36 protein-coding genes and 1 pseudogene (1 of these 37 running past the window's edge) are annotated in these 49,563 nt (G+C 72.0%); 13 read left to right on the forward strand and 24 right to left on the reverse strand.

Annotated elements, in window-relative coordinates:
- The 4 genes from ACFY1L_RS14740 to ACFY1L_RS14755 form a co-directional block, all read right to left on the reverse strand.
- A protein-coding gene (locus ACFY1L_RS14740; RefSeq protein WP_388823211.1) for a right-handed parallel beta-helix repeat-containing protein crosses the window boundary here: on the reverse strand, nucleotides 1-1,752 show its 5' portion. The gene continues 855 nt to the left of window position 1, outside the view; the window shows 1,752 of its 2,607 coding nt (coding positions 1-1,752); the start codon lies at nucleotides 1,750-1,752; the stop codon falls past the left edge of the window.
- A gap of 124 nt (nucleotides 1,753-1,876) precedes the next feature.
- Nucleotides 1,877-2,503, reverse strand: a complete 627-nt coding sequence (locus ACFY1L_RS14745; RefSeq protein WP_388823213.1) for a DsbA family protein — start codon at nucleotides 2,501-2,503, stop codon at nucleotides 1,877-1,879.
- 55 nt (nucleotides 2,504-2,558) lie between these two features.
- Entirely contained in the window at nucleotides 2,559-3,152 is a 594-nt protein-coding gene (locus ACFY1L_RS14750) for a TIGR03086 family metal-binding protein (RefSeq protein ID WP_388823215.1), read from the reverse strand.
- Between the two features lie 25 nt (nucleotides 3,153-3,177).
- Nucleotides 3,178-4,200 (reverse strand): ketopantoate reductase family protein, encoded by a 1,023-nt coding sequence (locus ACFY1L_RS14755; RefSeq protein WP_388823217.1) that lies wholly within the window; start codon nucleotides 4,198-4,200, stop codon nucleotides 3,178-3,180.
- An 83-nt stretch (nucleotides 4,201-4,283) separates the two neighbouring features.
- On the opposite strand from ACFY1L_RS14755, the gene ACFY1L_RS14760 reads away from it, so the two are divergent.
- The gene (locus ACFY1L_RS14760; protein WP_388823219.1) at nucleotides 4,284-5,141 is read left to right on the forward strand and encodes a transglutaminase-like domain-containing protein; all 858 of its coding nucleotides are present in this window, start codon (nucleotides 4,284-4,286) and stop codon (nucleotides 5,139-5,141) included.
- Here the strand turns inward: ACFY1L_RS14760 and ACFY1L_RS14765 are convergent.
- The gene (locus ACFY1L_RS14765) at nucleotides 5,128-5,676 is read right to left on the reverse strand and encodes a DUF1697 domain-containing protein (protein WP_388823221.1); all 549 of its coding nucleotides are present in this window, start codon (nucleotides 5,674-5,676) and stop codon (nucleotides 5,128-5,130) included. The two genes, ACFY1L_RS14760 and ACFY1L_RS14765, sit on opposite strands and share 14 nt — an antisense overlap.
- A gap of 419 nt (nucleotides 5,677-6,095) precedes the next feature.
- On the opposite strand from ACFY1L_RS14765, the gene ACFY1L_RS14770 reads away from it, so the two are divergent.
- Nucleotides 6,096-8,351, forward strand: coding sequence for an MMPL family transporter (locus ACFY1L_RS14770; RefSeq protein WP_388823223.1), 2,256 nt, complete (start codon nucleotides 6,096-6,098; stop codon nucleotides 8,349-8,351).
- Between the two features lie 78 nt (nucleotides 8,352-8,429).
- On the opposite strand, the pseudogene mgt reads toward ACFY1L_RS14770, so the two are convergent.
- The 5 genes and pseudogenes from mgt to ACFY1L_RS14795 form a co-directional block, all read right to left on the reverse strand.
- Nucleotides 8,430-9,675: pseudogene (gene mgt / locus ACFY1L_RS14775) on the reverse strand (macrolide-inactivating glycosyltransferase).
- Between the two features lie 4 nt (nucleotides 9,676-9,679).
- Complete coding sequence (erm, locus tag ACFY1L_RS14780; protein ID WP_388823225.1) at nucleotides 9,680-10,459, reverse strand: ErmE/ErmH/ErmO/ErmR family 23S rRNA (adenine(2058)-N(6))-methyltransferase; 780 nt, start codon at nucleotides 10,457-10,459, stop codon at nucleotides 9,680-9,682.
- Nucleotides 10,460-10,746: 287 nt separating this feature from the next.
- Nucleotides 10,747-12,033 (reverse strand): ABC transporter substrate-binding protein, encoded by a 1,287-nt coding sequence (locus ACFY1L_RS14785; RefSeq protein WP_388823227.1) that lies wholly within the window; start codon nucleotides 12,031-12,033, stop codon nucleotides 10,747-10,749.
- On the reverse strand, nucleotides 12,033-12,866 hold the full coding sequence (locus tag ACFY1L_RS14790) for a carbohydrate ABC transporter permease (RefSeq protein WP_388823229.1): 834 nt from the start codon (nucleotides 12,864-12,866) through the stop codon (nucleotides 12,033-12,035). Before ACFY1L_RS14790 ends, ACFY1L_RS14785 begins: the two co-directional genes overlap by 1 nt.
- The gene (locus tag ACFY1L_RS14795) at nucleotides 12,863-13,798 is read right to left on the reverse strand and encodes a carbohydrate ABC transporter permease (RefSeq protein WP_388823231.1); all 936 of its coding nucleotides are present in this window, start codon (nucleotides 13,796-13,798) and stop codon (nucleotides 12,863-12,865) included. Before ACFY1L_RS14795 ends, ACFY1L_RS14790 begins: the two co-directional genes overlap by 4 nt.
- A gap of 186 nt (nucleotides 13,799-13,984) precedes the next feature.
- Here ACFY1L_RS14795 and ACFY1L_RS14800 point away from each other — a divergent pair, with 186 nt between their 5' ends.
- The gene (locus ACFY1L_RS14800) at nucleotides 13,985-14,857 is read left to right on the forward strand and encodes a phosphotransferase enzyme family protein (protein ID WP_388823233.1); all 873 of its coding nucleotides are present in this window, start codon (nucleotides 13,985-13,987) and stop codon (nucleotides 14,855-14,857) included.
- Between the two features lie 20 nt (nucleotides 14,858-14,877).
- On the opposite strand, the gene ACFY1L_RS14805 is transcribed toward ACFY1L_RS14800, so the two are convergent.
- The 4 genes from ACFY1L_RS14805 to ACFY1L_RS14820 form a co-directional block, all read right to left on the reverse strand.
- Nucleotides 14,878-15,603: a 3'-5' exonuclease gene (locus ACFY1L_RS14805; protein ID WP_388823235.1), complete on the reverse strand. Its 726-nt coding sequence runs from the start codon at nucleotides 15,601-15,603 to the stop codon at nucleotides 14,878-14,880.
- Nucleotides 15,604-15,704: 101 nt separating this feature from the next.
- A complete protein-coding gene (locus tag ACFY1L_RS14810) occupies nucleotides 15,705-16,952 on the reverse strand; it encodes an SAV2148 family HEPN domain-containing protein (RefSeq protein ID WP_388823237.1) in 1,248 nt (415 codons plus the stop codon).
- A 103-nt stretch (nucleotides 16,953-17,055) separates the two neighbouring features.
- Nucleotides 17,056-18,375 (reverse strand): copper amine oxidase, encoded by a 1,320-nt coding sequence (locus tag ACFY1L_RS14815; RefSeq protein WP_388823239.1) that lies wholly within the window; start codon nucleotides 18,373-18,375, stop codon nucleotides 17,056-17,058.
- 55 nt (nucleotides 18,376-18,430) lie between these two features.
- Nucleotides 18,431-19,246, reverse strand: a complete 816-nt coding sequence (locus ACFY1L_RS14820; protein WP_388823241.1) for a Tat pathway signal sequence domain protein — start codon at nucleotides 19,244-19,246, stop codon at nucleotides 18,431-18,433.
- Between the two features lie 181 nt (nucleotides 19,247-19,427).
- On the opposite strand from ACFY1L_RS14820, the gene glgX reads away from it, so the two are divergent.
- Nucleotides 19,428-21,560: a glycogen debranching protein GlgX gene (gene glgX, locus ACFY1L_RS14825; protein ID WP_388823243.1), complete on the forward strand. Its 2,133-nt coding sequence runs from the start codon at nucleotides 19,428-19,430 to the stop codon at nucleotides 21,558-21,560.
- Here glgX and ACFY1L_RS14830 read toward each other — a convergent pair.
- A complete protein-coding gene (locus ACFY1L_RS14830; protein WP_388823245.1) occupies nucleotides 21,535-22,773 on the reverse strand; it encodes an MFS transporter in 1,239 nt (412 codons plus the stop codon). The two genes, glgX and ACFY1L_RS14830, sit on opposite strands and share 26 nt — an antisense overlap.
- A gap of 81 nt (nucleotides 22,774-22,854) precedes the next feature.
- Between ACFY1L_RS14830 and treY the strand changes: the two genes are divergently transcribed.
- Together treY and ACFY1L_RS14840 are read left to right on the forward strand one after the other, a co-directional pair.
- A complete protein-coding gene (gene treY, locus ACFY1L_RS14835) occupies nucleotides 22,855-25,212 on the forward strand; it encodes a malto-oligosyltrehalose synthase (RefSeq protein ID WP_388823247.1) in 2,358 nt (785 codons plus the stop codon).
- 352 nt (nucleotides 25,213-25,564) lie between these two features.
- Nucleotides 25,565-26,815, forward strand: a complete 1,251-nt coding sequence (locus ACFY1L_RS14840) for a M14 family zinc carboxypeptidase (RefSeq protein ID WP_388823249.1) — start codon at nucleotides 25,565-25,567, stop codon at nucleotides 26,813-26,815.
- Nucleotides 26,816-26,867: 52 nt separating this feature from the next.
- Here the strand turns inward: ACFY1L_RS14840 and ACFY1L_RS14845 are convergent, their stop codons facing one another.
- From ACFY1L_RS14845 to ACFY1L_RS14855, 3 genes are all read right to left on the reverse strand, one after another.
- A complete protein-coding gene (locus ACFY1L_RS14845; protein WP_388823251.1) occupies nucleotides 26,868-27,281 on the reverse strand; it encodes an SSI family serine proteinase inhibitor in 414 nt (137 codons plus the stop codon).
- A complete protein-coding gene (locus ACFY1L_RS14850) occupies nucleotides 27,278-28,642 on the reverse strand; it encodes a M14 family zinc carboxypeptidase (RefSeq protein WP_388823253.1) in 1,365 nt (454 codons plus the stop codon). The genes ACFY1L_RS14845 and ACFY1L_RS14850 overlap by 4 nt, the downstream gene beginning before the upstream one ends.
- A gap of 149 nt (nucleotides 28,643-28,791) precedes the next feature.
- Nucleotides 28,792-29,343 carry an FHA domain-containing protein gene (locus ACFY1L_RS14855; protein WP_388823255.1) on the reverse strand — a complete coding sequence of 184 codons (552 nt, stop codon included), beginning with the start codon at nucleotides 29,341-29,343 and terminating at the stop codon, nucleotides 28,792-28,794.
- A 173-nt stretch (nucleotides 29,344-29,516) separates the two neighbouring features.
- On the opposite strand from ACFY1L_RS14855, the gene treZ reads away from it, so the two are divergent.
- A complete protein-coding gene (gene treZ / locus ACFY1L_RS14860; RefSeq protein WP_388823257.1) occupies nucleotides 29,517-31,262 on the forward strand; it encodes a malto-oligosyltrehalose trehalohydrolase in 1,746 nt (581 codons plus the stop codon).
- 6 nt (nucleotides 31,263-31,268) lie between these two features.
- Here the strand turns inward: treZ and ACFY1L_RS14865 are convergent, their stop codons facing one another.
- The 3 genes from ACFY1L_RS14865 to ACFY1L_RS14875 all read right to left on the reverse strand — a co-directional run bounded on the left by ACFY1L_RS14865 (nucleotide 31,269) and on the right by ACFY1L_RS14875 (nucleotide 34,121).
- The gene (locus tag ACFY1L_RS14865; protein WP_388823259.1) at nucleotides 31,269-32,210 is read right to left on the reverse strand and encodes an aminoglycoside phosphotransferase family protein; all 942 of its coding nucleotides are present in this window, start codon (nucleotides 32,208-32,210) and stop codon (nucleotides 31,269-31,271) included.
- Between the two features lie 48 nt (nucleotides 32,211-32,258).
- On the reverse strand, nucleotides 32,259-33,386 hold the full coding sequence (locus ACFY1L_RS14870) for an aminopeptidase P family protein (RefSeq protein WP_388823261.1): 1,128 nt from the start codon (nucleotides 33,384-33,386) through the stop codon (nucleotides 32,259-32,261).
- A gap of 117 nt (nucleotides 33,387-33,503) precedes the next feature.
- The gene (locus ACFY1L_RS14875; protein ID WP_388823263.1) at nucleotides 33,504-34,121 is read right to left on the reverse strand and encodes a LysE family translocator; all 618 of its coding nucleotides are present in this window, start codon (nucleotides 34,119-34,121) and stop codon (nucleotides 33,504-33,506) included.
- Nucleotides 34,122-34,258: 137 nt separating this feature from the next.
- On the opposite strand from ACFY1L_RS14875, the gene ACFY1L_RS14880 reads away from it, so the two are divergent.
- Entirely contained in the window at nucleotides 34,259-35,014 is a 756-nt protein-coding gene (locus tag ACFY1L_RS14880; RefSeq protein ID WP_388823265.1) for a metallophosphoesterase, read from the forward strand.
- On the opposite strand, the gene ACFY1L_RS14885 is transcribed toward ACFY1L_RS14880, so the two are convergent.
- On the reverse strand, nucleotides 35,007-35,591 hold the full coding sequence (locus ACFY1L_RS14885) for a PDZ domain-containing protein (RefSeq protein WP_388823267.1): 585 nt from the start codon (nucleotides 35,589-35,591) through the stop codon (nucleotides 35,007-35,009). The two genes, ACFY1L_RS14880 and ACFY1L_RS14885, sit on opposite strands and share 8 nt — an antisense overlap.
- A 117-nt stretch (nucleotides 35,592-35,708) precedes the next feature.
- The gene (locus ACFY1L_RS14890; protein ID WP_388823269.1) at nucleotides 35,709-36,575 is read right to left on the reverse strand and encodes a LysR family transcriptional regulator; all 867 of its coding nucleotides are present in this window, start codon (nucleotides 36,573-36,575) and stop codon (nucleotides 35,709-35,711) included.
- 95 nt (nucleotides 36,576-36,670) lie between these two features.
- Between ACFY1L_RS14890 and ACFY1L_RS14895 the strand changes: the two genes are divergently transcribed.
- Entirely contained in the window at nucleotides 36,671-37,393 is a 723-nt protein-coding gene (locus ACFY1L_RS14895; RefSeq protein ID WP_388823271.1) for a hypothetical protein, read from the forward strand.
- On the opposite strand, the gene cyc2 is transcribed toward ACFY1L_RS14895, so the two are convergent.
- Entirely contained in the window at nucleotides 37,386-39,545 is a 2,160-nt protein-coding gene (gene cyc2 / locus ACFY1L_RS14900; protein ID WP_388823273.1) for a germacradienol/geosmin synthase Cyc2, read from the reverse strand. The two genes, ACFY1L_RS14895 and cyc2, sit on opposite strands and share 8 nt — an antisense overlap.
- A gap of 120 nt (nucleotides 39,546-39,665) precedes the next feature.
- Here cyc2 and ACFY1L_RS14905 point away from each other — a divergent pair, with 120 nt between their 5' ends.
- From ACFY1L_RS14905 to ACFY1L_RS14920, 4 genes are all read left to right on the forward strand, one after another.
- Nucleotides 39,666-39,905, forward strand: a complete 240-nt coding sequence (locus ACFY1L_RS14905; protein ID WP_388823275.1) for a hypothetical protein — start codon at nucleotides 39,666-39,668, stop codon at nucleotides 39,903-39,905.
- Nucleotides 39,906-40,041: 136 nt separating this feature from the next.
- Nucleotides 40,042-40,518 (forward strand): hypothetical protein, encoded by a 477-nt coding sequence (locus ACFY1L_RS14910; protein ID WP_388823277.1) that lies wholly within the window; start codon nucleotides 40,042-40,044, stop codon nucleotides 40,516-40,518.
- Between the two features lie 728 nt (nucleotides 40,519-41,246).
- Nucleotides 41,247-43,754, forward strand: a complete 2,508-nt coding sequence (locus tag ACFY1L_RS14915) for a hypothetical protein (RefSeq protein WP_388823279.1) — start codon at nucleotides 41,247-41,249, stop codon at nucleotides 43,752-43,754.
- On the forward strand, nucleotides 43,754-49,563 hold a 5,810-nt coding region (locus ACFY1L_RS14920; protein ID WP_388823281.1), incomplete at its 3' end, for a CHAT domain-containing protein. The genes ACFY1L_RS14915 and ACFY1L_RS14920, both read left to right, overlap by 1 nt.

Here is a 49,563-nt window from a genome sequence, read left to right on the forward strand (position 1 = left end):
GTAGGAAGCGTTGTAGAGGACGTTTCCCTCGACGGTCTCGTAGGTGCAGCCGTTGTCGGTGTAGACGTTCTTGCCGAGGCCCCACTGGTCGTGGATGACGTTTCCGGTGACCTTCTCACCGTCGGCCATGGACGTCCCCGTCAACCCCTGGGTGTAGATGCCTCCGCCGTCGTCGAGCATCTGCATGTAGTCGAAGATCAGGTTGTCGCGCACGGTGTTGTCGTGGCTCGGGTTCGGGGTGGCCGCATCGCCGATCTTGTCGGGCCAGCCGCCCCAGCCCATCGAGATCGCGGAGTAGCCGACGTGGTCGATCTGGTTGTGGGCGATGGTGCCGGCCTGGGTGTAACCGTTGAGGACGGCAACGCCGCCGTGGTACTCGCGGGGCAGGCCGTAGAGGTGATTGTTCGTCACCTGGACGCCGGAGGCCGGTGTTCGGCCGTCCACTCCCCCGATCTCCAGACCGTTGCCGGAGATGTCGGTGAAGATGCTGCCGCGGACGGACGAATCCTTGCTCCCCGCGCCCAACTCCAGGCCGGAGGCGCCGAGATGGGCAAAGACGTCGTCGGCGAACTCGATGCGCTGCCCGTACGCGAAGGACACGTTGCCCGGCATCTTCGTCCAGGATGCGAACGGGCACGTCCCGCCCTCGACGTACTGGCACAGGCCCTGGGTCGCCCAGCCCTTGTCGCCGGTGATGGTGTAGCCGGCCTGGATCTCGGAGAAGCCCTCGGGCTGCGAGGGTGTCAGCCAGGTCGCGTAGCTGAACTGGACGCCGCGGAAAGCGATGTCGTGCACGGGCGCGTCCGCCGTGCCCCGGCCGTCGACCAGCTTCTCGGCCGCCGCGGCCTCGATGTCGGCGCGGGCGAGGTCCTCGCCCTTGCGGGGCAGGTAGTAAACGGTTCGCGCGCTCCTGTCGAGGTACCACTCACCGGGCTGGTCGAGGAGTTCGTAGGCGTTTTCGACGTACGTCGCCCTGCCGTTGTTGGTGAGGTGCCCCGGGCCGACCATGCTGACCGTGCGGCCGGGGATGTCCGGGAACTCGACCCGCTTGTTGGAGTTGTCCCAGCAGGGCTGGACCATGGTGATCGTGGTGCCCTCGGCCGAGGCGATGCGGCAGCGCGGCTCGGTCCACTGGCCGAGGCCGTTGCGCTCGATGTTCCACAGGGCCTCGCCGCTGGTGTAGACGAACTCGGCGTCGGAGGGGTGCTTCCAGTGGGCGATGGCGTCGGACGAGGTGGTGTATCCCGTCGCCGTCTGGGTCAGCTCGACCGGCACGGCCCCGCGGGCCCGCTGGGCGCGCACTCCGTCGACGTACAACTGCCGTGTGTCGCTGAGCCCTTGGGGCGCGGGCGCGGACCACAGCCCCTTCCGGCCGGGGGCCTGGTGCCAGCCGACGACCTGGCGACCGCCGCTGACGACGGTGGCGCCGGTGCCCTGCCAGATCACCCGGTGGCCGTTCGTGCCGGAGTCGCGGGCGTCCAGGACGAGCGGGCTCGATTGGCGGTAGGTGCCGGAGGCGAGGTGGACCGTGAGGTCGGACTTCAGGTCGGCGGCCCGTGCGCGGACCAGGTCGCGGGCCCGTTGCAGGGTGCGGACGGGATGTCGTGCGCTGCCGTCGGCGTGGTCGTTTCCGGCGGGTGAGACGTAGAGGTCGGAGGTCGCTGCCTGAGCGGGGGCCGCGAGGCCCGGGACCCCGAGGGCCAGCACGGCGGTGACAAGGGTGACGAGGGCGGCTCTTCGGTGCGTGGGCATGTACCCCTCCCGTGGGATCAGCCTGTACCCAACGCCGGGAAAGGTAGGAGCATTTAGGAGCCCCAGTCAATGAACGGGACAGAAAATGACGGAAGTCGCCTCCCTCTCGTATGGATTCATCGGATCAGTCGAAGCGAAGAGTTCCCGTGCGGGTGCGCTTCAGCTCGAAGAAGTCCGGGTACGTCGCCAACACCCGGAAACTGTCGAAGAGTTCGGCTGCCCGGGCGCCCCGTGGGATCGCCCGCAGCACAGGGCCGAACCACACCGTTCCGTCGACATGGATGGTGGGCGTGCCCACATAGCCGCCGGATTCCGGCTCGACGCCCGCATCGTGGCTACGTCGCACCGCCTCGTCGTACGAAGAGTCGTGCGCTGCGGCCGCGAGGTCGGCCGGGAGGCCCACTTCGGCCAGGGACTCGGCGATCACGGCGGCGAAGTTGTCGGCGGAGTCCGCCTTGCGTTCGTGGATGCGGGTGCCGAACGCGGTGTACAGGTCGCGCAGGACCTTCTCGCCGTGCCGCTCGGCGGCGGCCACGGCGACCCGCACGGGGCCGACCGACTTGTCGACCAACTCCCGGTACCAGTCGGGGAGTTCGTTGCCGACGTTGTGCAGGTAGAGGCTCATCGCGTGGAAGCGGAGGTCGAGCGGGCGTTCGCGTTCGACCTCCAGGAGCCAGCGGGAGGTGATCCAGGCGAAGGGGCAGGCGGGGTCGAACCAGAAGTCGACGCGGGTGGGTGCGGTGTTCGTCATGGCGTCGACGCTAGTGACCGGGTGGTTCAGTGTCCCGGCCCAATATGTGACCCTTCTAGTGGCCCAATTTCGGGTCCCGTCCGCTGGAGGCGAGCGCGCGGTCGAACACGGGCGCATCGTCCGGCACCGGCACCGGGTCGGCGAAGCCGTCGTACTGGCGGTAGAGGTCGCCGTGCTCGTCGACCACGTGGAGGACGAAGCGGGCCGCGTCGTCCGAGATGCGGAACTTCTGGCCGGTGGCGGTGGCGACGTCCCAGCCGTGCACGGCCATCTCCTTGATGACCATCGAGGCGATCTGGGCGGCGGGCATCTTCGCCATGCCGAGGTCCACCTCGCCCTCCCACGCCGCGGGATCGGCCCAGGCCGCGACGGCGCGGTCCAGCTGGGCGGCGTAGTCCGCGGGCCAGTCGGGGTCGGCGGTGAAGTCGCGGGCGGTGAGCTCCTCGGGGAGCTGCTTGCGCAGGGCGCGGTGCTCCAGACCGTGGGAGGTGTAGAGGACCCAGTGGTTGACCAGGGCGCGGACGTCCCAGTCGGTGCAGTGGGTGGAGTCGCCGAGCCGGTCCGCCGGGACGCCGCGCGCCACGCGGGCCGCCTCGGCGGCACACTCGGTCATGTACGTGTGCAGGTGCTTCGGGTCGTCGTACGTCATGCACCCCACGCTAGGAAGAGCCCGCTCAGGACTCTTGAACAAACGCGACAGCCTCGTCGGCGAGGCGGACGAGGTCCTCGACCGGCATCGAGCCCGGGGCCCGGCGCTCCCGCGCGAAGGTGTTGGCGAGGTGCTGGAGCAGGGCGTTCAGCGGGGTCGGTACACCGTGCAGGCGGCCCAGCAGGGCGATCTCGCCGTTGAGGTAGTCGGCCTCGATGTTGCCGGTGCCGCGGGTGAGGGACTGCCAGGAGGAGCCGCCGCCGCGCGGGGCGCCGTCGAGGGGGACGAGGTCGACCTTGTGGCCGCGCAGCGCCCGCTGCTCGTCGACGCTCGCGTACGCGATGCCGGCGGCGTCGAGCACGGCCTCGCCCTCGGCGCGCACCCTCCGGTACAGCTCCCCGGCCTTGTCGCCGGCGATCGGCCCGGAGACGGCCTCCAGCGCGTTGCCGAGGTTGGACAGCAGTTTGGCGTACTGCCAGCGCGCCACGTCGGGCACGACCGGCGCCTCGAAGTGCGACTTCTCCAGGTCGGCCGAGACCAGCCGGGCGGTCTCGTCGGTGCCGCGGGGATGGCGGCCGAGGTGGAGCATGCCGGTGAGGGGGGCGCCGCACGCTGAGATGGAGCCGGGTTCGACGAAGGTCGAGGGCAGCCAGACGCAGACGCCGTACACATGCCGGAAGACACGCAGGGCCAGGCGCTGGCCCTCCACGCCGTTCTGGGCGCAGAACAGCGGCAGCCGCTCGGCCGCGGTGCCGCCGCCCGCGACCGGCGCCGGGCCCCAGGCCTGCAGGGCGGTCACCGTGTCCTGCGTCTTGACGGCGAGGACGAGCACGTCGTCGGCCCTGAGCTCGCCGAGTTCCTCGGGTCCGTCGACCGTGGGCAGCCGATACGTGTACTCGCCGTCCGGCACCCTGAGCCGCAGCCCGCCGTCCCGCAGCGCCGCGTGGTGCGCACCCCGCGCAACCAGAACCACGTCGTGCCCCGCCCCCGCGAGCCGCCCGCCGATCGAACCGCCGACGGCTCCTGCTCCGATGATGATGTAGCGCATGGGAGGAGCCTCGCACAGGCGTGTGTACGTTGCATGAAGCACCGGGTTGACCTTGCCCCTGGGGCAGGGTCGAGGGTCCCGGCATGGACAGCATCAGTTACCTGAAGCAGACGCCGTACAGCGAGCCGGGGGTCCTGGACATCGGGGAATTGCCACGCGATCCCGGCGAACTCGCCGTTCTGGTACGACACTTGATCATTCATCGGGGCGAGGGGGAACGCCTCGGACACGAGATCCCGCCAGAACGGCTGCACCACGACGCCGAGTCGCGGTATGTCAGCGAGATCCTGCGGATCCTGCGCGAGCGCTCGGACCGGCCGCTGACCGAACCCCGCGCGTACCAGGACCGTTTCGTGGGCACCTGCCGGGACTTCGCGCTGCTGCACGTCTCGCTGTTGCGGGCGACGGGCACGCCGGCCCGGGTGCGCGGCGGGTTCGCGACGTACTTCGTCGACGGCTTCCACGAGGACCACTGGGTCACCGAGTACCGGCTGCCGGACGGGAGTTGGCGGCTGGCAGACCCGCAGGTGCTGCACCCCGGCTACGGCCTGGACTTCGATCCGCTGGACGTGCCGCGAGACCGGTTCGTGGTGTCCGGTGACGCCTGGCGGGCCGTGCGGAGCGGGGCGGCCGATCCGGAGACGTTCGGGCTGCCGTGGGACGAGAGCCTGCGGGGAACCTGGTTCGTCCGGCACAGTCTCGTGCTCGACCTGGCCTGCCGGAACGGCGTCGAGACACTGCCGTGGGACGGCTGGCCTCCGCTGGCCGGTGTCGAGAAGGACGACACCGTGTCCGCCGACGACCTCGGCCTCCTCGACGCCCTCGCCGCCGCCACCGAGGAGGAGGCCCACCTCCTGTCCGAGGACCCCCGGCTGGCCCCGCCCCGTGAGATCGTCTCCCTGGCGCCGTACCTCGGCCTCCGCACGGTCACTCTGCCGTGAGCTCCACCAGCTTCACCACGGTGTTCCAGTTGCGGGTCGTGGCGAGCAGTCCCTTGTTGATGCGGGGCTTGGCGAGATGCTCGGCGAGCTTGGAGCGGCCCAGGCCGTCCGGGGCGTACAGGTAGAGCGCGCGGTCGCCGAGGCGGAACTCCTCGGGGAGGTAGGCCTTCCGGTCGATCTCGGCGAAGCGATCCGCGTCGACCGGTGCGGAGAAGTACGTGACGTGGAGCTGCTTGGCCTCGAGGTCGACGGCCGGGAAAGGGCACGCCTCCACGATCGCCGCCAGATACGCGTGGTCGCGCACGATCACGTCGACGGCGAAGCCGAAGTGCTCCTGGATCGCCTGCGCGAGCTCGGCGGCCAGGGACTCCTCGTCGCCGTGGCCGGACGCGAAGACGGCCTGACCGCTCTGCAGATGGGTGCGTACGCCGTCGTGGCCGAGGCCCTCCATGAGCTGCCGCAGCTCGGCCATCGGGACCTTCTTCCTGCCGCCCACGTTGATCCCGCGCAGCAGTGCCGCATACGTCGTCGTCATGGCGCACACCCTAAGGCGGCCGTCGTGCCCCGTGGGGGTGGGCACGACGGCCGTGTCCGCGCGGGCGGACTGCGCGAAACTCTCGTCGAACCACGGGCCCGGATCAACACCTACACGCACCTGTGACTTGTTCAACAAGGTTTCGTAATAACAAAGCCGGAGCGATGCCGACGGACCGGACACGGCCCGGACACGACCTGGCGCAGGGTCGGCCACCCTGATCACTACCGCCCGGTAGCCCGGATAGATGTAAGGGGCCGTCGTCCTCCCCAGCGGTGAGACGGCCGGGTCCAACGGGATGAGTCCGAGCCACCGCACCTCACCGGGCAGCACGACGAGATGGCCTTATGCCGCCCATACCGTCGAAGCGAAAGGTGGCGGCAGGGGGCTGTCACCGGACTCAAGGGGGCAAGCCCATCATGGGGAACGGAGATTCGCGGGTGCGGGGCATAGCCGCCCGGGCCGGCGGCTGGAGCGCCCGGCACCGATGGGCTGCCGTCGGCATCTGGGTGCTGTTCGTCGTCCTGGCGATGGGGCTCGGTTCGGCCGCCGGCCGGGTCGACCTCAAGGACAGCGACCAGCTCAAGGGCGAGACGCACACCGCCGCCAAGATCATCGAGGACGCCGGGATCGAGGAACCGGCGGGCGAGACGGTCCTGATCCAGGCGAAGGACGGCAGCCTGAAGGCCACGGACGCCGAGTTCAAGGCCGCCGTCGGCGCGGTCGTCAAGGCCGTCGACGGGACCGGCAAGGTCACCGACGTGAAGTCGCCGTACGCCACGGACACCATCTCCAAGGACGGGCGCAGCGCGCTGGTGCAGTTCGACATGCGCGGCGACGCGGAGACCGCGGGCGACCGCGTGGAGCCCGTGCTGAAGGCCGTCGACGGGGTGCAGAAGGACCACGGGACGCTGCGGATCGAGGAGATCGGCAGCGCCAGCATGCAGAAGACGTTCGACGACGCGTTCGGGGACGACTTCAAGAAGGCCGAGCTCTCCGCGGTGCCGGTGGCCCTCGGCATTCTGCTCATCGCCTTCGGCGCGCTGGTGGCGGCGCTGCTGCCGGTGGCGCTGGCGATCACCGCGATCATGGCGACGATGGGTCTGATCGGCATCGTCAGCCATGTACAGCCGATGACCGACACCGCCAACTCCGTGATGCTGCTGGTCGGTCTGGCCGTCGGCGTCGACTACTGCCTCTTCTACCTGCGCCGCGAGCGCGAGGAGCGCGCCGCCGGACGGGACGCCCAGACGGCCCTCCGGGTCGCCGCCGCGACCAGTGGCCGCGCGATCATCGTCTCGGGTATCACGGTGTGCGTGGCAATGGCAGGCATGCTGTTCACCGGGCTCGCCACGTTCGAGGGGATGGGCCTGGCCTCGCTGATGGTCGTGGCGGTCGCCATGATCGGGTCGGTGACGGTACTGCCCGCGCTGCTGTCGCTGCTGGGCGAGCGGGTGGAGAAGGGACGGATTCCGTTCCTGCGCAAGGCCATGGACCGCCGCGCCGCCCGCACGGGCGGGGAGAGCCGGTTCTGGACCGCGGTCCTGCGCGGCGTGCTCGCCAAGCCTCTCGTCTCGGTCCTCGTCGCGGCCGGTGTACTGCTCGCGATCGCGGCTCCCGCGGTAAGCATGAAGACCCAGAACCTCACGCTGGACCAGGAGTTCGGCGACTCGCTGCCGATCGTGCAGACGTACAACCGCGTCAACGACGCCTTCCCGGGCGGCTCCGAGCCGGCCGAGGTGGTCGTCAAGGCGAAGGACATCAACGCCCCCGAGGTGAAGTCCGCACTCGCCGACTTCAAGGAGCGGGCGATCAGTTCGGGCGCCTCGCGCGGCCCGGTCGAGATCAAACTGCACGACGCGCAGAACATCGCCTACGTCTACGTCCCGCTGGTCGGCGGCTCCGACCTGGACAAGGCGGGCGCCAGCCTGGAGAAGCTGCGCGACGACGTACGCCCCGCCACGCTCGGCAAGGTGGACGGCCTGCAGGCGCCCATCACCGGACAGGTCGCCGGCTCGAAGGACTTCAACGACCAGCTCGGCGGCGCCGTCGTCCCGGTCTTCGCGTTCGTCGTGGTCTTCGCCTTCCTGCTGATGCTCCTGTCGTTCCGCTCGCTGACGGTCGCCATCACGTCGATCGTGCTCAACCTGCTGTCGGTGGGCGCGGCCTACGGCATCCTCGTCGCCGTCTTCCAGCACGGCTGGGGCGCCTCGCTGGTGGGCGCGGAGGGCGTCGGCGCGATCATCACCTGGCTGCCGCTGTTCCTGTTCGTGATCCTGTTCGGGCTGAGCATGGACTACCACGTGTTCGTGGTCTCCCGGATCCGCGAGGCGCGCCTCAGGGGCCGTACGACCAAGGACGCGATCCAGCACGGTGTGGTCACCACGGCGGGTGTCGTCACCAGCGCCGCGGTCATCATGGTCGCCGTGTTCGCGATCTTCGGCACGCTGTCCATGCAGTCCATGAAGCAGATGGGCGTCGGCCTCGCGGCCGCGGTGCTCATCGACGCGACGATCATCCGGGGCGTGCTGCTCCCGGCGGTCATGGCACTGCTCGGCGAGCGCAACTGGTACCTGCCGAAGTGGCTGAACCGGCTGCCGGACCTCACACACGACGAGTCGGCGGAGGTCATCACCCACTCAGTGCCTGAGCATGGTGAGCGGCTGAGGGTCTGAACCCTCCTTCGACGGAGGGTCCGAACCCTCCTGTGACGAGGGCCCGTTGGTCTCCCGGGGGAACCAACGGGCCCTCGGTCATGGGCGCTTCCGGTCGAGTTCGGCCTCGATGAGGTCGGCCGCCCTTTGCGTACCGCCCTCCTGGGCCATCTCGGCCTGGATCTCCTTGAGCCGGCGCGCGACTTCAGGATCATCGACCAGGGCGAGGGCGGTCGCCCGCAGGGTCTCTGCGGTGGCCTCGTCCATGGCGAGACGGCGCGCGACACCGAGCCCCTGGAGCATGTCCGCGTTGCCGAACTGATCGACTGCCTGCGGTACGGCGATCATCGGAGTGGCGGTGGCCAGGCCCTCCTGACTGCCGCCCGCTCCCGCATGGGTGACGAACAGGTCGGCCTGCTTGAGGACCGCCAACTGCGGGACCCAGGAACGCACTTCGACGTTCGCCGGTACGTCCCCGAGCTCGGCCGGGTCCACACGCTCGCCGATCTGCAGCACGAGGTGCCAGCCCGGCAGGTCCCCGAAGGCCTTGACGCACTCCCGGTAGAAACCGGGCTGATCGGTGAAGGTCGAGCCCAGCGACACGAGCGCCACCTTCTCGGCCCCGACCGGCCGCTCCCAGTCACCCTGCGCCGTACGGTCGCCCTGACAGGCGCCGACGAAGCTGTACACGCTCTCGTCGACCCGGTCGGCGTTCGGCTGCAGCGCCCTCGGAATCAGGACGATCGACCGGTCCGGCCGTCCCGCGAACGGATCCGGATGCAGGTTGACCCCGTTCTCCTCCAACCAGGCCTGGAAACGGGCGTAGTAGGCCTTTCCGCGCTCGGTGCTCTTCGGCTCCGCCCACATCGGCTCGGCGACTTCCTCCTCATACCCCTCCCAGGCGACAAGGTTCGGCGACAGCGAGATCGCGGGTACGCCCCAGCGGTGGGCGAGGACCCGCGCCGGGTACGCGGTGATGTCGTGCAGGACGAGGTCCGGTACGTCCCCCTCGTAGGCCTCGGCGAGTTGCGGCAGCGCCTGCATCGCGTCGGCGAGGAACACCTCGACGTGATCGAGGAGCGTGCCGCCCCAGGCCCCCGGGTCGGCGCCGGGCCCGGGCAGCGTGGAGTTCCACAGCCTGGGCTCGGCGCCGGTCTCGGCGACCTTCTGCTCGAACACCGGCGGAATCGCGTACGTGACCCGGTGTCCGCGCGCGACGAGCTCGCGGATCACCTCGAGGCTGGGGTTCACATGGCCGTGGGCGGCGATGGAGAACATGGCGATGTGTGCACGACTGGTCATGCCTTCGACGCTAGGCGAGACGATACGTCTCGTGCAACTTGATTACGTCACGCCATCAGCGCCGCGTGCAGCCGCAGCCACTTCCCCGGCGGCACCTCCCCCACGAGCACCCGCGGGTTCAGATCCGCCGCCCGGAACGCCGCGTCCACCCGGCGCCTGGGATGGGCACGCCGCAACGACGCGTGCAGCGAACCGCCGACACCCGAGAAGCCCAGCTCGACCAGGTGCCGCCAGCTCTCATACGCCGCCGGTGCGAGCAGCGGTGTGCGACGCCGCTCGATGCGTACGATCCCGGCGTCGACGCGCGGCATCGGCCTGAACCGCGTCCGCGCCACCCGCCCGACCAGCCGCCACTCGTGCCGGGGCCAGCTGCGCACGGTGACCAGGGTCCAACTCCCGTAGTCCCCCGTGCGTTTGCGGGCGTACTCGAGCTGGGTGAGCAGGGTGGCGTCGGTGAGGGCGGGCGCCCGCAGACACCAGTCGACGATGGCGGCGGTACGGGAGAAGGGCACGTTCCCGGCGACGGAGAAGGGTGTGCGGGGTGGGTGTACGGCGAGGAAGTCCCCGCCGATGACGCGCACATGGGCGGTGCCGGAGAAGCGGCTGCGCAGGACGGGGACGAGCTGTCCGTCGATCTCGTACGCGCGCAGCTCCCGGCAGCGGGGCGCGAGCCGTTCGGTCAACGCGCCCTTTCCTGCGCCGACTTCGAGCAGCAAGGGTGCCCTTCCGCCGTGCGGGACGGCGAGGCGGGCGAGATGTTCGGCGGTGGTGCGGTCGGCGAGGAAGTTCTGCGAGAGCGCACGGGTGGTGTGGGTGGGGCGGGCCATGGCCTGCGGTCCTTGTCTTCCGTGAAGAGGGAAAGGGCAGCCGAAGGCCCCGACCGGAAGACAGGAGGAAGCAGGAGGAAAACGGTGGCGCTGTGCGGCGCTCAGCAGGCGCGGCTCAGCGGATGCGGCTTCCCGGACCGGTCAGGGCACCGGGGCCACGCCGCATCCGGATGGAGTGCGTGGTGCCCCGGCCGTGACCGGAGATGATGATCGCGTTGAAAGCTGCCACGGACGGCACGCTAGGCGGGCGGCAGCTCGCCGGGCAACGGAATATCGGGAACCGCCGGTCAGCGCTGATAGCGGGCGAGCACCAGGTTGCCGTCCTTCTCCAGCCGCCTCTGCAGCTCGACGAGGCCGATCGCCCCGCTGTAGCACTCCTGGAACGCGGGGGTCGCCACCTTGTCCTTCCACTCGGGGTAGCCGCGGACGGACTGCGCGGGCGCCGACCGCAGGTGCTGTGCCAGGGCCGTGCCGGTCGCCCAGCCGTTCTTGGCCGTGTGCAGGGCAGGGTCCTTCAGCGCCTGGGTGCCGGTCGGCAGCATCCAGTCGCCCAGCGCCAGCCGGACCATGTTCTTCGGCCGGAGCAGGAAGTCGACGAACTCGGCGGCCTCCTTCTTGTGCGGGCTGTCCTCGGCGATGGACAGGGTCTGCGGGCTGACGCCCTGGGTGAGCCCGTCGGCGCCGGCCGGGGCGGGCAGCACCTGCCAGTCGAAGCCCTTCGGCGCCTGCTGCACTATCTGCTGGCGGTACGAGAACCCGAGCGGCACCATCGCGTACTTGCCGCCGAAGAAGCCGGGCAGCGTGTCGGAACCGCCGCTGCCCAGGGTGGTGGGCGAGGCGCTGTGGTCGGTGTTCGCCTGGTCGTGGATCGTGCGCGGGACCACCTGGTCGGCGGCCTCGAAACGGATCGTCACCTTGCCGTCCGCGCCCCGGTGGAAGAGCCGGCCGCCCGCCGAGAGGGAGAGGTTGAGCGTGGCGGAGACGGGCTCTTTCAGCGGCCAGGCGACGCCGTACTTCCCCTTGCCGCTCAGCTGCCTGGTCACACGCCGGAACTCCGCCCAGGTCCAGGGCCGTTCGGGCGTCGGGATCCGTACGCCGGACTTCTTCAGCCAGGTGGCGTTGGCGATGAGCACGCGCGGTTCCTGGAGAAAGGGCACGCCGTAGATCCCGTCGCCGAAGGTCGCCGTCTCCCAACTCCGTTGCGGGATGTCGGACTTGAGGCGGTCGGGCAGCAGGTCACGCAGGTCGGCGAGGTAGCCGCCGTAGGCGAAGTCCGCGAGGTCGTCGGAGGCGTCGTGGATGATGTCGGGGGCCTCACCGCCCTCGAAGGAGGTGAGCAGCTGGTCGTGGACGCTGTCCCAACTCCCCTGGACATACTCGACCTTGACGTCCGGATGACTCGCGTTCCACTCCTTCACCAGCTCCTTGTTGGCCTCGACGGACTCCTGCTGCCAGGCCAGGGACTGGAAGCGCAGGGTGATCCGCCCGCTCGCCGAGCCGCTGCCGCCGCTCGTGCAGCCGGCCAGCAGCAGGAGCAGGACGGCCGCGAGGACCACGGTGGCTCTGGTGCGCATCAGTTCTTCACCGCCCCGGTGAGCATGCCGCCCGTGATGCGTCGCTGGATGACCGCGAAGACGACCAGCGAGGGCAGCGTCGCGAGGAACGCGGCCGCCGCCAGCGGGCCCAGGTCCGCGACGCCCTCCGCGCCGATGAAATGGGTGAGCACGACCGGCAGGGTCTGTTTCTCCGGCGTCTTCAGCAGGACGAGCGCGAAGAAGAACTCGTTCCACGCGGTGACGAACGCGAACAGCCCGGTCGCCGCGATCCCCGGCGCGAGCAGCGGCGCCACCACCGAGACGAGCGTGCGGGCCCGGCCGGCCCCGTCGACCGCCGCCGCCTCCTCGACCTCGGCCGGCACCGCCCGCACGTAACCGGCCAGCATCCACAGCGCGAACGGCAGCGCCCACACCACGTACACCAGCATCAGCCCGAACAGCGAGTTGATCAGCCGCAGGTTCTTCAGCACCAGGAACAGCGGGATGATCACCAGGACCAGCGGGAACGCCTGGCTGACGACCACCCACCCGGTCGCCGCCCGCGTCAGTGGCGTGCGGCGGCGGGCCATGACGTAGGCGAGCGGGGTCGCGATCACCACGGCGACGACGGCCGCCCCGGCCGCGGCCAGCAGGGAGTTGCCCGCGGCGTGCAGCAGCGGCTGCTCGTCGAAGGCCTGCCGGAAGTTGTCCAGGGTGGGGTGCCGGGGGATCCAGGTGGGGTGCAGACTGCCCAGCTCCCGCGGCGACTTGAACGCGGTGGACAGCAGCCAGAGGAAGGGAAATGCGAGAAAGACGAGATACGCGAGCAGGGCCGCGTACTGGCCGACCCGGGTTCCGGTCTTTGCCCTCATGCCTCGTCACCTCCCCTCAGCCGGCCGACGAGGAAGACGGCGAGGAGCACCGAGATCACCGCGACCATCACGCAGCCCATCGCCGCCGCGTACCCGAACTGCCCGTACCGGAAGGCCTCTTCGTAGGCGAACAGCATGGGCAGGCGGGTGCGGCCGCCGGGGCCGCCGCTGGTCAGCACGTAGACCAGGGCGAAGGAGTTGAAGTTCCAGATCAGGTTGAGCGCGGTGATGGCGAGGGCGACCGGTCTGAGGGCGGGCCAGGTGACCGTGCGGAAGCGGCGCCAGGCGCCCGCCCCGTCGACCGCGGCCGCCTCGTGCAGTTCGCGCGGGGTGTTCTGCAGTCCGGCGAGCAGGGCGACCGTGGTCTGCGGCATGCCGGCCCAGACGCCGACGACGATCACGGCGGGCAGGGCGGTCCCCAGGCCGCTGAGCCAGTCCCGGCCGTCGCCGAGGCCGAGGTCGTGCAGGGTCTCGTTGAGGACGCCGGCGTCCGGGTTGTAGACGAGCCGCCACATGATGCCGACGACGACCTCGGGCATGGCCCAGGGGATGATCGCCAGGGCGCGGGTCAGCCATCTCAGCCGCAGGTCCTCGTTGAGCAGCAGCGCCAGGCCCAGCGCGAGCAGGAACTGCGGCACGGTCACACCGACCGCCCACACCAGCCCGATCCGGAACGACTCCCAGAACAGCGAATCGTGCAGCAGGTCCTGGAAGTTGAGACCGCCGATCCACCGGGTGGCCTGGGTGCGCCCCGACTGGGCGTCGGTGAAGGCGAGCAGGATGCCGTAGAGCAGCGGTCCGACGCTCAGCAGGAGGATCGGGATCAGCGCGGGCAGCACCAGGAACCAGGCCCCGCGGTCGGGCAACCGCCGGTCACCGGCGGCGCGTGGCACGCGCTGTGCGGACCGCCTCGTCGCGGTCACCAAGGTCACGTATCGGCTCCTTTGCGCGGCTCGTGACGTCCGGACCCGGCGGGCCTCCGTCATGGTCGTGAAGGGGGTGTGCACCGTCAAGACCGTGCGCACACGGTCCGACCTGTGCGAATGCGAGACTGGGCCGGTGGGTGGCGCGATCTCGACGCCGTTCACCGGTGCATACGCGGACATGGGAGGACGGCGATGGACGAGGCACGGGCGCGGGACGTACTGGCCGCGGCGGGAGTACTGCCCGGCCCGGCACGGGACGCGCGGCTCCTCGCCCTGGGCGAGAACGCGGTGTTCGCCGCCGGTGACCTGGTCGTCAAGGTGGGCCGCGACGCCGAACTCCTGGACCGGGCACGCCGCGAGCTGGACATCGCGCTGTGGCTCGCCGAGGCGGGCGTGCCCGCGGTGCGGGCGGCGGAGCCCAAGCCGCTGCTGGTCGAGGGTCACCCGGTGACGGTGTGGCACCGGATGCCGGATGCCGTACGACCGGCCGAGCCCCGGGATTTGGCCGAACTGCTACGGGTCGTCCACGCACTGCCCACTCCCCCTGTCGACGCCTTCGAACTGCCGCCCCGCGAGCTGCTGGGCGGGGTGGAGCGCTGGCTGCGGCTCGCGGGCGACGCGATCGCTCCCGCGGACGCGGCGTATCTGCGCGAGCGGCGCGACGGCTTCTCGGCGGCCGCCGCCGCGCTCACCCCGCATCTGCCGCCCGGTCCCATCCACGGCGACGCGCTGCCCCGCAATGTGCACGTCGGCCCGGACGGTCCGGTCCTGGTCGATCTGGAGACCTTCTCCGCCGACCTGCGCGAGCACGACCTGGTGGTCATGGCCCTCTCCCGCGACCGCTACGGCCTGCCGGCCGAGGCCTACGACGCCTTCACCGAGTCCTACGGCTGGGACGTGCGCGAGTGGGAGGGCTGTTCGGTGCTGCGCGGGGCCCGCGAGACGGCGAGCTGCGCGTGGGTCGCCCAGCACGCACCGACCAACCCCAAGGCCCTGGCCGAGTTCGAACGCCGGGTGGCGTCACTGCGGGACGGGGACGAGTCGGTGCGGTGGTATCCGTTCTGAGGCCGTTGCAGGTACCGGTGTCAGATCACCGGTTCGTCCGCCGGCTCGCGCAGCGGCCACGTGCCGTCGATGACCGCGGTCGTGTCCCCCTTGCCGCGCAGGAACTTCTGGAAGTCCGCCGCCCACTCGGCGTACCACTCGATCTGGCGGCGGTGCAGCTCCGCCGGGCCGAGGGCCGCGATCTTGGGGTGGCGGGCGGCTATCGCGCAGGCCAGGCCGGCCGCCGCGAGGGCGTCGGCGGAGGCGTCGTGGGCGGCTTCGAGCGCGACCCCGTACTCCGTGCAGACCGCTTCGAGGTTGCGCTTGCCGCGGCGGTAGCGGTCGACCCAGCGGTCGATGGTGTACGGGTCGATGACCGGAGCGGGGTCGATGCCGCCCAGTCGCTCACGCAGGGACGGCAGTCCGTACCTGCGCAGTTCGGCGGAGAGCAGGCTCAGGTCGAAGGCCGCGTTGTAGGCGACGACCGGGACGCCCGTCTTCCAGTACGTCACCAGGACGTCCGCGATGGCGTTCGCCACCTCGTCGGCGGGGCGGCCCTCCGCGGCCGCCCGCTCGCTGCTGATCCCGTGCACCGCCACCGCGTCCGCCGGAATCTCCACTCCCGGATCCGCCAGCCACTCCCGGCGCCCTATGGGCTGCCCGCCCCTGACCTCGATCACGGCCCCCGTGACGATGCGCGCCTCGCGCGGATCGGTCCCGGTCGTCTCCAGGTCGAAGCCGATCAGCAGCTCCTGGTGCCAGCCCATGGGCGGCCCCCCTTCTTGGTGGTGCTTTCCCCCAGTGGTCTCCACCTTCCCATGTGCCACTGACAATCCGAGGACCGCGTTCCGCTTACGGCGGGGACGGTTCAGGACACCGGGCGCGAATCCGCCCAAGACGTTTCGAACTCCTCGCGGTATGTGGGGAAGAGTCCACTGTCGACCCCCGGGTCCATGTCGTCCGACTTGACCACCCGGCTCCCGTTGCGCAGGACGAGCACCGGCGCCTCCATGCCGCGCGAGCGGCGCAGATAGGACTGCACGACGGCGACGCCGTCCGAGCCGTCCCCGTCGACCAGGTAGGCGGTGAAGCGCGGGGTGTCGTCGTAGACCTGGATCTCGAAGGCGCCCGGGTCGCGCAGCCGGGACCGCACGCGGCGCATGTGCAGGATGTTCATCTCGACGGAGCGGCTCAACTCGCCGCGTTTCATGCCGAGTTCACGCTCGCGCCGCTTGACCGCGCTGGAGGCCGGGTTGAGGAACAGCAGCCGCACCCGGCAGCCCGCCTCGGCCAGTCGCAGCAGCCGGCGTCCGGAGAAGTTCTGCACGAGCAGGTTGAGGCCGATGCCCACGGCGTCGAGGCGGCGGGCACCGCCGAAGATGTCCTCGGCGGGGAACTGGCGCAGCAGCCGGACCCGGTCGGGGTGTACGGCGACCACGTCGGCGTAGCGGTCGCCGACCAGGTCCTCGACCGCGTCGACGGGCAGTCGGCGTGCGGACGGCACGTCGCCGCCCGCGCCGAGGATGTCGAGCAGCTTCGCCGAGGCCCGCTCGGCCTGGCCCAGGACGGCCTCGGACAGGGCCCGGTTGCGGGAGACGACGTTGCGGGTCACCTCGAGCTCGTCCAGGGCCAGTTCGACGTCGCGGCGGTCGTCTACGTACGGCTCGAAGCACGGCCAGTGCTGCACCATCAGCTCGCGCAGCTGCGGGAGCGTGAGGAAGCTGAGGACGTTGTCGTCGGCCGGGTCGAGCAAGTAGCCCTTGCGGCGGCTCACTTCGCGTACGGCGACCGCCCGCTGCACCCATTCCTGGCCGGCCGGACCGGCCGCGGCGACCACCCAGTCGTCGCCGTGGACGGGTTCGTAGATGGGTCGCAGAACGGCGGCCACGACCGCGCGCAGCCGCTGTTCGACCAGGTTCAGCCAGATGTAGGCCCGGCCGGCTCGCTGCGCGCGCGTACGCACCTCGCGCCAGGCGTCGGCATCCCAGTCCAGCTCCGGCCCTATGGAACTCGTCGCCATGGGCCTGGCCAGGGATACCGTGCCGGGCGGGACGTCTGCGGAGTTCCCCTCGTGACCCTCGTCACCAGGGGGCAACTCCAGCCCTCCCGACCCCACCCGCGCACCGCCTTCCGCTCCCCCGAGCACTCCCCGTGTCAACGATCAAGGAAGGGTACTCCGGGAGCGGTCGGCGGTGCAGCCGGATGGACGGGTCCGTTTCTCAACTATGTGCTTCCCAGTGGCCGTTCTGCCAGGAGAGCTCGTCCGGAGTGAGCGGATTCATAGCGGTGACGTCCCGCGGGGCGATCGCGAAGCCCTGCCAGTGGACCGGCATGGGCTGCTGGTCCTCGTCCCGGGCGATGTGGTGGAAGCCCACGTTCATCCAGACGATCGGGTGCGTGAGGGTCTGGCCGTTCACCCACTTGTCGACCGACTTGCCCGCTCCGGCGGGGCAGTTGCCGGGGTTGTTGCTGGCGAACTGCTCGCACTTGTTGTACTCGGTGAAGTAGACGTCGTGCTTGGTGAAGCTGCGCCCCGGGTACCTGGTGGTGGGTCCGGGGACTATCTCGTACGAGCGCGCGTGGTCGTCCTTGTTCTTGCCGGTCGCGCTGACCACCCGCCACCAGCGGTAGGTCTTGGCGTCGCCGGCGAGTTCCTTGGTGACCTTGGTGCGGGTGGTCTTGTTGGTCGGCGCCTCCTGGCCGTGCGCGGGCGCGCTGACCGCCGAGTCGTACTGCTCGACCTTGGTCTTGGAGGAGCCGTCGAGGCCGAAGTCCAGCCGCCAGAAGACGTTGTGGCTGTGGCTGGTGGCGGAGGCCTTGGCGCCCTTGCCGATGGGCCAGCCGCGGCCGTCGCCGGCGTCGTAGTCCTCCCAGGAGAGGCTTCCGGTGGCGCCGACGTTCATGTTGATCGTGCCGTCGTCCTGGAAGCGCCACTCGGTCATGTACTCGTACCAGCCCACCTGGTTGACCGTGTACACGAGGAGGTCCTTGCCCTGCGCCTGGTAGACCTTGTTCGCAGTGTCGCCCTGCATGCGGTAGGCGTGGCCGCGTGAACGGGTCGTGGTGCACAGGCCGTTGACGTTCGGGTGCGCCGGGTCGATGGCGTCCGGGACCTTGACGGACTTGATGGTGCCGCCGGGGCACTCGCCCGGCGCCAGGTTCACCAGCCCCTGGGCGAAGCCGAAGCCCGTCAGGTCGTCATACTCGACGCTGCCGTCGTCGTAGGGGACGTCGATCTGGGCGAGCCGGGCGCTGTTGAGGACCTTGATCGGGGCGCTCTCGCCCTTGGGCTGGTAGGAAACGTTGTCGAGGACGAGGCCGGCCTTGCTGTCGTAGCGCCAGCACATCCGCCAGGTCGTACCGCTGGAGAGTTTCTGCTCGATCTTGTACGCGGTGCTGCAGTCGGCGGCCGCCGCGCCGGCGGTCTTCGGCTGGGCGGCGGCCGGCCCCGCCCCGGTGGTCGCGCCGGCGGCCAGTGCGGCCACGGACAGACCCACGGCCGCCCGCGTGCGGGCGCGGCTGATTCTGTTGACGCGCATGGAGAGGTGACTCCCTTACAGGAGGAGCAAGTTGGAAAAGTGAACGGAAAGCGGCTCAGCCGCGGTGGAGCTCGGCGACCTTGCGGGCACTGAGGTCGATGACCAGGTTCCTGGCGTCGATCCAGGGCCCGTTGACGACCTTCGGGAACAGCCGCACGCAGCGGTGTTCGCCGCACTTGTCGAGCACGGCGGGCTGCGCGCCCGGCGTGGCCCGGTACACGGCGCCGTTGAGCAGCAGCTGGTCCGGCGAGGTGAGCTCCTTGCCGGTGGCGTCCTTGTAGTCCGCCTTCAGGCCCGCGCCGAGCGGGTCGGCGATCAGGAGACTTGCGGCCTCGGCGTTCTCGGCACGGCTCATCGGCGGCTGCACGCCGTGCTGGGTGCCGGTCTCCTCGACCTTGCCGGTGTCGAGGTTGACGGTCTTGGTGACGAGGGTGTCGTTCTTGTAGTCGTAGAACGTCACGTCGGCGCGCCGCGGCGCGTTCGGGTCGTCCGTCTCGTCGTTCTCGGGGTCGGCGAGGTCGACGGTGAGGCGCTGCGGGCCGCGCTTGCCGTCCACGTTCTCCGCGGAGTTCAGCAGCTGCCGGTTCGCGGCGATCTGCTCGGCCCGCTTCGTCTCGTCGTCGGTCAGCGGGTCGTTGCCCTTGCCCTTGTCACCCTCGGCGGGCGCCTGCTGCACGACGCCGGGCCTGACCGCCCCGTCCTGCCCCTGTCCCGCCTGCTGTGCCGCCTGGGAGCCGGCCTTTGCGCCCCCGGATTCGTCGGCCCCCGCCGTCCCCGGCAGTGTGATTCCGACCATCACGGCGGTTCCGGCCACCGCTATGGCCGCACCGGCCACCACCTTGCCCAGATGGCGGTGCACTATCTTGCGCACATCTTCCCCCTACTCCCCCTTCATCCCCGGGAGTACGTGTTTGCCCCACTGGTTCGGCATACTGCGTATGCACTGGTCGATCGGTAAGAGGGACGTAAGTCATAGGTGGTTCCATCACTTTCGGGGACACTCGACGCCAAGGCACCCCCGAGGGCGCGCTCCACCTGAAAGAGTCGTATCCATGCAGGTCTGGCCTGGCGAGGCATATCCGCTCGGTGCCACGTACGACGGCGCCGGCACCAATTTCGCGGTCTTCACCGAGACCGCGGACCGAGTAGAGCTGTGTCTGCTGCACGACGACGGCTCGGAGACGGCGGTGGAACTCCGCGAGAGCGACGCGTTCGTACGGCACGCGTACGTGCCCGGCATCATGCCGGGACAGCGCTACGGCTTCCGCGTGCACGGCCCGTACGCCCCCGAGCGCGGTCAGCGCTGCAACTCGGCGAAGCTGCTGCTCGACCCGTACGCCAAGGCGATCAGCGGCTCCATCCGCTGGGGCGAGGAGGTGTACGGCTACCACTTCGACGCCCCCGACAAGCGCAACGACCTGGACTCGGCGCCGCACACGATGACGTCGGTCGTGGTCAACCCGTACTTCGACTGGGGCGACGACCGGCGCCCGCGGCGCGGCTACCACGAAACGGTGATCTACGAGGCCCATGTGAAGGGCCTCACCATGCGCCACCCGGGGCTGCCGGAAGAGCTGCGCGGCACCTACGCGGCCCTCGCGCACCCGGTGATCATCGAGCATCTGGTGGAGCTGGGCGTGACGACGCTGGAGCTCATGCCGGTGCACCAGTTCGTCAATGATCACCGGCTGGTCGACATGGGCCTCAACAACTACTGGGGCTACAACACGATCGGCTTCTTCGCCCCGCACAACGCCTACGCCTCCTGGGGCGACCGCGGCCAGCAGGTCCTGGAGTTCAAGTCGGCGATCAAGGCGCTGCACGAGGCCGGCATAGAGGTCATCCTCGACGTGGTCTACAACCACACGGCCGAGGGCAACCACCTGGGTCCGACGTTGTCCTTCCGGGGCATCGACAACCCCTCCTACTACCGCCTCACGGACGACCCCTGCTACTACATGGACACCACGGGTACCGGGAACTCCCTGCTGATGCGGTCCCCGCACGTCCTGCAGCTGATCATGGACTCGCTGCGCTACTGGGTCACCGAGATGCACGTCGACGGCTTCCGCTTCGACCTTGCGGCCACCCTGGCCCGGCAGTTCCACGAGGTGGACCGGCTGTCGTCGTTCTTCGACCTGGTGCAGCAGGACCCGGTGGTCTCCCAGGTGAAGCTGATCGCCGAGCCCTGGGACGTCGGCGAGGGCGGCTACCAGGTGGGCAACTTCCCGCCCCTGTGGACCGAGTGGAACGGCAAGTACCGCGACACGGTGCGCGACATGTGGCGCGGCGAGCAGCGCGCGCTCGCGGAGTTCGCGTCCCGGCTGACCGGCTCCTCGGACCTCTACCAGGACGACGGCCGCCGCCCGCTGGCCTCGATCAACTTCGTGACCTGCCACGACGGCTTCACCCTGCACGACCTGGTCTCGTACAACAACAAACGCAACAAGGCCAACGGCGAGGACAACCGGGACGGTGAGAGCCACAACCGGTCGTGGAACTGCGGCGCGGAGGGCGAGACCGACGACTCCGAGGTGCTGAAGCTGCGGGCCCGCCAGATGCGGAACTTCGTCGCCACCCTGATGCTGTCCCAGGGCGTGCCGATGATCAGCCACGGCGACGAGTTCGCGCGCACCCAGCGCGGCAACAACAACGCGTACTGCCAGGACAACGAGCTGGCCTGGGTGAAGTGGCTGGACCCCGACGCCGAGGAGGAGGACCCGGGCGTCGGCGAGCTGCTGAAGTTCACCCGCGCGATGGTGTGGCTGCGCAAGGACCACCCGGTCTTCCGCAGGCGCCGCTTCTTCCACGGACGGCCTGTGGAGGGCACCCACGACGAGCTGTCGGACATCGCCTGGTTCACTCCCGAGGGCAAAGAGATGACCCAGCGCGACTGGGACTCGGCGCCGGCCTCGGCGCTGACCGTGTTCCTCAACGGCAACGCGATCTCCGAGCCGGGCCAGCGCGGGGAACGGATCACCGACGACTCGTTCCTGCTGATGTTCAACGCCTCACCCAAGACGCTGGACTTCGTGGTGCCGGTCAACCACGGCCGCCAGTGGCAGGTCGTGGTCGACACCGCCCGGGCGGACGGGGTACCGCCGGGCACCGGCCCGAAGGTGCAGGCCGGGGACCGGCTGACGCTGGTGGACCGAAGCCTTACGGTGCTGCAGCGGCCGGTCTAGGGGTCGGTTCGGTGGTCCGATCGGTGTACGGCTTCGGGCGGGCCGTCAGCGCGATCGCGGACGCGAGTGCGGCGGCCAGGCTCGCCACCCCGAAGGCGGCCGCGGGGCCGTGGGACTCGGCGAGGCGGCCGGTGACGGCGACCGCGAGGGCCTGGCCGCCGACGATCGCACTCGTCGCGACGGCCATCGCCTCGGCCAGCCGTCCGGGCGGTACCGCCCGCTCGGTGAGCCCGAACACCGTGATCAGGTGCGGGGCGTAAGCGACGCCGAGGAGGGTGACGACCGCGTACAGGCCGACCATGCTGTCCGCCCACAAGAGAGGCAGAGACAGGGCGAGAGCTGCAGCGGTCGCCAGCCGCCATCGGGTGGCGAGAGCGACTTGCGCGGGCACGGCAGCCATGGAGAGCCCCGCGACAGCGCTCATGACACCCATCGCGGCGTAGACGAGTCCGGCCTGGTCGGAGTGGTTCAGCTGCTCGGTGAGCGCGGTGATGCCGGATTGGCATGCCCCGAACATCGCGCCCTGGAGGGCGAGGGCGGCACGCAGGGGGTGGATCGAGCGGGGGATGCGGGAGCGGGGGGTGGAGACGGGTGTGGGTGGGGGCGTCGACCCCGCCGTCGGATGCAGCGCGAAGCCCGTGCCGCACACGGCCACCAGGACGGCCGCCGCCGCCATGGCGAACGCGGGATCCGCCAGGACCGCTGCCAGGCCGACCAGCGCCGGGCCCAGGACGAAGGAGATCTCGTCGAGGGTGCTCTCGAAGGAGAGCGCGGTACCGATCGTCGTGTCAGAGGCTCCGGCTCGGCGGGCCAGCGCCACGAGCCGAGTGCGGCCCAAGGGGCCGATCAGCGGCACCGTCGCGCCCGCCACCGCACCGAGGAGAGCAAGCCACGGTGCCGGTAGCTTGGCCAGCGCACCGCAGGTCAGCGCGGTGATCGCGAGCGCGTTGGTGACGGAGAAGGCGAGTACGACCGTCCGCTGGCCGTGCCGGTCGGCGAGCCGGCCCACCAGCGGGCCGCAGGCCACCTGCCCGAGCGCGAGCGCCCCGCCGGTCAGTCCCGCGGCGGTCAGCGACCCGCTGGTGCGGGCGACGAGCAGCACACTGCCGAACTGGATCGTGGCCGTCGGCAGCCGCCCGAGGAAGGACACGACCGGCAGCAGCGGCCCGGTCAGACCGATGACGTTTTTGTACGTTCGCCTCGTGGTCCCCATCGCTCGAAGCTAGCCACGCGCGCGTGCACCCGTGGAGGGGACGATGACACGAAGGGCGGCAGGGCGGGTACGTAGGTTTGCATGACACCTGAGCGACCCGACCCCACGGTGCCCACGGCCACCTACCGGCTGCAGCTGCAGCCCGAGTTCCCGTTCGCGGCCGCGGCGGCCGTCGTACCGTACCTGGCCTCGCTCGGCGTCTCGCACCTGCACCTGTCGCCCGTGCTGGAGGCCGTGCCGGGCTCGGGGCACGGCTACGACGTCGTGGACCACGCGCGCGTGCGCGAGGAACTGGGCGGCGAGGAGGGCCTGCGCGCGCTGTCGGGCACGGCGCGGGAACACGGCCTCGGTCTCGTCCTGGACATCGTGCCGAACCACATGGCCATGGCCCCGCGCCACAACCGCGCCCTGTGGGAGGTACTGCGCGAGGGCCCGAAGTCGCCGTACGCGCGCTGGTTCGACATCGACTGGGAGGCGCAGGGCGGCCAGATGCTGCTGCCGGTACTGGGAGGCCCGCTCGGCTCGGTCATCGGTGAGCTGCAGGTCGACGGTGACCTGCTGCGCTACTACGACCACGCGTTCCCGCTCCGCGAGGGCACCGAGGAACTGCCGCTGCCGCAGCTCCTGGACGCACAGTGGTACCGCCCGGTGTGGTGGCGGCTGGCCCGCACCGAGCTCAACTACCGGCGCTTCTTCAGCATCTCGGAGCTGATCGGGGTGCGGGTCGAGGACCCGGAGGTGTTCGAGGCCACGCACGCGAAGGTGCTGCAGCTGCTGCACGAGGGCGTGGTCGACGGGCTGCGGATCGACCATCCCGACGGGCTCGCCGACCCCGACGGGTATCTGCGGCGGCTGCACGAGGCGACCGGCGGCCGCTGGACGGTCGTGGAGAAGATCCTCGCCGACGGGGAGCCGCTGCCGGCCTCCTGGCCCGTCGCGGGCACCACCGGCTACGACGCCCTGCGGCACGTCGACGGCGTCTTCACGGACCCGGCCGGGTTCGGCGAACTCCTCGGCCAGTACCGGCGGTTCGCGGCCCCGCAGACCGACCGGGGCGGCGACTGGGCGGCGACGGTGCGACGGGCGGCGTACAAGGTGATCACGCACGAGCTGGCCGCCGAGGTGGACCGGCTGACCCGGGTGGCGAGCCGGCTGTGCGCCACCGCGCCGGATCCCGCGCTGCGCGACCGCGCTCCCTGGGCGCTGCGCACGGCGCTGCAGGAGCTTCTCGTCCGGCTGGAGGTCTACCGGCCGTACACCTCCGGGGACGCCGCAGCTGTGGTCACCGAGGAGGCCGCGGCCGAGGCCCGGCTCGCCTTCGTCGTACCGGAGGAGGCGGGCGCGGTCGACGTCGTACGGAATCTGGTGCTCGGGCGGCACGGCGACGGGCCCGAACACGTGGAGTTCCGGGCGCGGTTCGCGCAGACCGCCTCCGCGCTGCGTGCCAAGTCCGTGGAGGACACGGCGTTCTACCGCTATGTGCCGCTGCTGTCGGCGACCGAGGTGGGCGGCAATCCGGGGAGTCCTGCGGTGTCCCCGGAGGACTTCCACGCCTACTGCGCGCGCGTGCAGCGCGACTGGCCGGCGACCGGGACGGTCGCGTCGACGCACGACACCAAGCGCAGTGCCGACGTACGGGCGGCGCTGGCCGTGCTCACCGAGTGCCCCGGGCGCTGGGCGGACGTGCTGGCCGAGGTGACGCGCACCGGGGAGGGCGTGCCGGACGCGCAGGCGGCGTGGGCGGCCTGGCAGACGGTGTTCGGGCTCGGCGCGGCGGGCGAAGAGCGCGTGCAGCAGGCCCTGTTGAAGCATGTGCGGGAGGCGGGGCTGTTCACGAGCTGGACGGAGCAGGAGCCGGCCTACGAGGAGGCGGTGGCGGCGTTCGTGGCGGCGGGGCCGTGCGGGGCGCCGGGCGAGCACGTCGTCGCCCTCCGGGCCGCGCTGGAGCCGTACATCCGGGCCAACGTGCTGGGCACGGCCCTGCTCCACCTGACGATGCCGGGCGTGCCGGACGTCTACCAGGGCACGGAGGGCGAGTACCTGGCGCTGGTGGACCCGGACAACCGACGGCCGGTGCGGTTCCCGCCCGAGGACGCCGGCGACAAGGGCGCGGTGACCGCGGCGGCACTGCGGCTTCGCGCGCGCCGGCCCGAGGCCTTCGGCGACGCGGCGACGTACGCCCCGCTGACCGCCGAGGGGCCGGCGGCGGGCCACTGTGTGGCGTTCGCGCGGTCCGGGGAGGTCGTCACGGCCGTGACCCGGCTGTCGCTGCGGCTGGCGGAGGCGGGCGGCTGGCGGGACACACGGCTGGAGCTGCCGCCGGGGCGGTGGTCCGACGTACTGGCCGCGGAGCGGGAGTTCACGGGGCACGCGCGCGTGGAGGAGCTTTTCGGGCGGCTGCCGGTGGTGTTGCTGGAGCGGGTCGATGCCGGGGCGTAGGCGACCCCGCACCGGCGCGGTTGGCCGGCGGCCAACTCACTGTGGGGGCACGCGCGTTCGTCGCACGCTGCTGGATCGTCCCGGGCGCAGGCGCGCACCCGCGTGCGCTCCCGGGGCATGTGCCGACCTGGCGGCGCGTGGTGATGAGCGACGACTCACCCCTCAAGCAGACGCCAACAGCACGCCTACGCCCCCGAGCGCACGGCTTCCGCGTCCCGGCCGGCAGCAATCGCCCTTGCGGCTGACGGTAAATGCATCTGGGCGCCCCCTGGAGCCTCCCCCGCGCCGACCTTGACAGTCAAAGGCCACCGTGGGGTACTGCGGATTGCGAAGCCGGGCGGACGTGTCGGGGGTGAGTCTCCTGCCGCAGCTGCGCTACCCCACCGTGACCCAACTCGTTTCGTCCGCGCAGGCGTTGGCTGCCCAGCGAGCGGGCCTGTGTGTACTGAGACAAGTGGGCGTCTCCCGGGCGGGCAGGCCCCTGCACCTGCTGTCCGTGGGTGATGCCCGGCGTGCCGTACTCGTCGTCGCAGGTGCCCACGCCAACGAGCCGACCGGCGGCCCCACACTTCTCGCGCTCGCCGAACGGGTGCTGCATGAGCGGGAGTTGAGATCCGGCACGTCCTGGCACTTTCTGCTGTGCGCGGACCCCGACGGGGCGAGCCTGCACCGCACCCCGGCACCGCGCAGCCTGTTCGACTACCACCTCGGGTTCTTCCGGCCCGCGGCCGAGGAACAGCCGGAGTGGTCGCCGTCGGTGCTGCCACCGCACCGGCTGCCGCCGGAGACGCGCGCCCTGACCCGGGTCATCGACGAGCTGCGCCCCTACCTCCAGGTGACCCTGCACGGCACCGATCTGGGCGGCAGCTGGGTGCAGTTGACCAAGGACATACCGGGCCTCGCCGAGCCGTTCGCCAAGTCCGCGGCCGAGCTGCACATCCCCGTGGAGACGGGTGCCTCGGACGCCGCGGGCTGGGCCGCGTCCGGACCCGGGGTGCATGTGATGCCCTCGCCCGGCGCGGGCGCCGCGTACCCGAGCATGCCGGACGACGCACGGCACAGCACCTGGTACCACACCCACCGGTACGGCGGCCTGACCGCGGTGGTCGAGGTACCGATGTGGGCGAGCGACCTGGTGGACGAGCCGGCTCCGCACCCGGCGCCGGCCGCGGCGATACGCCGACTCGGGCGTCGCCTGCTGCGGGACGGGCTGGAGGTGGAGCGGGTCCTCACCGAGGCGCTGCCGCGTCTGGAGGGCGTCGAGGGGCCGCTGCTGCGGGCCGCGAAGTGGGCGCTGGAACTGGTTCCGGGCCTGGCCGCGGACTGGATGCACACGCCGCCGGCCGACGACACGATGGCGTACGTGGGCAGCGTGGACGCGTTCGGCCGCCGATTGCCGCTGCGGGCGGCGGCGATGCTGCTGCGGGTCCTCCAGGAGGGCGACGACCGTGCGGCGCCGCGTCTGGAGCGGCTCGTGGCGACCTGGAGCGACGCCTTCGCGGCGCGCTTCCGCGCCCGCTGGGTCCCGCTGGAGCACCAGGTCGAGCACCAGTCCCGGACGGTCGTCGCGGCGGCACTGCACGCGCGCGAACGGGCGTCGTGAGGGCCCGGTCCGAGGCGGGCACGCGCGCGTGCAGGTTGCGGCGATACCGGCGTCAGCCCTCCAGTGCGAACACCGATCCCGTACGCGCGGCCATGACACACCCGCTGGAGAAGGTCTGGGTGTAGTCGACCCGGTGACCGCCCCACTCCCCGCGCGCCTGGACGACCACGGGTGCGTAGATCATCGGGCAGAAGACGTCCTTCTTCTGCGGGAGGCGGGAGATGTCGCCTTCGACGGCCGCCAGCTGCGCACACGCCTCGACCGCTCGCTTGTGCCCGAGGGGCGGGTCGCACAGCAGCAGGGTGCTGTCGGAGTGGATGCCGCCCTTGGTGACCGTCAGATAGAGGTAGTCGCTGTCCCGGAAGGGCTGCTGGGACGCCGCCTGTGCCGGGACCGCGCCGGCGAGGAGTACTGCGGCGGCCAGCAGACCGCCCCGAAACGCTTTCGCTGTGGTGCTGATCGTCATTCCCGATGCATCGGCACGGCGGCCTCGGAACCCCAGCCCGACTCACCCGAACGGGAGCACGCGGGCGCGTACTGCCCGGCGAGTTCGAACGCGGCGAGCACCACCCGGGACTGGTACTCGACCTGGCGCGCGACCGGTACCCAGCGCGCCCCGCAGCCCTCGCGGTAGTCGGCGCACCACTCCTCGATCAGCCGGTCCAGGTCGGGGAGCACACCGGACGGGTCGCGGCCGGCGGCCGTCACGAGCTGGTGCAGCAGTCCCGCGGTGCGCAGGGCCAGCCGCCGTCCGGCGATGCGCAGGGCGGCCAGATGGGCGGTGCTGAGCGGCGGGAGCGGGCGCGCTCCGTCGGCGATGTCCGGGTCCCAGGTGTCGGCGAGGCCGGGGCAGACCAGTAAATAGTCGTCCACCGGGGCGAGCAGACGGGCCGCGTCCGGCGCGCCCGCCAGATGGGGCCGCAGCCGCGCGAGGAGCACCTCCAGCAGCCGCGCGTCACGGCGCAGCGTGTGGCTGACGGTCCGGAGCACGGCGGCCGCGTCGGCGGGCGCGGAGCCGTCCTCCACGGCGGCCACGCCCCACATGGGCGCCTCGACGACCGCCGTCACGGTGCCGTGCCGGTGCGGGTGGAACCAGGTCGACTCGACGGCGGCCTCGGTGATGGCCGCGGCCAGGTCGCCGAGCCGGGGCGGCGGGATCCGGTAGACGGCGGGGCCCAGACACGGCCAGTACAGGGTGTCGTACGGGCCCAGTTCGCGCGGGATGCCGAGGCGGGCCGCGGTGTTCGCGACGCGCCCCGAGAGGCCGGGCAAGTCGTGGGTGAGCTCGACGAAGGCGCCGCCGACGTCGACGCCGTGCAGCGAGCACTGCAGGAAGGGCCGCAGCTCGTCCTGGAGGTCGAGGAGGGTGCGGGTCTCCGGCAGGGCGGCCGCCGCGGCGCCGTCGGGCAGCCACTCGGGCTGCTCCAGGAAGCCCGGCCGGAAGAAGTTCCGGAAGTACCGGCCCATCGTGTACGGGCCCTGCAGCCAGCCCTCGTTGCGGCGCAGCCCGTCCGGGTCGAGGCACAGCAGCAGGTTCCAGGTGGCGTCGGCGCCCTCGGTGAACCGCGGGTCGGCCAGGGCGCGTTCGGCCAGGCGCAGCACGGTGCCGCCGCCGACGGGTTCGTTGGCGTGCGGTCCGGCGACGACGAGGGCCTGGCGGCTGCCGTGACCGATGGAAAGCAGCCACATGGGGGTGCCCGCGCGCGAGGTGCCGACGCGGCGCAGACGGGCGTCCCGGGGACGCCGCGCAACGAGTGCTGCCGCCCGCGCGCCCAGCTCGTCGACGGTCGGGTAGCGGAGGTGGGGCGGCAGGGCACACCTCCACAATGTGGCGCCGTCGGTTCACCTGATGTACATGGCGTACGCACAGTCAGTCACGACTTGCGGACTACGTCAACACCACGGAAGAGAAAGGGGTTTGAGCCATCCGAGCAGGTCAACGCCGTGTCATGCTCAGGCCAAAGCTAAGTCATGGTTCAGTCGGCGGCGAGCCGGAAGGACATGCGTCCGAAGCCGATCTGGTCGCCCTCGCGGACGACGGCGGCTCCGATCACGCGCCGGCCGTTCACCGTCGTGCCGTTGGTGGAGCCCAGATCCCTCAGCACCCACATGCCGCCCTGGCGGCTGAGTTCGGCGTGCACGCGGGACACCGTTTCGTGTGTGAGGCGCAGTCCGTTGGCCGGATCGCGACCGATCCGCAGCGGGTGGCCGCCCGCGGGGTGCGGCAGCAGCAGCTTGGGGAGGCGCTCGGCCTGCCAGGCCCGGCGCAGCCGTACGGTGAAGCCGGAGACCGCCTCCACGGTGCCGAACACCATGCGCGAGAAGCGGCTCTCCTGCGGCAGGTCGGCGGTGAGGGCGGCGAGTTCGTCGGAGCGACGGGCGGCGAGGGCCAGCTCCATGCGGCGGATGAACGTGTCGTGCGACAGCCGTCCCATGGCGACGCCGTCACGCAGCACCTGCAGCGCCTTGTCGCGCTCCGCGTCGGACAGCCGCGCGGGGTACGTGTTGAACTCGAAGGACGACGTCACGTTCGTGATTGTCGGTCAGTGAACCCCGGGTGTCCAGAAAACGAGAAAACGGCCGCCACGCGTGCGTACCTGACGACACCCGCCGTAAAAGGGGTGATTCAAAAGCGGATTGATCTCGTTTGAAGCACCATGGACGGGCTACATCCCGGTGAGCAGACGAAGGGGAACCGTCCGTGCAGTTCGAGGTGTGGGCACCGCAGGCCGGCCGTGTGACGCTCCAGTGCGAGGGCGCCACGCGCGCGTTGGAGCGCGATCCGGAGCGGGAGGGTTGGTGGCGTGGCGAGGCCGAGGCGCGGGACGGCTCGCGGTACGGGTTCGCGGTGGACGACGGCACGGTGCTGCCGGACCCGCGTTCGCGTCGGCAGCCGGACGGCCCGGACGGGCTCAGTGCGGTCGTCGACCACGGGCGGTACGCGTGGCGCAGCGAGTGGGCCGGACGTCCGCTGCCGGGCGCGGTGCTGTACGAGCTGCACGTGGGCACGTACACCCGTGAGGGCACCCTGGACGCGGCCGCCGAGCGGCTCGGGCATCTCGTCGAACTGGGCGTCACACACGTCGAGTTGATGCCCCTGTGCCCCTTCCCGGGGCGGCACGGCTGGGGCTACGAGGGCGTGTCGCTGTGGGCCGTGCACGAGCCGTACGGCGGACCCGAGGGGCTGAAACGGTTCGTCGACCGGGCACACGAACTGGGCCTGGGCGTGGTCCTGGACGTCGTACACAACCATCTGGGGCCGTCGGGCAACTACCTGCCGGCGTTCGGGCCGTACTTCACGGACACGCATCACACGCCGTGGGGCTCGGCGGTCAATCTGGACGCGCCGGGTTCGGACGAGGTCCGGCGGTATCTGCTGGACAGTGCTCTGGCCTGGCTGCGGGACTACCGGATCGACGGGCTGCGGCTGGACGCGGTGCACGCGCTGGCGGACACGCGCGCGTGCCACTTCCTGGAGGAGCTCTCGACCGCGGTGGACGGTCTCGCCGCCGACCTGGGGCGGCCGTTGTTCCTGATCGCCGAGTCCGATCTGAACGACCCGCGGCTCATCACCCCGCGCGCGGAGGGCGGGTTCGGCCTGGACGCGCAGTGGAACGACGACTTCCATCACGCCCTGCACACCGCGCTGACCGGCGAGTCCCAGGGCTACTACGCGGACTTCGGGCGCGCCCCCCTGGCAGCGGTCGCCAAGACGCTCACCGACGGCTACTTCCACGACGGCACGTACTCGAGCTTCCGGGGCCGCCACCACGGGCGCCCTCTGGACCGTACGCGCGTGGCCGCGCACCGGCTCCTGGGGTACAGCCAGACGCACGACCAGGTGGGCAACCGCGCGCAGGGCGACCGGCTTTCGGCGACCCTCTCCCCCGGTCTGCTCGCCTGCGCTGCCGCCCTTACGCTCACCGCGCCCTTCACGCCGATGCTGTTCATGGGCGAGGAGTGGGCGGCGGGCACGCCCTGGCAGTTCTTCACCGACCACACCGACCCGGAGCTCGCCGAGGCCGTACGACGGGGCAGGCGGCGGGAGTTCGCGGCGCACGGGTGGGCCGAGGAGGACGTGCCGGATCCGCAGGACCCGGCGACCCGGGAGCGCTCCTGCCTGGACTGGGCAGAGCCGGAGAGCGAGCCGCACGCGCGCGTGCTCGCCTGGTACCGCCGCCTCATCGCCCTGCGGCACGAGCAGGCCGACCTCACCGACCCGGACCTCGCCGACATCAAGGTGGCGTACGACGAGCAGGAGCGCTGGCTGGCCTTCCGCCGCGGGGACGTCCGGGTCGCCGTCAACCTCGCGAAGGAACCGGCGGCGATTCCGCTCGGCCCGCGGCACGCGCGCGTACTGGCCGCGTGGGAGCCGGTGGAGGCGCCGGGCGCGGACGGGGTGCTGCACGTGCCGGGTGAATCGAGTGTGGTGCTGCTGCAGGGGTGAACGGCTCTATAGCTCGTCGCCCGGGTCGTCCTCCCTGAACTCCGTCACCCGCTCCAGCAGGATCGCCTCCCAGGCGCGGCGGAGTCGGAGGGCGAGCAGGGGCAGGGGATCGGTGGCGTGGCCGGCCAGGTGTTCGGCGAGGCGGACGACGGTGTCGCAGCGGGCGAGCCAGAGGCCGCGCAGGCAGGGGCGGGCGCCGTAGCCGGCGAGGGTGGCGGCGCGGACGGCGGCCGGGGAGCCGACGGCGGTCGCGAGGCCGGCGATGTCCTCGGCGGGGTCGCCCAGGGCCGCGTCGGTCCAGTCGAGGACGCCGCGCACCCGGCCGTCGGCGCTGACGACGAGGTGCTCGCCCCTGAGGGCGTGGTGGACGAGGACCGCGGTGCCGGGCTGGGCGGCGAGCTGGACGGCGGCCGGCAGGGTCAGCTGGTGGAGGCGGGCGGGGTCGAACTCGTCGGCTGCGGCGAGCCTTCGGGCGGCGCGCTCGGCGGCCCGGCGCAGGGCCTCCAGGGAGCGCGGCGCGGCGCGCGGGACGCCGAGCGTCTCGGCCTGCCGGACGGGCACCTCGCGCAGCCCGGTGAGCAGCCCCGCAAGGTCGGCCTCGCCGACGGCGGACACGTCGTGCTCCTCGGCCGTGCCGCCGGGCACCTTGGTGTCGAGCGTGTACGTCAGGCCGGGCGCCCACTCGCCGTGCGCGAGGCTGGTCGGCACGGCGACCGGGAGGTGCGGCCGTACGAGGTCGCGCAGGCGCAGTTCGCGGCGCTGGCGGACGGCGGCCTCACGGTCCGGGGCGAGGCGCAGGACGTGGCGGCTGCCGACCCACCAGGTGGAGTGCTCGCCGCCCTCGGCGACGGGCCGCACGTCCAGTCCGGCGGCGCCCGCGCCGTCCTTGAGCAGGGAACTGACCAGCCGGCGGACGGTGTCCGCGGTGGGTGTCGGTGCCTGGGTCATGGTCGCGCCGTAGTCACTCGGGGGTGTGCTGGGGCTCCTGGTGCTCGCTCAGTCCACTATGACCATTTCGCGGTCGGTGTTGTTGAGACGGCGGCCGCCGTTCTCGGTGACCGTGACGATGTCCTCGATACGCACACCGAACCGGCCGGGCAGATAGATCCCGGGCTCCACGGAGAAGCACATGCCGGGGACGAGTGGCTGCCGTTCACCCTCGATCATGTACGGCGGCTCGTGCGTGGTGACGCCGATGCCGTGCCCGGTGCGGTGGATGAAGTTCTCGCCGTACCCGGCGTCCGCGATGACCGCGCGGGCGGCCCGGTCGACCTCCTGGCAGGCGACACCGGGCCGCACCGCCCGGAAGCCCGCCTCCTGGGCCTCGCGCACGAGGTCGTGCACCCGGCGTTCCTCGTCGGTGGGCTCGCCGACGTGGACGGTGCGGGAGGTGTCGGAGCCGTAGCCGTCCTTGAGGCCGCCGAAGTCGAGGACGACCATGTCACCGTGTTCGATGACGCGGTCGCCGACCTCGTGGTGCGGGTTGGCGCCGTTCGGTCCCGAGGCGACGATGGTGAAGTCGACCTGGGAGTGGCCGAACTGCCGTAGCAGATCGGCGAGATCGGCACCGACGTCGGACTCCTTGCGGCCTGCGAAGGGAACTTTCCGGATCTCCTCGAACGCCCGGTCCGCGGCCGCGCCCGCGGCCGCCATCAGGTCCAGTTCCGCCGCGTCCTTGACGGCGCGGAGCATCGGCAGGGCCTCGGTGAGGGAGGCGTAGTCGGTGTCGGGCAGCGCCCGCTGCAGGCCGAGCAGGTGCATCGCCCAGGCGTTGTCGCTGATGCCGAAGCGGCCGGTGCTGGCGAGGAGGGCGGCGGTGGCGGCGTAGGGATCCTTGCCGTCGGTCCAGTCGCGCAGGGCGAGGGCGGGTGCGCCGGGGGCCTCTGCGGCGTCCGGGGCCTCCAGCGTGGGGACGACCAGGACGGGGGCCCGTCCATGGGCGAGGACGAGCAGGGTGAGCCGTTCGGTGACCGCGGTGGGCGCGTATCCGGTGAGCCACACCAGGTCGGGCCCCGGTGCCACCAGGAGCCCGGCGAGACCGGCGTCGGCGGCCACCCGCGCGGCCCGGTCCATACGGGCCCGGTAGTCGTCGGCGGTGAAGGGCGCGCGCGTGCTGCCGGTCATCCGGGCCTCCCGGGGCGGGTGAAGGGACCACAAGGGACTACGGGCAGCATCCTGCCCGTACGGAGAGGGCGGCGCGACCGGTCTGCGGGTCTTTCGCACGCTGTGCGGGCCATGCCGTCAGCTCTCCAGGGCGAGCCGGACGCCGAGGAGCAGCAGCACGCCCCCGGAGACCTGTTCCAGGCGCCGGCGCACCCCGGCGCGGGACAGCACGGCCCGCATCCGGCCCACGAACCACACGTACAGGCCGTAGAAGCCGACCTCGTAGACCGCCCAGAGCGCGGCCAGCCCGACCATGGCCGGCAGGTGCGGGGCACCCTCGGGCACGAACTGCGGCAGGAAGGACATGGCGAAGATCGCCGCCTTGGGGTTGGCGAGGTTGAGCAGCAGCCCGCCGCGGTAGGCGGCCCAGCCGCTCTTCTCGGCGCCCTCCCAGCCTTCCGCGGCTTCCTTGCCGCGGCGCGCCTGCCGCAGCGCCTGGATGCCGAAGCCGACCAGGACGACCGCGCCGACGATCCGCATCGCGTCGTACGCCACCTCGGAGGCGGCCAGCAGCGCGGTCAGGCCGAACGCGGCGACGACGCCCCAGACGAAGACACCCGTCTCGTTGCCGAGCACGGTCAGGAAGCCGGAGCGTCTGCTGCGCAGCGACTGCTTGATGATCAGCACCGTGCTGGGGCCGGGCGAGGCGGCGATGAGCGTGCAGGCACCGAGGAAGGCGAGGAGGGAGCTCAGCATGGGGGTCATCGTGGCCCACGCCATGGGAGCGGACCAGTCATTTCCCGACGAGTTAATGGATGCGTGATACCAAACCATTAGAGCTAATGCTTAGATGCAGCCATACCGTTAGTGGATTTTCGGGGAGGCGTACGAACGTGCTCGTACTCGCGCACATCAGCGATCTGCATCTCGACGGGACCGCCCGGGCCACGGAGCGCGCCGAGCGGGTGCGCGACCGCCTGTGGGAGTTGCCGGGGCGGGTGGACGCGCTGTTGGTGACCGGCGACATCGCGGACCACGGCGCGGAGGCGGAGTACGAGGAGGCCGCCCGCATCCTGGGGTTGCGCGAGGGTGAGGCGCCGTTCCCGGTGCTGACCTGCCCGGGCAACCACGACAGCCGGGCGCCCTACCGCAAGGCCCTGCTCGGGCGTCCCGCGAGCGACGGGCCGGTCAACAGCGCGCACGTCTTCGACGACGGCGCGGTCCTCATGTGCGACTCCAGCATCCCCGGGAGCGACGCAGGGGCGCTGGACGAGGAGACGTACGACTGGATCGAGGCGACGCTCGACGAGCTGGACGCGAGCCTGCCGGTGCTGCTCGCCTTCCACCATCCGCCGGTCGCACTGCACCATCCGCTGCCCGACCGCCACCAGTTGGGCGAGCCCGGCCGGCTGGCCGCGCTGTTGGAGCGGCGGCCGGAAGTCTCGGGGCTGATCACCGGCCATGCGCACACGCCTGCCGCGAGCGTGTTCGCGGGGCGGCCGCTGGTCGTCGGCCCCGGGGTGACGTGGACGCTGCGGCTGCCCTGGGAGGGCGAGCAGGTGGCCGACCGGGAGGCTCCGGTCGGGCTGGCCTTTCATGTGCTGGACGACGACGGGCGGCTCACGACTCACTTCCGGGTGGTCACGTGACGACACCGGGGATCGCCGTCAACTGCTGGTAGCCGCCGCTCTGATGACGGACCGTCAGAACAATCCCGACACCGGGTCGGGCGTGGGCGACGGCGTGGGCGAGGTCGGTGGCCGAGTCGATGCGGGTTCTGCCGAACGCGAGGAGTACGTCGCCGCGGACCAGGCCCGCCGTGAAGGCGGGGCCGGGGACGTGCACGCCGACGACCAGGGCTCCCGCCTTGTCCGCGTCGACGGCCTCCAGACCGAGGGTCGCGGCAGGGGACACCGCCGACGCGGTCGGCGTCGCGAGCGAGGGCGTGGGGGTGTGCGGGGCCGGGGGCGTCGGAGGCGTCGGGACCTGTGCGTGTCGTTGCAGGTCGGCGAGCTTGCTCATGCCGATCACCGTGGCACCAACGGTGCCGATGCCGACCCCGGACAGCACCAGGACCGTGCCGACGAACAGGGCGAACAGCACGGCCCTCAGCCGTCGGGCCCGCCGTCGTGCGGCGTGCGGGCGCCGGGCGGGGACGCCGGGTCCGGTGCCGCCGCCGGGGTCCTGGCCGGGCATCGGCTTGGGGCGCAACGCAGTGTGTTCCATGATCTCCTCCGGGTGAAGCTCTACCCGGAGCCCCGGTGCACGACGAGCCACGAACGAGTGAGACTGACTCACCGTCAAGGGCGGGAATCCTTCGTCCACTTGGGGCGGAACGGGAGGTCAGGCGTGTGCACCCAGCGCCTCCGCCAGCGTCGTCGCAGCCCCGCCGAGTGAGCCTGCGTACACCAGTTCCGTCCGGTGCACGAGGCGCGGGTGGGTGAGCGGGACGGCCATCGTGCCCGGCACGTCCGTCGCCGCCGAGTCGGGCAGCAGGGTCAGGCCGTGGCCCGCGGCGGCGAGGGCGGTGAGGGTGCGCACGTCGGTGCCGTCGTAGCGCAGGGCGGGGCGGAAGCCGTGGCCGCCGTTCGCGGCGCGGAGCTGGGCGAGCGGGAGGCCCGCGTCGGGGGCGTCCAGCCAGCGCGCGTCGGCGAGGTCGCCGAGGCGGAGGCCGGGGCGGCGGGCCAGGGGGTGAGCGGCGGGGAGGAGGACGCGGACGGGCTCCTCCCCCACGCCGTGCATGGTCAGCGGTGCCACGTCGGGCAGTCGGAGCGGATCGCTGGGGGCGGCCAGGCCGTCGACGAGACCGAGGTCCGCCGCGGCGGTGGCGACGGCGGCCGGGATCTCGTCGCGGGGCAGCACCCGCAGGGTCACGCCCGCGGCCGGGAGTGCGGCGACGGTGCGCGCGGTGAGTGCGATGGGGGTCGTGGCGAGCGTCAGGCCGTGTTCGGGCGCGGCCGCCATCCGTACGACGTCGGCGCGGGCCGCGTCCAGGCGCAGCAGCAGCGGGCCCGCGTGCTCGAGCAGCCGCTCGCCGGCGGGGGTGGGCGCGACGGGGCGGCGGGTGAGGAGGGGCGCGCCGAGGTCCTGTTCGAGCGCGGCGATGTGCTGGGACACCGCCGACTGGGTGTAGCCGAGTTCGCGCGCGGCCTCGGAGAAGGAGGCGAGGCGGGCGACGGTGACGTAGGTGCGCAGGAGGTGCGGGTCCATGTCGGCCAGGATGCACCGGCCTCATCAGCTCTGCTTATCGAGGGTGCAGAAATCATCGTTGGACGTGAATCTCGCTCCGCACCCAGGATGAGGTCATGACACGCACCGCAGCCCGAATCGCGAGGATCGCCCTGGTCGGGGACCGCTCCCCGCACGTCGTCTCGCACACCCGCGTCCCGCTGCTGCTCGACGCCCTCGCCGAGCGCGACCGCATCGGCCTCGACGCGTACTGGATCCCGACCGAGGACGCCGAGGCCGGGGACGCGGTGCGCGGGTTCGACGCCGTGTGGGTGCTGCCGGGCAGCCCGTACCGCAGCGAGGCGGGGGCACTGACGGCGATCCGCACCGCGCGCGTGGAAGGCATCCCCTTCCTCGGCACATGCGCCGGGCTGCAGCACGCGCTCCTGGAGTACGCCCGCAACGTCTGCGGACTCGACCGGGCCGCGCACGCCGAGAACGACCCCGACGCCGACGACCCGCTCATCGAGCCGCTGGCCTGCTCGCTCGTCGGCCACGAGGCCGAGATCACGATCGAACCGGGCTCGCTCGCCCACACGGTCATCGGCTCACAGCGCACGGTCGAGCGGTACCACTGCGCCTACGGCCCCTCCCGTCACCTCGACACCCTGCGCGCGCACGGTCTGCGCTTCTCCGGGCACGACCAGGACGGCCACATCCGGATCGCCGAACTCCCGGGCCATCCCTTCTTCCTCGCCTCGCTCTTCCAGCCGGAGCTGGCCGGCGACGGCTCGCACCCGCACCCGATGGTCCGGGCGCTGGCGCGAGCCGCGGTGGAACGAGCCGCGGTCCTCAGCTGATCGGCACCGCCGCGGGAGGGTGGTCCGGGAGGAAGGTGTGGGTGCGGCGGGCCAGGTAGTCGGCCTTGTAGCGGTCCACCTTCCGGTGCCAGTGGAGGATGCCCGCCAGCCAGTTCTCCAGGTCCTTCACATAGCCCCGCATGACCTCGCGCGCCTCGTCCGACAGGGCGAAGTCGTCGTAGACGACGGGGAGTTCGTGCGCCGCGACGTGTTCGAACTGCTGCATGCGCTGGGTCATCAGGTCGTGGACGACACCCAGTGCGGTCGGGTAGTCGATGCCGAAGAAGTTCTGCACGACGAGGATCGCGTTGTGGATCTCGCCCTCGTACTCGATCTCCTTCTGGTACGAGAAGACGTCGTTGATGAGGCATGCGTAGTCGACGGCGGCGTTCTCCAGGGAGCGGACGGGGCCGCTGCGATAGACCTCGGGCGGGACGGCGGGGCCGTGGCCCATGCGGCACAGGCTCATGGTGAGGTCGGAGCCGAAGGTGGCGCGGCGCATCTCCAGGTAGTCGACCGGGTCGGGGATGCGGTTCTGCAGCTGGTTGGACAGCTCCCACACCCAGCTCTCGGTCATCACGTTCACCGAGTCCTTGAGGGTGCGCCGCTGGTCGGGGGGCATCTCCGCCGTCGTGCGCGCCCACAGGTCGAGCAGGCCGCGCTCCATGCCGTTGACCGGGACGAGGGACTCATCGCCGTCCACGGGCATGCAGTCCGACAGGCGCTGCGTGGTGAGCCGGGCGGCCGCCAGGTCGCGGCGGTGGCCGAAGACCAGCGGGTAGTAGTCGTCGCCGTACGTGCCCCAGGCGAGCCACTGGGCGCTGAGGTCGAGCGCCTCGGGGCTCGCGTCCGGGTCGATGCCCGCCGAGCACAACGGGAGGTCGTACGCGGCGAGTTTGTCCTCGTCCCAGACGCCCTCCTGGAGCATGCCCATGGCGTGCATCCAGGCGGTGAGGCGCGGGCGGGCGGACTCCAGGTGCGGGCTCAGTCCGACCTGGAAGGGCATGTGGAAGTCGGGGAGCCGGGACGGGCCGACCTTCTGGAACGGCACGTGCGTGTACGCGCGCAGACGCTCGGCGCCGGCCGCCGCGAGCAGGGCGCCGACGTCGGCGGCCGAGGTGCCGGGGCCGGTCAGGCCGTGCCACGGGTTGGTGGACTGCGCGCGGGCGTTCATGTAGCGGCTGGAGCGCATGTGCCATTCGTGGCCACCGGACTGCCAGTCCTGAAGTCCTTGCGTGTACTTGGCGACGGCGGAGACCTCGGGCGGGGTGAGGCCCTTCTCCAGGGCGAGCGCGGGCACTTCGGTGAGGGCGGTGTGCTCGAACTGGTGGAGGCGGGAGGTCAGGATGTCGTTGACCGTGTCGGCGGCCTCCTGGGTGGTGCAGCCGAAGAAGGTCTCCAGGACGAGCACGCCGTTGCTGTTCTCGCCCTCGTCCTCGACCTCGCGCTGGTAGGAGAACAGGTCGTTGCGCAGGTGCACGGCGTCGGAGAACGTCTCCATCAGCACCCTGAGCGGCCTCGACCCGGCCACAGGGTCCGGGACTTCGGCCGTCGCGTACTCCACGAGCCCCGCCGACCAGGGCGCGCCGCCCACCTTGCGGCGCATCTCGATGTACTCGACGGGGTTGGCGATCCGCCCCTCGTTGATGTTGGACAGCTCCCACAGCGACTCGTTGAGGAGGTGCTCGGTCGCGACGGCGAAACGGCGGCGCCAGTCCACCGACATCGACGGCACCGTACGCGCCCACAGGTCGGCGAGTCCGGCTTCGACCGGGTTCTGCGGCTCCGGTACGGGAGTTGACAGGTCGAGCGGCATGAACAAGGGCAGGCGGTCCAGGTAGGCCTTGCCGCCGACGCGGTCCTGGGTGCGCTTGAAGATCTCCAGGAAGTGGTCGTCGAAGAAGAAGACCCACACGTACCAGTCGGTGATCAGCGACAGGGCGGGGCCGTCACAGTCGGGGTGGGTGTAGGCGCAGAGCAGTCCGTAGTCGTGCGCGTCCAGGTCGGACTGCTCCCAGATCCCGGACCCCTCCAGCATGCCCATCTCGCGCGCCCACTCGGTCGAGTGGGCGCGCGCCTCGTCGACATGCGGGTTCAGCCGCGCCTGATACGGCATGTAGAAGTGCGGGAGTTCGAAGGGCTGCTGCGTCATGGCCGGGCCCTACCCGCGGCCCTCCGGGACCATCCGCGAGCCCGGACATGATCACACCATCGCGTGAATCAGGGGTGAATCCGGGAGTTCTCGCGGACTCTTGTGGCGACAGCTACGACCATGCCGTACGGGAGTTGCTCGACCACCCGGCGGTGCGCCTGCCGGTCACGCCGCCGGCGAGCGCGGGCGGCCGGGAACCTGCAGGTCGACCACATCCTGCCGTCCAAGGGGCTGACGCCCGGCGCGAACGGGTTGTTCTGGCCGACGTCCGACGATCCGCCGTACCGCCTCGTGGGCGACGGCAAGACCGTGGTGACCTCGGACCACCGGATGGTGTGGCAGGAGGTTCGGGTGGGCTGACCGGACACTGTGCCTGTACTGCCAAGTAGGGGTGAAGGCAGAGGCGTTCAGGTGGCGGACCACGATCCGGGGGCCCTAGGCTCGGGCGCCACATGGAAGCCGACCGGCCGTAACGGCCCGGGGGAGGTAGGCCGTCATGACCGAGACACCGCTGCGCGCGGAACTGCTGTTCGCCCACGACGTGTCCGAGGAGCTGGAGCGGGAACTGGCCTCGGGGTTCGGCGAGTTGGGAGCTCCCGCGGTCCGGGTCCGGCGGGCCGTCGACCATCGCGGCCCGGCCGAGCTGCAGTGGCTGGTCCTGGCGTCGCTGCCGCTGCAGGCGTTCCTCAGCGGGCTGGGCGGTGAGGCGGTCAAGGACGGCTACCGCGCACTCAAGGACCTCGTGGGGCGGCTGCCCCGGCGCGACGGGAACACGGCACCTGAACCGGCCCCCCGCCCACTGGTGCTCCACGACGAGCGGACCGAGCTGCAGATCGTCCTGGAAGGGGACCTGCCGCAGAGCGCGTACGAGCAGCTGGTCGTGCTCGACCTGACCCGGTTCGCCGTCGGCCCCCTGCACTACGACCGAGCGCTCGGCCGGTGGCGGTCCGAGCTGGACGAGGCGGCGGTCTGAGGCGCGGCGACGAAGTGTCGTACGGCGACGCGCACCACGGATCGGGGGCCGGGGACCTGATGCAGCCCAGCGAGCTGAACCGGGCCTTACGGAACTGCGAGGAGGGCGAATCCCTTCTTGCCGCCGGGGACTTGGAGGGAGCGGGGCGGGCGTTTCGGGCGGTGCTCGCGGGCGTGGGGCCGCTGGAGGACGGAAGTGCGGAGGGTAGCGAGGGGGACGACAAGCCCGCGGATGGTGGCTACGGCGGACCCGGCGCGGGTGACGGGGCGGCGGCTGGTGGGGACGCGGGCGGCGGGACGACGGCCGGTGCGGATGCGGGGAGCGGTGCGGGGGCCGGTGCGGGTGCGGGGGCCGCGACAACGGCCGGTGCGGACACGGATGGCAAGACGGCGGCCGGTGCGGACACGAACAGCGGGACAACAGCCAGTACAGACGCGAGTGGCGCGACGACGGCCAGTTCGGGCACAGACGGCGAGACAACGGCCGGTCCTGATGCGAGCAGCGGGACAACAGCCAATGCAGACGCGGATGGCGAGACGGCAACCGGTCCGGACGCGGATCGCAGTGCGGCCCACGTGGGTGGACGCGCGGTGGGCGATGTGGAACCTGCCCGGAGTGGCGCGGCGGCAGGCGGTGCGGGCCCTTCCGCTGTCTGCGCGGATCACGGCGTAGCTGACGAGTCCGTCGGCGCGGTCGTGGCCGATGGGTCGCCGGCTCCGGGCGGCTCCGTGTCCCGGTCCGTCCCCGAACCCGGCGTCTCCGCCGATCGGCTTGCCGCGCGGGCGCATGTCGGGCTGGGGCGGTTGATGCTCGCGGCGGGGGAACCCGGGCGGGCCGAGAAGGAGTTCCGGCGGGCCGTGCGGCTGCGTCCGGTGGACCGGGATCCGTTGTACTGGCTGGGGTGTTCCGCCGCGCATCAGGGGGTGCACCGCCAAGAGGCTTACGAGACGGCCGAGTTGAGGTTCACGGAGGTCGTGGAGCGGTGGGGCGGGGACGGGCCGGGTCTGGTGCAGCGTGCGTACGTCCGGGTGCGGCTCGGCCGGCCCGCGGACGCGCTGGCCGACTTACGGTCCGCGGAGCGGGTCGGTGCGCTGGACGCGGAGGCCCGTTGGGTGCTGGCGGCGTTGTCGGGCGGGGCGGCGCGGGACGTCGCCCGGCTGCTGGGGGCGGCCGCGCGATCCGCGATGGGGCGGGCGCAGGGCCGCTCGCGGGCGCACGACGACTGGAGCCGAGCCGCGGCGCTGCTGGACCGCGCCCGTCAACTCGACCCCGCGGAACGGGATTTCGCCCTGCCGCACTCGGTCGCCCTCTGCCTGAGCGGACGCCGCGACGACGGCCTCGCCGTACTCACGTCCGCGTCCCGCTCCGCTCCTACCGACCGCCGTCTCGCCCACAACCTGGCGTTGATGGCTTGGCACGCGCTGACGCCTGCTGACGGGGAAACCGCCGAGGTCGGCACGGCGCGCGGAGGCAGCACGGTCGGAACCAGCGGGGCGAAGGGCACGACCGGGGCAACCGGCGAGCGTGAGCCAGGCAGTGCGGCCACCGTGACAGGCACTGGCGACACGGCCGAGCAGCGAGGCACGGGCGTCGGACAGGCCGGCGTGCCCGGCAACGAGGGCATCACGACGGCTGCCGGCAGCATGATCGACGCGGGTGGCACGATCGACTCAGGCCAGGCGGACCGACCAAGCGATACCGCCGACCCCACCCACGCCGGTCGGCCGGCCGGTCCGGGCGGCTCGGGCAGTGCAGGCGGCACGGACAACGCGGCAACCCCCGGCGCCGGCCGCACCCCCGACGAAGCCACCGCAGACCTGGCAAGTGCCTGGAAGCGCTGCGTCGCGCTCTGGGGCGGCCTGTTGCACGACTCCGTTTTCTGGGAGCGGCGGCGGGTTGAGGCGGCCGAGCGGTACGGGGTGGCCGTCGAGGACAAGGATCTCGTCACGCTCCGCGGTGACCTCCAGGATCGGCTCGAGGCGCTCATGCCCGAGGGCGACGCCGCCGGCCGTACCTCTCCCGAGGCGCTGCTGCACCGGGAGATCGAGGCGGCGCGGCTGCTGGCGGAGGGCGGCGGGCTGCCGCTCGCGACCGCTTCCGGGCCCCTTGTCTGCGGCCCCCTGCGGATCGTGGAGCTCGGCAGGGAACCGGAGTTGGGAGCCTTCGTCAGTGCGGCGGGCGAGGCGGCACCTGCGCTGCGCCAGGCCTTCTCGCACCTCGGCCTGGCCCAGGCCCTGCTCAGGCTCGACCGTCCCGGCGAGGCCCTCGCCGCCCTGACCGGCCTCCGCTGCCCGAGCTGCCGCGCCCGTTCAGCCACCGGCCGGACCGCCACAGCACCGGCCTCCACGACTGCCCCAGCCGCAGCCCACGCTGCCGCAGACCGCCGACAGCCCCCGGCTGAAAGCCCGAACGGCACCTCCGCCGCCGTAGAAACAGACCCACCCCCAACCCACCCCACGGCGCACGACCACGCGCAGGCACACCCCGCCCAAACCCCCCGCCGCCCCGACCGCGCCGCCGTCTGTGACCCCGACTGTGCCCACTTCGACGCCCGTAACCCTGCATACGCCGGACAGGCCGGCAAACACCGGCAGTTGATGCTGGACGGGCGGGCGCTGGCCATGGCGGCGCGGCTTGCTCAGGGGCGGGTGGCGCTCACCCCGGTCGCGCCCGATGTGCGTACGGCGGCGGCGAGTTGGCAGAAGGCGCTTGCGCATGCGCGGGCGATCGGGCAGGGCGCGGAGGTCGAGGCCATCGTTGCCGACACCGCGCTCGGTGCGGCCAAGGCCTTGCACCGAAGCGGTGACATCAATGCCGCCGGAGCGACGCTGGAAGCCGCCCATGCACTGCTCGACGACGGGCAACACGACCGGCTCAAGGGGCAGTTGGCGCGTGTGCTCACGGAGCGGGGCATCACTCGGGCCAACGCCGACATGGAGCGGCTGGAGGGGCCCGCCGCCGATCTGCGCCGCGCGGTCGAGCTCAACCCGCATCTGCACCGCGCCCAGGTCAACCTTGGCGTCGTACTGCGCATCCTCGGGGCCCGTATGCGCTGGTCGGGGAGTCTTGTGGGAGCCAGGAACAAGCTGAAGGACGCGGTGGACCACCTCACGGACGCCTTGGCGCACTTTCCCGAGGATCCGGAACTCGCCGAGCTCCGGGATCTGGTGCAGGACGATCTCGCCCTGGTTCACTCGGAGTTGGAGCAGGGGCGGATCGGGGGACTGCCGGAGTGATGGAGTACGAGGAACTGCGCTTCCGGGTGCGCCCGGTCGGCGTGCACCGTCATGTGCTGACGGTCAGCGGGGTCGGCGGCGCCGCGGAGGTGCTCGCGGTGGACGACGGCCGGCCCGAGGCGTATCGCAGGCGCTGGGAGCGTCTGGTCGAGGCCGAGTTGGGGTACGCGCCGCTCGGCGACCAGGATGCCGCCTCCCGGCTGCGGGACCTGGGCCGGGACGTCTTCGGTCTGCTGTTGGGCCCGCGGGCCGCGGAGTATCTGGGCGAGGCACAGGAGTACGTACGGCAGTTGCAGCCCGCGCGCGGGCTTCGCCTGCGTTTCGATCTGCCGCCGGCCCTGCGCTCGCTGCCGCTGGAGGCACTGTGCGCGCCCGCCACCGAGCCGGGCCAGTCGACGGCCCTGCACGACAACCTGTCGCTGGTGCGGTCGCTGCGGGGCGGGCCGATCGGCCACCGGCTGCCCGAGCCGCAGGACGCGCCGAGCAAGATCCGGCTGCTGGTCGTGCACGCCTCGCCGGACGGCGAGACACTGCCGGTCGGCGAGGACGAAATCGCCTTACTCTTACGGGAGTTGCCGCAGGTCGCCGTCGAGACGACGCTGGTGCGGCCGGCCACCCGGGACCGGCTGGAGACCGCGCTGGGCGAGCGCTCGGACCTGCCCACGGCCGTCCTGCTGATCGCCCACGGTTCGTACGACACCGAGCTCGGCAAGGGCATGGTGCATCTGGAGACCGCGGGCGGCGGCACCGACCTGGTGCCCGCGGACCTGCTGAGCGGCATGCTGCTGCGGGCGGCCGGGTTACGTCTCGCGGTGCTCAACCTCTGTTCCGGGGCGGACAGTTCGCACACCGAGCCGTTCTCGGGGCTGGCCCAGGCGCTGATCGGGGGCGGGGTGCCCGCCGTGGTGGCCATGCACGGGCGGGTGAGCGACCGGTCGGCGGGGCTGTTCGGACCCGCGCTTCTGAAGAAGATCGCGGCCAACCAGACGATCGACGAGGCGATGGCACACGCCCGCCGCACCATCTCCTACCAGCGCGGGCACACCGCCACCGAGTGGGCGACGCCCGCGCTGTTCCTGCACGAGGAATGCCGCCACGGCTGGCTGTTCAAGGCACGCGAGGTACGCGACGGCGAACGCGCCGCGCACGATCCGCTGCGGCAGGGCGCAGCGGCGTTGGGAGCCTTCAACAACCCCATCGGGGACGTGAATTCGGCCCAGCTGATCGAGGCGGCCCGCTTCCAGCGGCTGCGCAGAAAGTGGGAGGACGTACACAGCATCCTGGCCACCGACACCCAGCGGTACCGCAAGGAACAGCAGTTGCTGCGGGAGGAGGCGGCGTACGAGCTGGCCTGGCCGAAGGTGCAGGGGCTGTGCGAGCTGCTCGCGGACGAGGAGGCGCCGGCCGCGCAGCACGCGCTGTCCGCGGTCCGCAGCGCCCTGCCGGACGGCGATCGGGCCTGGCTGCCCCTCCTCGACAAGGAGGTGCTGGACCTCTCCCGGCTCACCGGGCTGCTGGAGCGGGCGCACACGGCCGGGCGCGAGGCGGACTGGGCCACGGCGCACGAACTGTGCGAGGAGCTCCTCGCCGAGCGACCGGCCGGGTTCGGCGACACGGTGCGGCTGCGCGAGGCCGCCGCCGAGGAGCTGGCACTGGCCGACGCCTGCGAGCGCGCGGCCGCGGCATGCGCCATGGGTGACTGGGCCGGCGCGTCCACCGCCTACGGCCACGCCCTCGACCTGCGGCGCGACCACCGTCCTGCGCTGGCGGGCACGGCGTACGCGCACGGCCGCAGTGCCGAGGACGCGGGTGACTGGCCCGCCGCGGCGGACGCCTTCGGGCGCTGCCCCCAGCTGTACGACGCGACGGCCCGCGGAGCCTACGCCCGCGCCCGGGCGGCCGCCGCGGCCGGCGACTGGAGAACGGCCCACGAGGCGTTCGCGCAGGCGTCGGCGCTGTACTCCGCCGCCGACGTGACGGCACCGGACGTACAGCAGGAAGACGTACCGCAGGAGGCTGCGGCTCGCAACGGACACCCGGCCGTCCCGGACTCGGGGGACGTCACCCTCGCCCCGCTCACCGGCACCGCGGCCTCGAACGGACACGCCCACCCCCCGTGCGCCCACTCCCCCGGACTCCCCTCCTGGCTCGCCTACGCCGCAGCGCGCGTCGCCGAGGGCGAGGAGCGGTGGGAGGAGGCGGCCGAGCGGTTCGCCGTGGCCGTCGGATTCGATGACGCCGTGGTGCGGGCCCACCATGCGCGGGGCCGTGCCGCCGTCAAGGACGGTGCCTGGTGCGAGGCGCTGGCCGCGATGCGGGCGGCCGTCGCCGAACCGGCCCCGGAGGCCGACGGCGGCGGACCCGCGCGGGCCCACGAGCCGGAGCCGGGAAACGTCGCGGTCATCGGTGGGACCCAAGTGGCCGATGCCCCGGTCGAGTTGGCCCATGGCCTCCCCGCTCCGGCCTCCTGGATCCCGGAGTTGCAGGAGCGGGTGCGCGAAAGTGCCGTGGCCGCCGCGGAGTCGGGGCAGTGGGAGCGGGCGCTGGACTGTCTGCGGCTGTTGCCGGACGCGTACGAGGACACCTGGGCGCAGCGCCGGTTCGCCGAGGGGCGGGTCGCGGAGGCCGCCGGGGAGTGGTCGGCGGCGGCCGAGGCGTACTCCGAGGCCGGGCAACCGGATGCGCAGGCGCGGCTGCGGTACGCCCTCGGGCGGGCGGCGGCGTTGTGCGAGGAATGGGACGCGGCCCGGGAGCACTTCGCCGAAGTGCCCGACCACATCCATGACTTCGCGGAGCCGCCCGAGGCGCTGCGGCTCTACGCGCAGGGCCGGGCCGCCGGCGCGCGCTGTGACTGGAAGGCCGCCGTACTGGACTTCGGCGGGCTGCCGGACAGCCATGCGGACGGCGACGTGGGCCACCGGCGCAAGTACGCGCGCGCACGGGTCGCCGAGCAGCAGGAGGACGCCAGACCGGACACCTGGACCTCCGTGCTCGGCCACCTGGACGGCGTACCGGACGAGGCTTTGGACGGGGCGGTCGGGCTGCTGCGCCGCAAGGCCACCGGGCAGCATGCGCTGAGCCTGGCCGAACTGGAGCGGGCCCGCGGCCTGTTCGAGCCGTACGCCGCGGACGACGCGGAGTTCGCGCTGCTGCACGGCTATGTGCTGGCGCGGCTGCACGAGCGCGACCAGGCGTGGGAGGAGGCGCTCGCCGCCTACGAGGAGCTGCCCGGCCACCATGCCGACGTGGCGCCGCGCACCCGGTACGCCCGGGCGCGGGTCGCCGAGGCGGTCGCCGGAACCGCCGAACAGTGGGGTGCCGTACGGGAGTTGTACGCGGAGCTGGCGGACGCCTTCGCCGACGACGGCGGCTACGCGGACGCCGCGGTGCGCGCCCGGTACGCGCGTGCCCGGCACGCCGAGGCCGAGGGCGACTGGGAGGAGGCGTGCCGCACGGCCGACGCACTGCGCGGCCACGCCGACGCGCCCCTGGTGGCCGCCTATGCGCGGGGCCGGCTGACGGAGGCGCAGCGGGACTGGCACCGGGCGGTGGACGCCTTCCGCGCGAGCGGGCCGTACCGGGACGCGGAGGCGCGGCTCGCCCACTGCGAGGGGCGGCTGCTGGAGGAGCAGGGCCGGTTCGCGGCGGCCGCGGAGGCCTACGAGCGGGCCGGCGGCGACCACGAGGGCGCGCGGGCGCAGGCGGTGCGGCTGCGCGGGGTGCTGCGGCTGGCCTGGGTGGACGGTGCGATCGGCGAACCGCTGGTGGCGGACCCGTTCGCGCTGCGGGACGAGACGTTCCCGTATCTGGCGCTGCGGGACGCGGGCGTCGGTCCCGGTTCGTCGATGGACGTGGTGAACAACCTGTCGTTCACGCTGATGGAGCGCGACGGCACGACCTGGACCTGGCCGGAACGGGTGGCCTGGGACCGGCTGCGGGTGCCCGCGCGGCGGCTGGAGCTGGACGCCCTGCTGTACCGCTGGCACGCCCCGGCCGCGGTCCGCGAGGCGGTCGCGCACCTCGCCCCGGACGACGGCTCCGATCCGCTGGACGCGCTGTGCGAGCGGTTCCCGAAGGACGCCCCGCTGCTGCTCCTGCTCGCCCGGGGCCGGGACGCGGCCGTCGCGGCCTGGGAGGAGCGGCTCGCGAAGACGCCCGGCGACATGACGGTGGTGCACGGGCTGGCCGTGGCCCGGCTGTGGCAGGCGCGGGAGCTGGAGCACAGCGGCGCCTGGGAGCACGCTGTGCGGGCCTGGGAGGAGGCCCTCGCCTACTGGGCGGCGGTGCTGAGCGACGAGGGCTACTGGGACGGCTGGCGCGCCGAACGCGCGGGCTGCTACCAGCGGAGTGTGCCGCTCGACGACCTCGCCCGGCTGCGCCGGGACCTCAGTCTGCGGCTGTCGGAGCATCTGGCCGCCGGCGAGGAGACCCACACCGACCAGGACAGGCCCGAACAGGCCGGGGCCTACCGGCAGTTGACCGCCCTGTTCGAGGCGGAGCTGGGCGGGGCGCGGGTGCTGAAGGAGGTCGGCGGGCTGCCGACGGTGCCGGGCACGGCCGTCGCCCTGGCCTGCGGGCCCCGGTATCTGCGCATGCTGCGGCTTGAGGTGCCGCTGGCCGAGCGGGTCGCCGAGCTGAGCGCGGCCGCCCAACAGGGCCAGGATCCGGGCGAGTTCGCGGTGCGGAAGCTGCGCTGGGCCTTCTCGGTGCTGTCACCGGCGTATGCGCTCGCCGAGGCGCACCGGTTCGAGGAGGCGCTGGTGGCACTGCCGGCGCTGGCCGCGCTCACCGAGCTGCCCGAGGACTGCGCGGGGCCCGGCGCGGAACCGGCCGCGCACGTCCAGGGCTGCGGCCACTGCCGGGACTTCGTGCGCCGCGACCCGGCGTATCTGCGGCTGACCCGGCGGCAGGCACGGTTCGTGCAGGACGGTGCGGCGCTCGCGGTGCAGGTGCGGCTCTCGCTAGCGCAGACGGCGCTCACCAGCGGCCTGGGCGGGCTGGACCGGGCGCTGGCGCAATGGTCGCAGGCCGTGCTGGTGTCGAAGAGCGCCGGTATGCAGGCCCGCACCAACCGGGCGGTCGTACAGATGGTTCTCGGCCGTATGGAGGCGCTGATCGACACGCCGTACGAACAGCGGGACGCCGCGCTGGACGAGGCGGTGGTGCTGGCCGAGCAGGTCAAGCCGGTGCTGCAGCCGCTCGCGCACGATCTGGCCGGGCAGTTGGACGCGCAGCTGTCGCTGGTGCTGTCGATGCGCGGCGTGTGGCGGGCCTCCTCGCGCGGGCGCCACGGTCTGCCGCTGGACGTGCCGGCCGCGGAGGCCGACCTGCGGCGGGCACTGGAGCTGAACCCCGAGTCGGGCCACGCCCGCGGCAACCTCGTACGGGCCCTGGTGTACACGCTCGAGGAGCGGACCGCCGATCCGGTGGAGCAGCTGGGGGTGCTGCACGAGGCGATCGGCCTGCTGCACACCGGTCTGCGGCAGGAGCTGGCGCACAACTACCGCGAGACCCTCGCCGAGACGCTGAACGCGCTGGAGCGGCTGGTGTCCGAGCGCATCGGCATCGACGGGCTGGCCGAGCTGATGCGGGCGATGGCGCAGGAACAGCCCGCGGACGAGAACGATCTCGCCGGGCTGGCAAGGAACTTGGCGGACCGGGCGCGACGGGCGCTCGAGGAGGACGGCGACGTGGCGCTGGCGGTCCATCTGCTGATCCGCGCGGCCCGCACGGACCCGTCGTCGGCACAGGTCCGCAGTTTCCTGCTGGACGCGGTCGGCCGCTGGCGCGAAACACTGCGCGGCCGCGG

This window comes from Streptomyces sp. NPDC001663, assembly GCF_042893105.1.
Lineage (GTDB): Bacteria > Actinomycetota > Actinomycetes > Streptomycetales > Streptomycetaceae > Streptomyces.

Excerpts from the sequence above, each read along its gene's own strand:
- ACFY1L_RS14745 (WP_388823213.1), bottom strand. The coding sequence starts at position 2,503 with ATGACGAACACCGCACCCACCCGCGTCGACTTCTGGTTCGACCCCGCC.
- ACFY1L_RS14750 (WP_388823215.1), bottom strand. The coding sequence starts at position 3,152 with ATGACGTACGACGACCCGAAGCACCTGCACACGTACATGACCGAGTGT.
- ACFY1L_RS14755 (WP_388823217.1), bottom strand. The coding sequence starts at position 4,200 with ATGCGCTACATCATCATCGGAGCAGGAGCCGTCGGCGGTTCGATCGGC.
- ACFY1L_RS14760 (WP_388823219.1), top strand. The coding sequence starts at position 4,284 with ATGGACAGCATCAGTTACCTGAAGCAGACGCCGTACAGCGAGCCGGGG.
- ACFY1L_RS14765 (WP_388823221.1), bottom strand. The coding sequence starts at position 5,676 with ATGACGACGACGTATGCGGCACTGCTGCGCGGGATCAACGTGGGCGGC.
- ACFY1L_RS14770 (WP_388823223.1), top strand. The coding sequence starts at position 6,096 with ATGGGGAACGGAGATTCGCGGGTGCGGGGCATAGCCGCCCGGGCCGGC.
- erm (WP_388823225.1), bottom strand. The coding sequence starts at position 10,459 with ATGGCCCGCCCCACCCACACCACCCGTGCGCTCTCGCAGAACTTCCTC.
- ACFY1L_RS14785 (WP_388823227.1), bottom strand. The coding sequence starts at position 12,033 with ATGCGCACCAGAGCCACCGTGGTCCTCGCGGCCGTCCTGCTCCTGCTG.
- ACFY1L_RS14790 (WP_388823229.1), bottom strand. The coding sequence starts at position 12,866 with ATGAGGGCAAAGACCGGAACCCGGGTCGGCCAGTACGCGGCCCTGCTC.
- ACFY1L_RS14800 (WP_388823233.1), top strand. The coding sequence starts at position 13,985 with ATGGACGAGGCACGGGCGCGGGACGTACTGGCCGCGGCGGGAGTACTG.
- ACFY1L_RS14805 (WP_388823235.1), bottom strand. The coding sequence starts at position 15,603 with ATGGGCTGGCACCAGGAGCTGCTGATCGGCTTCGACCTGGAGACGACC.
- ACFY1L_RS14815 (WP_388823239.1), bottom strand. The coding sequence starts at position 18,375 with ATGCGCGTCAACAGAATCAGCCGCGCCCGCACGCGGGCGGCCGTGGGT.
- glgX (WP_388823243.1), top strand. The coding sequence starts at position 19,428 with ATGCAGGTCTGGCCTGGCGAGGCATATCCGCTCGGTGCCACGTACGAC.
- ACFY1L_RS14830 (WP_388823245.1), bottom strand. The coding sequence starts at position 22,773 with ATGGGGACCACGAGGCGAACGTACAAAAACGTCATCGGTCTGACCGGG.
- treY (WP_388823247.1), top strand. The coding sequence starts at position 22,855 with ATGACACCTGAGCGACCCGACCCCACGGTGCCCACGGCCACCTACCGG.
- ACFY1L_RS14845 (WP_388823251.1), bottom strand. The coding sequence starts at position 27,281 with ATGACGATCAGCACCACAGCGAAAGCGTTTCGGGGCGGTCTGCTGGCC.
- ACFY1L_RS14865 (WP_388823259.1), bottom strand. The coding sequence starts at position 32,210 with ATGACCCAGGCACCGACACCCACCGCGGACACCGTCCGCCGGCTGGTC.
- ACFY1L_RS14870 (WP_388823261.1), bottom strand. The coding sequence starts at position 33,386 with ATGACCGGCAGCACGCGCGCGCCCTTCACCGCCGACGACTACCGGGCC.
- ACFY1L_RS14875 (WP_388823263.1), bottom strand. The coding sequence starts at position 34,121 with ATGCTGAGCTCCCTCCTCGCCTTCCTCGGTGCCTGCACGCTCATCGCC.
- ACFY1L_RS14885 (WP_388823267.1), bottom strand. The coding sequence starts at position 35,591 with ATGGAACACACTGCGTTGCGCCCCAAGCCGATGCCCGGCCAGGACCCC.
- ACFY1L_RS14890 (WP_388823269.1), bottom strand. The coding sequence starts at position 36,575 with ATGGACCCGCACCTCCTGCGCACCTACGTCACCGTCGCCCGCCTCGCC.
- ACFY1L_RS14895 (WP_388823271.1), top strand. The coding sequence starts at position 36,671 with ATGACACGCACCGCAGCCCGAATCGCGAGGATCGCCCTGGTCGGGGAC.
- cyc2 (WP_388823273.1), bottom strand. The coding sequence starts at position 39,545 with ATGACGCAGCAGCCCTTCGAACTCCCGCACTTCTACATGCCGTATCAG.
- ACFY1L_RS14905 (WP_388823275.1), top strand. The coding sequence starts at position 39,666 with ATGCCGTACGGGAGTTGCTCGACCACCCGGCGGTGCGCCTGCCGGTCA.
- ACFY1L_RS14910 (WP_388823277.1), top strand. The coding sequence starts at position 40,042 with ATGACCGAGACACCGCTGCGCGCGGAACTGCTGTTCGCCCACGACGTG.